Origin of the sequence: Marinobacter metalliresistant (assembly GCF_038098645.1) — a bacterium.
GTDB lineage: Bacteria > Pseudomonadota > Gammaproteobacteria > Pseudomonadales > Oleiphilaceae > Marinobacter > Marinobacter metalliresistant.
Genome location: NZ_CP101118.1, coordinates 747,349 through 805,019, shown reverse-complemented (window position 1 = coordinate 805,019; position 57,671 = coordinate 747,349). Strand labels below are relative to the sequence as shown.

The following is a 57,671-nucleotide window of genomic DNA, read 5'->3' as shown; positions in this document are numbered from 1 at the left end:
GTTGTTGGGCCTGGGCCTCGCCGGACTTGGCCTGTCACGCAGGAAAAAAGCAGCAAAGGCATAACGTCTGAGCAGTTTAGTGCTTAGATGAGAGTGCCGGTAGAATAAAGGCCCCCGCCAACAAGCGGGGGCCTTTTCAGTTCGAGCGTTTCCCTAAGCCGAAATCGCCAGGTTCAGTTCGGTTTTGCAGGCAGGTACCGTCCGGCGTCTGTAATCAGCGACCAGACATCCGGACGACGCCTCCTGATACCGTCAATCAGTGACGCTGCCTCGGTGAAGGCAGGGCGGCGGAGGCCGTGATACTCCAGCACCGGTCCCACATGATCAAACTCCACACCAAATCGCTTTAACAGGCGCAGCTGCGCCGGCTCCATGACTGCCATCCAGTGGGTTATGCCATGTCTGACCGACATCTGGAGAATCGCGGCGAAAAGCCCAAGACTGATATAGGGCATGGCGCGTTTACCATTTTCCGAATCGCTGTAGCAGACGAAATCGCTGGTGCCCGAGGCTGATTCGCCCTCATTGAGACGCCGCCGAAACTCCCGGCTGACCGCCATGCGGGAAATTTCTGCGATCCGCTCGCGGCGTGCGCCTGCAAATGCGTCCCGTGCCTGCTGACCCATCCGGTGGATACAGGGGGCTTCCATCGGAAAGTCAGCCTGTTCCGGGTTATCGCCCGTCATAACGAGACGAACGGTGGCAACGCTGTCTCCCGTCATTTGGTGTCGGATCAGGGCGTGCGCGGATCGCGGATCGTAGGCATCGTGCTCGCGTTTATCAGCGAAGCAATCGGGGTCCTCGAAAGGCCGGTCAATGCAATAAACCTTGTACCGAAGTTCGAAGACCTCGTTAATCACCTCTGGAGACGTCGCCAACTCGACATTGAATACCGAGTTGAAAATAGTACTGACGTCTTCCTGGGTCGGTTGGTTATTTGTGTATTCTGTTTCATGCCGAAGTGCAAACCCTGTGTTCATTTTCAGGTCCTCATGTTTTCCCGTTCAGGGAGCTGTTTTGACGATAGTCCATGGAGAAAAAGCGCCGTCTTAACTTCCACTGGCGGCGTACAACGGGTGTATCGAGGTTACAGCCCATCAGACCTCGGAACGCTTGATCCTGGGCACGTAACGTCCGGGCGCCAGGATGAAATTGGGGTCGACTGCAGCTTTCAGTTGACTGGCCAGCCTGGAGAAAGCAGAGTCACTGGTATTCAGGGTGCTCATCGCGTCGATGTTGAGGCGGTAGGGCAGGAAGCCTTCTTTCTGCCCCGCTTCATACAGGGCGCGATAGCAGTCGTTGGCCCGTGCTGTCGCATTCTCGTCCCTGCGATCAAAGAGCAGGGGAACGGTAGAGTCGAAGCAGCGATCGTTTACTGTCGTCAATGTAATTAACGGATTGACACCGTACTGCGGGCAAATTCGTTCAATCATATTGATGTAGCGGCGAACGTCTTTTCCCCGTATCGGAACCAGCGGCGCGAACCATATGAGCCCACAGCCATCCCGTGCGGGGTTTTTGGGCTGCCCAGTCTCGGGCAGGGTGCCTGAGCGCCAATAGGCCAGCGCCAGCGCGACATCGTTGGGGGTGCCATGCATGATTTCCAGCGCGCCGGAGAGGGTATCCGCCATGCCCTTAACCCGTGCAGCCAGCCTGCCGGGTAGCACGCGGGCAATAGTCCGCGCCAGGTCAACTTTTCGCTGGTTGATAAAAACGAGACGGTCGGTTACCGGGCCCAGAAGCCGCCGTAGCGTGCGTCGGGCCGCTCGGGCTACCTCCTTTGAGGCATAAATCGCACCAACCCCGCTCCAGGCAGGAACGCCATGACTGTTGGCGAGACGTTCAACTTCGTGAGCAGGCAGAACACCGTCAATGGCCCTGTCTTCAGGGAAGGGTGTCATCATCGAGAGCATGCGTTGGCTGTTGAGCAGGTTAATCGCCACAACCGAACCGCCGAGCGCTCGCAACACCGCCCTGACGGTGGGCACCAGCGCTTCCAGTTTGGCGTCGTCCTTCGTGGAAAAGAAAAACGCCGTCACGGTGTCGGGAGCCGGCGCAAGGGCGATGGTCATATTCACAACCACTCCGAAATTCCCCTGGCTGAAGAGCCCATCGAGATAAGGGCCGAGGCCCCATTTGAAAAGCCCGTCCACTTCCGCACCGCCAAGTTCGCTGAGCGGCGTCCGGTAAAGGGTGCCGTCGGGCAGGATCGCTTCTATCTTTGTCACCGCTGCAAAATGGTCAGTAATCGGCGTGATGCCGTAACCCCGCTCAAGCGCATTGCCAAGAATGCTGCAGGTGGGGCCCGCGCCGGTTACCGGAACGAGATAATTGCCATCATGGTGATCAAGGAAGTCCCTCAGGGCGCCCTGGGTTACGCCGGGCCCAACAGTGACAACGCCCATGTCGGGATCAAAATCGGAAATACGGTCAAGCCGGCTCAGATCAAGGATGACGCAGCCGTCTTCAACCGGATTGGCACTACCGTAGCCCCAGTTATTGCCCGTGCTTACGGGATAAACCGCAACTTGCCAGCGTTGCGCAACCTGAAGAACTGCTGCGACCTGCTCCTGGTTCTCAGGGCGGAGCACAGCCGGAATTGAGCGCTTCGCTCCTATTGTGGAGGCGCCAAACTCTGCTGCGTCAGCCGCAACGACTCCGGATTCACCCAGAATAGTGGCCCATTCGTCAATTGCAGATTCGGTAGCGGTGCGATTCACTGGCATTTCCACGGTTTATCGATGACTTCTATGAATGCTTCGTTAAAGTTTGCTAATGGGTTGTTCATTAATTGCGCAGAGATTATAGGCGAGATAAGGTCGGCAAAACCATGTTGTACCATTACCACTTTGAAAACGGTTTGCTTTAAAGAACTGAAGTGCAAACAAACAGTTGAAGTGAAACCCGAGAAATGCAGCGGGGACCTGTTTATTAAAACAATTTAACCATGGTTGGGTTTTATCCGGATGTTAAATTGTAACTAATTGAAATTTAAGGGAAGTGTTAGTTATTTGGCCCTACGGGTCTGGTTAACGTTAAGAGATATGTAAACATAACGTGTATATGAAAGGGGTTGTAAATAAAATGCTACAAATTTAAGCGCCCGGTTGTCAGTTTTATTTACGTGTTCGTGGAGAAGTGTAATGCAGGCTTTACAATATGCGCTTTTAAGTCTTTGTTAACAGGGGGTTCCCTGCTTTCGGTTTGCGCAGAAGAAAGAGTCAGGCCTGACTGGCAAGCCAGGTCCGGGTACTGGAAGTGAGAAGTGAGGAGTGAATGGTGCCCGGCACTTCCTTCCTTTTGCTGTCCTCTGGATCTTGGGCCTTGGTGCCGGGTGCGCTAGTCTGTACCTGGAAGACACAAAAATCGAAGGAGTCCCTGCCATGTCAGCAACATTCGATCTCAATGAACGCCCCGACTACGACCAGCTCATACAGACAATTACCGATTACACCCTCGGCTACCGGATTAAAAGCAAAGAAGCCTGGAACACCGCCCGCAACTGCCTGATGGATACTTTGGGCTGCGGCCTGCTGGCCCTTCGGTTTCCCGAATGCACAAAGCACCTGGGCCCGATTGTTGAAGGCACGGTAGTGCCCCATGGCGCGCGCGTTCCCGGAACCTCCTTCCGGCTGGATCCGGTAAAAGCGGCCTGGGATATTGGCTGCCTTATCCGCTGGCTGGACTACAACGACACCTGGCTTGCTGCCGAGTGGGGGCATCCGTCCGACAACCTGGGGGGTATTCTTGCGGTTGCTGATCATCTTTCCCAGAAAAGGGTGGCGGAAGGCAAAGAGCCGCTGACCATGAAGGACGTGCTGGGGGCCATGATCATGGCCCATGAAATCCAGGGTGTGCTGGCGCTCGAAAACTCCTTCAACCGGGTAGGACTGGACCACGTGGTGTTGGTTAAAGTGGCCTCCACGGCCGTCACCGCCAGACTGATGGGCGCTAACCGGGAGCAATTGCTGTCGGCACTTTCCCACGCCTGGGTAGACGGCCAGTCATTGCGAACCTACCGCCACGCGCCCAATGCAGGCTCCCGGAAGTCCTGGGCAGCAGGCGATGCCACATCTCGCGCGGTACGATTGGCCGATATCGCCATGCGAGGAGAAATGGGCATTCCGAGCGCACTGACAGCCCCCCAATGGGGCTTCTATGATGTGCTGTTCAGCAAGACCAACAAAGATCAGAAGTTAAAGCCCGAGGATAAGCGTCAGTTTTCTTTACCCCAGGAACTAGGCTCCTACGTGATGGAGAACATCCTGTTCAAGATCTCCTTCCCGGCGGAGTTCCACGCCCAGACAGCGGCGGAAGCGGCAGTAGCCCTGCACCCCCAGGTCAAAGACCGACTCGACGAGATCGACCGTATTGTCATCACCACCCACGAATCCGCCATCCGCATCATCTCCAAGCAGGGCAGGCTTGCGAACGCGGCCGACAGGGATCACTGCCTTCAGTACATGGTGGCTGTCCCGCTGATTTTTGGGAGTCTCACCGCGGAACACTACGAAGACAGCTTCCACGAAGCCAATCCGCTTATCGACCGGGTTCGGGAGAAAATGGAAGTGGTGGAAGATGAAAGGTATACCCGTGAGTACCTGGAAGAAGACAAACGCTCCATCGCCAACGCCATTCAGGTGTTCTTCAGGGATGGCAGTGCCACGGACAAGGTCGCGGTTGAATACCCCATCGGCCACCGTCGCCGCAGGAAGGAGGGGATTCCGCTCTTGGAAGACAAATTCAACAACAACCTTGCCACCCGGTTCCCTGGCCAGCGTTGCGACCGGATCTACCAGCTCTGCAAGGATCAGAAAGCGCTGGAAGGCACGCCAGTGCATGAGTTTGTCGGGCTTTTTGTGATCTGAATATGAAACAGTGGGTGTCGGTTTAATTTACAGTTTGTGGGTAAGGGCTTCATAACAAGCTGAAATTTAAACAGTTATCATTGTGGCGCGAAATGTGCCTTCAGTACTCCGGCGAAGGCGAATTAATCAGTGAAACGGAGTACTGATATGAACAAGGCAACAGCCATTATTGCGACCGGACTACTCTTTGGCGCATGCTCCTGGGTTTCCGCAGCACCCATTCTTTCCGTCAGCCCCCAGGGCGGAGCCGCCGCTGGCCAGGCCGAAAGTAACTTCCTGGCAACCCTGAGCGGCGGCTATCTCACCGAAACGTTCGACAACAATACCTTTTACAACCCTGGTGATCAGTCAGTTTCCATTAACTCCCAGGTGGGTGTCGGCAGTTTTACCAGCGCGGTGCCGGGTTCCGGCGGCCTTTGCGATAGTGGCGGTTACACCTGCACGAAAGGCCTTGCCGTTCTGGATGCAGGCACAACGCCTTTCAGCGGGCGCTACCCGGTATCCGGTGACAACTGGCTGGACAGCATGGACGCCAGGGAAATGAGCATCTCGCCGGCTGCGGGTTACAATGCCATGGGGTTCTACATGACAGATCCTAACGATGCGGGTGGCCGGTTCTCGATTGGCGGCGTGGGGTTCAGTTTCAACGACATCTTCGGAACAGCCCTGGGTAACGGCACGATTTTTTACATCTCGATTTTTGACTCGGCAGGCCTTGGCGGCGTGTCCATCTTTTCCAATAAACCGAATGACGGCTACGGCCTGGATAACGTAACCGTCGGTACCGTTGCGGTCCCGGAGCCCGGCACCCTGGCGCTGCTTGGGCTCGGTCTCCTGGGGCTTTTTCTGGCCCGCATGCGCAAGCGGTCGTAACGCCTGATACAGAGAAGAAACTGACAACCCGGGCGCCGTGTGTTGTCAGTTTTCTTTACATTCTGAACGCACCCTGAACGGCTGACACGCTCATTCTGTTTGCCGTTGGTTGCAGTTACAGGAATTTACAGTACACTGCTGTTCATATAACGCTGTATGTAAACGCACTGGATGCGTTGTTTCATTGTTGTGAGCAGCAAAAGGAGTTGGCGTGGCCCACGTCAGATTGTTCAGGCATTACATCCATCTTCCGTATGTCATCCTCGGCCTGATTGATTTTTTGCTGCTGGCGTTTGCCTTCGCCCTGACGGTATTTTTTCGCTACTTCGGCGACCTTTCCTTCTTCCTTGAAAACCTGCGATTTCTGTTGCCATCAGCGGTTGTCTTTTCGGCAATGAACCTTTTGGTGATGGTGGCGCTTGGTGTTCACCAGTCGCGCCTGGAGGAGGGCATGTCGGGCATGATGCTCCGCACCATCATGGCGCTGATTATCAGCATTCCTTTAAACGGTTTTGCCTACCTGCTGGCAGCAGACTGGTTGTGGTACCTCGGTGAAAGCGGTGTTTTGACAACAGGGTCTGTGTTCGGCTTTTTCCTGATCGGTATCGCGCGCTCAATCTTCTTCGACACGGTGGGCAAGGACGCCTTCAAACGAAAGGTGCTGGTACTGGGTGCTGGCTTTCGCGCCAGGCAGATTCACGAAGACCTTAAAGCACCATTGAACCGCAAGGGGTTCATCCTGATGGGGTTTGTCCCCCTGCCGGACGAGCCGGTTGAGATCCGCGACGACTACCTGCTGAACATTCCCACCACACTTCACCAATTCATCATCAAGAACCCGGTCAGTGAAATTGTGGTAGCCGTGGATGATCGCCGCAAGGGCCTGCCCATGGAAGACCTGCTGGAATGCAAGATGGAGGGCGTAAAAATTGTTGACGGTATGACTTTCTATGAGCGGGAGAGTCGTAAAGTTGCGCTGGAAATGGTCACCAGGGGCTGGCTGGTTTTTACCGATGGTTTTACCGTCTCGTCGGTCTTCGGATTTGGTAAACGATCACTGGATATCCTGGCAGCAACAACGCTCCTGCTTGTGAGTTTGCCGTTGATGATCCTTACCGTCATAGCCATAAAAGCAGAGGATGGCTTCAGGGCGCCGATGCTGTATAGCCAGGAACGGGTAGGGCTTAACGGCAGAGTCTTCAAAGTGTACAAATTCCGCTCCATGATTAACGATGCTGAGAAAAATGGAGCAGTCTGGGCCAGCAAAAACGACACCCGGGTAACCCGGGTGGGTGACGTTATCCGAAAATTACGGATCGACGAACTGCCGCAAATCTTTAACGTTCTCAATGGCACCATGGCCTTCGTGGGCCCGCGCCCCGAACGGCCGGTGTTCGTGGCGCAGCTGTCTGAAAAGATACCGTTTTACAGTGAGCGCCATCGCGTAAAGCCTGGCCTGACCGGCTGGGCCCAGCTATGCTTTGCGTACGCGGGCAACGAGGAAGACACGCGGGAAAAACTTTGTTACGACCTCTATTACATCAAGAATCAAAGCCTGTTGCTGGATTTATTGATTATAATTCAAACAGTAGAGGTGGTACTGTTCAAGAAAGGATCAAGGTAGTTTCGGGACCTGCCCTCCCCGGGACACGGAAACAGACACGGAATCAGAGAGGAATAACAATGTCATCGAAGTATTCACTGCGGGGACTGCTGATCTCCGTGACGGCGGTAGCGTTTGTAACGGGTTGTGCCGGGCCTCAGCCATCGTCTCAGGAAGACATCAACGAAGCTCTCAGCCTGCAGACATCAACGGGGGTCGAGGAGTATGTGCTCGGCCCAACGGATGAAATCCAGATCTCGGTCTGGCGTAATGCGGATCTCAGCATCGGCGTTCCCGTACGCCCGGACGGCAGGGTATCCATGCCCCTTATTGGCGATGTCCAGGCCACCGGTAAAACGCCGGAACAGCTCGCCAATGAAATCGAGGAAGGCCTTAAAAGCTACATCCGTGAACCCCAGGTAACCGTGGTGGTCAAGTCCATGGGCAGCCAGGAATTCAACAACCGGGTGCGGGTAACCGGCGCGGTCAGCCAGCCCATCTCCGTGCCCCACAGGTCCGGAATGACGGTCCTGGACATGGTGCTGAGCGCAGGCGGTGCAAACCCCTTTGCCAACCTCAACGACGCCATGTTGTACCGCTCACTGGGCAACAGGATGGTGGCCATTCCCGTTCGACTCAACGACATTCTCAGCAAGGGTGATGTATCCACCAATTACCGCCTGCGACCCGGGGATATCCTGACCGTGCCGGAACGGAATTTCTAGGATAGGCTGCAACCGCTGTTTGAAGCCGGCGCGGAACTGTTTATCAACAGGTAATTAGAGATGGCACTTCCATTAAACCAGATTCCTTCGGAAATAATCAGAGAGGTCCGCTCGCGTAAGTGGCTGGCCTTTTTCCTGTTCACAATTGTCAGTTTTGCCGTACTGGGGGCAGGGTTTGTCTGGCCTTACAAGTATGAGTCTCAGGTTGTGATATTTGTGGATGACCAGAATATTATTCGCCCGCTGATGGAAGGCAGTGCCGTAACCACCGAGATCAGCGAGCGCAGCTCCGTAGCCCGGGAAATGCTCTGGTCCCGGGATGTCATGTCAAAGGTTGCCAAAGACAAGGACATCTTCGGCCAGGATGCTGACCAGCTGACCGACGAGGAACTCGAGCGCAGAATCGGCATGCTTCGCACTAACATGAATGTGCGTCCCCGTGGTGACCGCTATTTCAGTATTGGTTATACCTCCGAGTCGCCCATGCAGGCCTTCCGCATTGCACAACGCCTGGGGCAACTGTTTATATCCGAAAATTCGGAAAGCAAACGCAAGGAAAGCCGTAACGCCTACAACTTCATCGACAAGCAGGTCAAGAATTACGAGTCCATACTTGCCGGGGTTGAACAAAAACTGAAGAAGTTCCTCTCCGAGAATGTTGACGGAACGGAAAGCGAAGCCAATGCCCGCATGGCGAACCTGCGCCGCGAACTGGAACTGGCCGAGCTGGAGCGCTCCGAACTGATGGCGCGGGCCGAATCCCTGGAGTCACAACTGGACGACGTGCAACCCATGCTCAGCCAGGCCAGAACGGCAGATTCCTACACCCGCAGAATTCGCGAGAAGGAAACCCAGCTTGACGAACTACGGCTGCAGTACCACGACACCTACCCGGATATTGTGGTACTGAAGGAACAGATTGCCGAGCTGAAAAAACAACGGGACAGGGCAGCCCTCAGTGGTGAGCTGGGCCTGGCTGCCAGTGAAGGCGATCAACTGGTCAATCCTCTGTACCAGGACATCAGCGCGGAAGTTGCCAAAACCCGCGCCAGTATCCGCACCCAGGAATCACGCATCAATTCGCTTGAGAATCTGATCGCGGAGCAGGAAGAGCGGATGGCGCGTATCCAGGAAAACAAGACACAGTATTCAGAGCTCACACGGGATATGGAGGTCAACGAACAGATCTACAACGACCTGCTCAGACGCCGCGAAAAAGCCCGGGTATCCATGTACCTGGACATCGAAGGCCAGGGCCTGAATTTCCGCATCAATGAAACCGCTCAATTCCCCCTGGACCCGGTTGGCCCGCAGTTCCAGCTGTTTGCTTCCGCTGGCCTGATTCTCGGAGCCCTGGCCCCGTTCGGCCTTGCGGCCGGCGCACTGCAGATAGACCCCCGTGTACGGGCCCGGAAACAGCTTGAAGACGGTATTGGCCTGCCCGTGCTGGCAGAGATGCCCCACGTACGAACACCCTACGAGAAACGCAGGGACCGATTTTTAACCGTTTCCGTCGCTGTATGCGCCGTGCTGGTTGTAGCTGCCTATGGCGGTGTTGCCGGTGCTGCTCTGATGGGGGTTATTTAATGACAGAGCAAAAACGGGACAGGGAAAGGGAAGAGATGAAAACCAGTACCCGGGCGCGTGATAACAACAGCGGTGGAGCGGATTTCAAGGCAAGGGAACGCACAGGCGATCTGAAGAAACAGGGTGCGGATTCCGATAGCGGGCACGGCAACGATTTCTCCCAGTGGGATGACTCCCGCATGCTGGTACCGAGTTCCCTGGAGTTGGGCCCCGGTGCTGTCGACAAGTACGTGATCAGCAAACAGATCGTCAAGATGCAGGAGCCCCGCCGGCTCACCCGCGACGACATGGACGAGCGGCGCATCATTTATCCGGAATCCCAAAACCGGGCCCTCGTCAACCGGTTTCGCCACCTGCGTACCAAACTGCTGGAACTGTCGGGTGGCAACAACTTCACCATGGTGGTCAGCGGCGCCTGTGAAGGTGCGGGAACCTCTTTCATGGCCCTCAACCTGGCAGCGGCATTTGCCTTTGACCAGTCCAAAACCGCGCTGATCATCGACTGCAACCTGCGCGCCCCCTCACTGCACGCCCAGTTGGACCTGGCCGCCGAAACCGGGCTGACGGACTTCCTGGAAGACCCGGACTACGACATCGGCCGGATTATCTATCCCACGGGCATTCCACGCCTGCGCCTGATACCGGCAGGCAGCAAACGCGAAACGCCAGCGGAGTTCTTTACCTCATTTCGCATGAAGCAGTTCCTGCAGGCCATCCGCCGCCGCTATCCAGATCGCTTCATTGTGCTGGATACGGCGCCCATTTCCGACTCTCCGGACGCACGGATTCTGACCGATCTTTGCGATTACGGCATGCTGGTGGTCCCCCACGGCAAGCTGACGCCAGGCAAGATTGAGAATGCGGCCCTGGCGTTCAATCCGGATAAATTTGTGGGTGCGGTGATCAATGGTTAAGGCAATGGCGTTCAGGTCTTTCGCCGCGAAGCTGCGGCCTTCGCTGGGGCTGGCCCTTCTGGCCAGCTCGCCGGTTACGATGGCTACACCTCCGGAGCTGTATGTGGGCTTTGGGCCCAGATACAGCGACAACATCGCCAGAAGGGCGGATCAACAGCAGAGCGATATTGAAAACCGGTTTACCTTACGGGGCAACTACCAGACCGATCCCGGAAAATGTATTGCCAGCGCGAACGGCGAATTATCCTATTCGGTGTACTCGCAGAATACCTACGAGCCGCAAACAGGAATTAATGCAGGCGTTACAGGCAGCTGTGAACTAGCACAGGGTCTTTCCTGGGAAGTCGACAACCAGACCCGGGAATATACCCGAACCCGTCGCCTGAGCAACACACCCGACAACCGGACCCGGAAAAATGTCTTCCGAACCGGGCCCAGCTATCTCTGGCAACTGTCACTGCTGGATTCGGTTCAGTTATCCTCAAGTTATGAGAACACAGAGTATAACGACCTCTCAGACCCGAACAGAAATAATAACAGTACTCTGTCCTATCCAGACAGTGACAGATTCATCGGCGCCATCGCCTGGAGCCACCTTTTTTCGCCGGATTTTTCCGCCGGTTTATCCGCTTCGGTGAGCGACGCGGAGCTTGACACCGGCGCGCAGATCCGAAGAAGCACACTCAGTGGCACCTACAGCAAGCGCTGGGCCACAACCGCATTGAGTGGGTCCCTGGGGGTCAGTGAAATAAATACCACACTTGGGAGTTTTGAGCAGAATTCAGGCGGGGTGGTGGGTGACCTGAACCTTACACGCTCACTGAACTCCGGAGGAACGCTCTATCTCAGGGCCTCCCGGGAGTTCACGGACCGGGCATCGAATTACGACATTCGCTTCAATGAATTCACTTTCGAGCTGGAAGAAAGTAACACGCTTGAAGCCACCAGTATTGAAACCGGCCTGGACAAAATATTCAGTAACGGTGATTCCTTGTCTGTCTCCGCCTTCGCCAACCGCTCCGACTACCTGGGAGCGAGATCCGTCGCCGGAGGCCGGCGGGACGGAACAGGGGTAAGGGCCGGTTATACCAGACGACTGACCCCAAAGCTGTCCGCGGTCGCCTCTGGCGAGTATGAGTTGCTGACCTACAAGGCAGACCGAGCCGATTATCAGACCACCGGCCTTGATCTGGGCCTGACCTACCGCTCCTCGCGCCGCCTTGAGTGGGCCGCAAGAGTGGGCCGGTATGAGCGCGACAGTGACATCGAAACACAGACCTATAATGAGAACTGGGTGCAGTTAAGTGTTGACTACAGGCTTCTGTAAACCGGCGCCGCAAGGATGTGATGACCATGAGCGCGATTGAAAACGCCCTGACCATTGATGTTGAAGACTACTTCCAGGTTGCCGCACTGGCCGAAGCCGTCCGCCGGGAAGACTGGCATTCCATGGAATACCGGGTAGAAGCCAACACCCAGCGCATTCTCAGCCTGCTGGACCGTCACAAGGCCAGGGCTACCTTCTTTACCCTGGGCTGGGTTGCAGAAAAGTCTCCCGAACTGGTTCGCCTGATCCGGAAAGAAGGCCACGAAATTGCCAGTCACGGCTACAGCCACCAGCTTATCTACAACCAGACCCCCGAGGTTTTCCGCGAAGAAACCCGGCGCTCCAAAGCCGTCCTGGAAAACATTACCGGTGAACCCATTACCGGCTACCGGGCCGCAAGCTATTCCATTACCAATGAAAGCCGCTGGGCACTGGATATTCTGGCCGAGGAAGGGTTCGCCTGGGATTCCTCAATATTCCCCGTTCATCACGACCGCTACGGCATGCCTGGCACCCCCCGCTGGCCTCACACACTCACTACGGACAAGGGTTATAAACTGGCCGAGTTTCCGCTCAGCACCCTGAAACTGCCCGGCTACACCCTGCCGATCGCCGGCGGTGGCTATTTCCGATTGTTTCCCTACTGGTTCAGCCGCTGGGGCCTGGGCAGCATCAACCGTCAGGGCCAGCCGTTCGTGTTCTACCTTCACCCGTGGGAAATTGACCCAGGCCAGCCGCGGCTGGACGTTAAATGGTTCTCCCGGTTCCGGCATTACAACAACCTGGATGTGTGCGAACACAGGCTGGACCAACTGCTGGGCCATTTCCCATTCACCACCGTGAGCAACGTACTTCGCGCCCAGGGCGTTCTGGGCGGTGAGCCCCGGGAGCCCAGCGGGCTGAAAGCCGCAGGCGGGATTGCATGATGCAGTTCGTGTTCTGGCTTTCGATAGTTTTGCTGTTTTACATCTACTTTGGCTATCCGCTGGCGGTGAAAGTTGTCGCTTCGGTCAGGCCGAAACCGGTGCAAAAATCAGACCGCGACCTGCCAAACGTCTCCATCCTCATCGCGGCCTACAATGAAGCCAAAGACATCGAAGACACCCTCAGAAACAAGCTGGAACTGGATTACCCCGGTAACCAGCTTGAAATTCTGGTAATTTCCGATGAGTCTGACGACGGCACAGACCAGATCGTAGAAAAAGTCGCAAAAGATGCCGCCTGTTCCGTTCGCCTGTTCCGGCAGGTACCCAGGCAGGGTAAAACATCCGGCCTGAATACCCTGAACCAGAACGCCACTGGCGAAATCCTGCTGTTTTCCGACGCAAACTCCCGGTGGGATACCCAGGCCCTGCGAATGCTGGTCCGCAACTTCAACGACCCGGACGTGGGTTACGTCACCGGCAAGATGGTTTACGTACACCAGGACGGCTCCCTGATTGGCGACGGCTGCAGCGCCTACATGAAATACGAAAACTGGCTGCGCCTTCAGGAAACAAAGGTTGGTTCCGTGGTGGGCGTGGATGGCGGAATCGACGCCATGCGAAAGCAACTCTACCACCCCCTGCGCGCAGACCAACTGCCCGATTTCGTGCAGCCATTAAAGGTAGTGGAGCAGGGCTACCGTGTGGTTTATGAGCCCGAGGCTCTATTGAAGGAAGAAGCGTTAACCGACGGCGGCAGTGAATTCAGCATGCGGGTGCGGGTAAGCCTACGGGCACTCTGGGCTTTGAAGGATATGAAACATTTAATGAACCCTGTGAATAATAGCCTTTTTGCCTGGCAGATGATTTCTCACAAGCTGCTGAGGTACGGCGCATTCGTGCCGATGGTCACACTTGCATTGGCAACGCTTTACCTGGCGCCAAAGGCCGGCATATACACCCTCTCAGCCCTGGGATATGTGGCGTTTGTACTTCTTGCCTGGCAGGGCCGCAAGAAAGAAGCCGGGGGACAAGCCCTCTCCCCGGTTTATTCCATACCTTACTATTTCATGCTTCTGAATCTTGCCTCCTACAAAGCGTGTGTTGCGTTTTTCAGGGGAGAGAAGAAGGTTATCTGGAATCCAAGGAAGGGGTAAATCATGATTAGTGAAAGAATTATAGAAGCGTTCAGTTTGCCGCCGGAGCGAGTTGGCAGGGAAATCCGGAGCGATACGCAAAAGGAATTGACAGGCAAGGAGCTGAATCTGTTGCGAAGTGAATTTCCCGGCTTCGAGAGTTGGATAAAAGAAAAGACAGTCGTCGATTTCGGTTGTGGTCTTGGTTTCCAGACAGCCGCTCTCGCAAATGCGGGTGCCAAACTGGTATTGGGGCTCGATGTGAACGAGGAATATATAGATTACGCTACCAAACATGCCCAAGAATGTGCAGGAAATAAGGAGAAAGTATTATTCTCAGCCAACTACAAAGGCGAAGTATGCAAATACGACGCGGTAATTTCACAAAATGCCATGGAGCACTACTCGGACCCGAGTGAAGTTTTGGAGAGAATGAAGGACCTTATTCATGAGGATGGCCAGTTGATGATTACGTTCGGGCCTCCTTGGTATGCTCCTTACGGAAGTCATATGCATTTTTTTGTAAGCTCCCGTGGGTAAACATACTCTTTCCTGAAAAGGCTGTGATGCAGGTCAGAAAAAAGTATCGCAACGATGGCGCAAGACGATACGAAGAAGTGGAGTCCGGGTTAAATAAAATGAGCCTGTCTAAATTTGAAAAACTCTGCAAAAACCATCGCCTGGAAGTTGTTTACCGAAACTTTAGGTGTATAAAAGGATTGGATTTTCTTTCTCATATACCAATATTGAGAGAGTTGTTTATTAATAGGGTTACGGTCATATTGAAAAAGTGCAGTCAAGGTTCGAGTTATTGAAAGCGTCCGCTGTTGGCGAGGAAAAGGTATCGAAATTGCTGTTCAGCATTGCCGATTGCATAGACCGAATTGTTAGTCTATATTCTTGCAGTTATCCGGAATCTAGAGATGCCAGAGCCTCTGAAATTGCCCACATCAAGGAGCACCTTTCATTTCGAAAGCTTTATAGGCCTTGGTGGTTTTTGGGTGGCTGCCAGTATGTCAGGGAAGGGGCCTTTCTCTGTATTTTACTCAATACCCTATTACTTCATGCTTCTGAATGTTGCCTCCTGAAAGGCGTATGTTGCTTTTCTGAAGGGTGAGAAGAAGGTTATCTGGAATCCAAGGAAGGGATAGGCCATCAATGGGAGTCAAGGTACTACACCTGATTGATAGCGGTGGCCTCTATGGCGCCGAGAAAATGCTTATGAGCCTGGTTCAGGAACAGGTAAAACAGGGCCTTGAACCGATGATACTCAGTGCTGGAGAGCGCGGCATAGACCAGAAGCCTATCGAGGCGGATGCAAGGAAAAAAGGACTCCCTGTCACGCCGTGGCGGATGAGGCCGGGCCTGAATCTCAATGAATCCTGGAAGATACTGAAATGGGCTCAGGGAAATGGATATGATCTTCTTCACTCACATGGATTCAAGTTCAATGTCCTTTTAGGCATGTATCCGGAAAAGTTCAGGCGCATTCCGATGATCGCCACTTTGCATGGATACGTTCATGCTCCACGTTTTTCAAAAATGTGGATATACGAATCCCTGGACCGGCTTGCCATCGGCCGTATGAAGGGTGCCGTTCTCGTGGGAGAGGCTATGAAAAGGGAGTTGCCGGAAAAGCTCTCAAGCGGGCACACCATTGTTATTCCAAATGGCCTGAATATTTCAGAACTTCAGCAAGCGTCCCTGGCTTCACTGGGTGAGCCTTTCAAATCATTTTATGACAACCATGAATTTGTGATTCTCGGCGTAGGCCGGCTCTCCAGAGAAAAAGGGTTCGACAGATTACTATCAGCTTTTTCTGAGCTCAGAAAAGCATCCCCCAAGTCAGGTCTGGTTATTGTTGGGGAGGGCGGGCTTCGTCAGCAATTAGAGGCATTGGTTGAAGAGCTGGGTGTCAAAGACGATGTGCTTATGCCTGGATACTGCAGCACCGTGCCTGCGCTGTTAAGACATTCAACGGCACTGGTTATGCCCTCCCTGACAGAAGGCCTGCCGATTACGCTTCTTGAGGCGATGTCGTTAAAAACGCCGGTGGTTGCCTCTGCTGTCGGCGAAATACCAAAAGTTCTGGACGATGGGGGGGGTGGTGAACTTCTGAGTGACGTTGAGCCAGCAACCATTTCCAGAGCTATTGAAAAGTCTCTGGCTGAAAAAGAACTTACCAGCCGGAAAGCGGAGCAAGCGTACGAGACGGTAAATGAAAACTACTCATCCGAGGCAATGGCCGCCCGTTACCTTGAGTTCTACAACACGGTTCTTGCGACACCATGATTGTCCGTTCGACAAGATATCTGCTTACACGGTTACTGTTTCTGGCAATGGGGCTCCGGGTTCACCATTTCCGGAAAGAGGTAGAGGGTCTTTGGAGCCTGAGTGAAGAAGCCAGATCCCGAAAGCTGAACCAGATACTGGCTCGAAACCGACCACTAAACTCCGCTGTTAAAGAGGTGACTGGACTGGAAGCCTTGAGGTCGTCCCCGTCATTGTCGAAGAAACAACTCCTCACCCACTGCAAGGATAAACAGGAAAGGAGCGACTTATTGCGATTTGGTCGCCATACAGCCGGTACAACGGGCGAGCCCACTCATGTCTCGCTTACCCGGGAAGAACTCGCCCGGATGCTGGGTGTTCGTGATTACTGTTTTCGACATTATGGTGTAAAGCTTGGTCAGCGAGAAGCCCGGTTATGGGGCAGGCCTAAAGACGGCATTAAATCCTGGCTCAAGAACTTTGGAATGAACAGGCGGGTTTTTCATCCGGTAGGCCCAGAAGCGAAGGAAGAGGTGACAGACCTCTTAAACTGGAAACCGGATTATCTTTACGGTTATGCGTCGCTGTTACTCGAAGCCGCGCAGATTCTCGCGAGTATGGATATTGAGTTTGATCCACCGAAATGTGTTGTGTGTACGGCGGAGTCGATTCTCCCGGCTCAAAAAGCATACATATCGCGGATGTTCAAAGCACCGGTAGCGGAAGAGTATGGTTCAACCGAGTTTGATGTAATTGCTTTCGAGTGCGCTGAAGGACATCGTCATCTCGTTAATCCCTGGGTGATTATTGAAAATTCTGGAGATAAAGGGTGTTTAGCGACAGATGTATCCAGAACATCGCAAAACCTGGTGCGTTACGAATTGGGCGACTATCTTACTTTGGAAGTCACAGGCTGCGGTCTGTTGGGCGCCAAAGAGGTGGTTTATCAATTGGAAGGTCGCTCTATAAATCGCTTTGCTTACTTGTCGAAGAATGAGAAGTTCCACGCACTGCAGTTCGCCCGAGCGGTGAACCGGTATCAATCAATTTCGGGAGAAGCTTTTGAATTTACCGTTTACCAACACCAGTATGGCCGTTTTATACTAGAGACCTCAATCAGCCCGAAAAAGGGTCGGCTGGACTTGTCAGCCTTTATTTCTGAATATCTGTACAGAGTGGTGGGCGTGCGCGTGAATATCACACCCACCAATGAAGGCATAAATAGAGAGCCTCATAAAAAGAAAGGTTACTTTGTACAATCAATGGATCTGGATCATGATGGCTGAACCGGTAAGCTAATTTAGTATTATTTTTTAGCTATTGATCAGGACATGCTATAGGCGATTAACTGGAAATCGATATTTTCAAATTTTGAGTTGCTCAATTATTAAGGGTAGTGCCCATAAAAGGTAAATTAATGAGCAAAAAATTTGATGTATTATGGACTGGGGGATGGGATTCAACCTTTAGGGTAATCCAGTTACTTTTACAAGGTGTTGATGTAAAGCCTCATTATATCTGCGATCCGGGTCGAGATTCCACGACTTTTGAGATATCAGCGATGCATCAAATCCGTAATCAGTTGAAAAACAACCCCAAGGTTAAGGGTAACCTGCTACCTGTAAATATTGTCAAATTTTCAGATTTTGAAAAATATAAAGACATTGAAGAAGCATATATAGATCTAATGAAGCAACACTATCTTGGGGAACAGTATAAATGGATTGCCGATTATTGCAGGCATAAAAATATAGAATCAATTGACCTGTCGATTGTATCCGTTAATAGCGATCATTTTTTTCAGCAAAATTACGCCAGGAAGGATTACCCTTTTTCTGTGATATTCAAAAATCTGAATTTCCCACTCATTAACATGTCAAAGAATGACATGAGGGAGTGGTGTGTTGATAATGGATTCCTTCCGGTCATAGAGAGTAGCTGGTTTTGCCACTCTCCCACACGGAGTGGTAAACCCTGTGGAACCTGTAGTCCGTGTATAGTGGCCATGGCGGAAGGTATGGGGTATCGCCTGCCGACTAAGGCAAAAGTGCGTTATCACTTTAGAATCCTGCCGAGGCTGAAAAATTTCCTAAAAAATCATCCAAGATTTTATGTATACTTATTTAAATTGAAATAATATAACAACTGCCTTGGCTTTGTTTTTTTGTAAATGGTTTCATTGTTGTATTTGCAATTTCTGAATTATTTTTTTAGATGAACTTTGCTTGATTTTATAAATTATGTTTTGTATGGATAACTTAAGGCATGGATATTTTTATATATGATTTAAAGTAATTTAAAATGTAACTGGATAATATGTTTATCGGAATTTATTGATTTAATTTTAGCTACAAAGCAGGAAGGCTATTTATTGAAAATCAATCTGTTGACTTTTTCGTTGCTAGTTGGGTTAATTAATTTATAAGCATCATGAGTGTATTACAATGAAAAAATCAGTTTGGATAACATGGGATGATCACCGAAGGTCGCGCGAACTGGCCGCCCACTGGGGGATGAGCTATAAGGTTTTTGAATATTCAGGCTCTATGTTCATTAGGTACATTAAGCTGTCGACAAAGACTTTGATGTATATGAGTAAAAATAGTCCGGATATTATTTTTTGTCAAAATCCTTCAGTCGTTTTATCGGCATTACTGACGTTTTTTTGTAATATTAAAAAAATCACTTTAGTTGTTGATCGTCATTCAAATTTTAAAATTGCATCGAGGAAAAGCCTTCTCCCGAAATGGATAATTTTTCATCTGGTGAGTGATTATAGCCTTCAAAATGCTGACCTCACGATTGTAACGAACAGTGAAGCGGCGAATTATGTTTCCTCTATTGGAGGAAAGCCTATTATTCTTCCTGACAAATTGCCGTCGGATTTGTCAGGAGTCAAAAGAAAATTGGAAGGAGATGTGAACTTTTTGTTTATATGCTCATTCAGCAGTGACGAGCCAGTGGATGCAGTTCTTGCTTGTTTCAAACGACTTGATAAAAACTACCACGTTTATGTTACGGGAAATTTCAAGAAGCATCGGGATTGGCAACAATACCGGGATGATGAGAATATTCACTTCCTTGGTTTTGTTAATGAAGATACTTATTTGAGCTATCTGAAATCCGTGGATGTAACAATTGTGTTGACGAATATGCCAATGACGCTGAATTGTGGTAGCTACGAATCGGTTAAAGCTGGCAAGCCCCAAGTAGTGGCCGATTCATTGGTTATTAAGGAATGGTTTCGAAGCGGTGCGGTGTACGTGGACCCAAAAGATGAGAACTCAATTTTTTATGGGATCAGGGAGACAATTGAGAGGCTTGATGACTTAAAAATTGCCCAAAGAAAATTTTCTGAGACGCTTGAGTCCGATTGGAGCGTGCTGGAGGAAAAATTTCGTCGGGCAGTTACTCAAAATTTGGGCCATAAATTTTAAGGATCAATCTGGGTGGTTTCTACTGTTCAGGTTGAGCTTCAATAATTTAAGCTACCCTAGTCGACCCTTAATTCAATTTCGCTGGGCGGTGCGCAATCAAAGCACAACGGATAGCCATCTGTGGGAAAGGAGCCTTCTGTATCAGATACAAAAAGATAGAGATCGTCTTTGAGGTCTAGCGCTCCCATTTGCAGTTTGAATTCCACCGTGTTGCTTTGCCATTTGACGGGTAACTGCAGTTCATACTGAGTCACGTCAGAAAGTTTCTTACTGTTGGCGAGAATGACCCTCTGAAAGCTGTTGTCAATGTAAATGTCATCGAACTCGTTAACCTGTAATTGACCGATTTTCCCGTTTAATCCGAGCAGAGCAACAGTAGGGCTCCATTTGCCTTGGGCATCCAGTGTTTGGCTAAAGTTAAAACGGGTCACCTGCTCACTGTTCACAAATATCTGTATCAGGCCAGCCTCGGTATCCATTAGCAGTTCCATATGGTTCCATTCGTCATCATTTAGCGTGCGGCTTTCCCAATTTACGACCTCTCCGATGGTTTGATGCATTTGTGTCCATGAAAACCGAATGCCTTCTTTGCCGTTAGGGTCTTCCCAGACTCGTATGTATTTTTGTGAGCCAGGAGTCAAATATCCGAAATCTCCGCCGCCTTTAAAGACTTCAGGGAAAACAGTGGTGGCATTGGATTGAAGGCCTTTTACCAACTGGCCTTTTAAATTGTTGGAGCTTACGTCCTCTTTGAACGCGAGGTTAATCATTCCTTGGTCATCAATGCCGATAAACTCAGCGGAAATTCCATTGATTGAAAGTTGCTCATCGGGAATAAAGTCACCTGTCTGGTTAAAAGGATCTATTCGCCAATATCGGCTGGGAGAGTACTTAGGTTTGTACCACCAGCTAACGTACAGTTGTGGTTCGTCGACAGGTGTGTCGAATCCCGATTTTCCGCCGTAAGCGACCGGCTTACCCACAAAGCCGTTAAAACCTTTGAAGTAGTAATGTTCAGAGGAATTGGCGTGTCGGGTAGGCCGATCAGAGGTAACTTGCACGCGGGAAGAGCCGAAAGCAGTATTTGATGGCCCTGCCCAGATAGAATCGGGGTTTTCATTGGTGCCCAGGATTAGGTCGCCATTGCTAAGCTGACTGTGCCTGGGATTGAGAACGCCATTTTCGTAGGCGGCGTCAACAGTGTCGTATAGGATTGGTGCAGCCTGCGGTTTTGAGCCAAATCCCGAGCCGGTAATCGTAATGGTTGAACCCTGGGTTAGTTCGGTGATGGCTGGGGATTGTATGCCCGTGATGGCGGGTGTGGCCCATACCAGCGAGCTGCCCACTGCAAAAGTCGCGGCGGCACAAAACGACAGGAGAGTGTTCTTTTCAGTCGGGGTCATCTTCAGTCTCACTGTATTGGCGATTTCGGAAAGTGTATGGTGCCTCAGCGTTGAGTTTTGAGACAAGCGGCATGGAATAACCTCGACACGACGAGACGTTACGCATTTAGATACTGTTTAACACAAATTTACGTAGGCCTGTAGCAAAACCACGGGCCTTGCGGCTTTGGCCCCCAGGTTCTTCCTAAATCATACTCCGAAAAACACGCAGCCCGTGACGCAGGAGTAAATAACTGTTCGCTGTGGGAGAAAAAAAGCGACGGTAGTTCCGCCGATTTTGCAGATAGTAGCTGTCTAACCGGGGTAGCTCGGCGGCTCTGAGCTTCCGCCCTAACGGCAGTAACGCCGTCGTCACACAGGTCTGGTATTTCGGGCCGACAATCCCGGCAACCCGTGCATCGTATAGTCCGTAGGGGTAGGCAAAATGCCTGGGCCGGCGGCCAAATTGCTTTTCGATACTCAGGTCGGCGGTTTCACACTCGTCTTCAATTTGCTGATGGTCAAGCTGGCATAAATTGGGATGCGATACGGTATGGTTTTCGATCTGCATGCCGGCCTCGACACAGGCTTCGATCTCTTCCCAGTTCATCATTTCAAAGGCTGGCGCGCCGGCGGGCTGAGTAGGCCAGTTATTCTTGCCACCAACATGGCCCGTTGTCAGGTAAAGATGCGATGGTATGTTCGTATCTTTTAATACGGGCAGGGCGTTGCTATAGACGGAACGCATGCCATCATCAAAGGTAATGGCAAGGGCGTTATCGATAGTCGGGCTGAGTAATTGATCCAGGGTACAGATCTTAACGTCACTATCCAGGATTTCCGTGATCATCCTGGCGAACCTGGCAGGGGGGAAGCTAAGTACTGAGCCCCGGTCATCAATGCTGTGAAAGGTAAGGATGGCTTTCATGCAAGTTTATTTCAGTATTCCCAGTTTGGTTCCGGTCAGTGCCCAAACAAATGCAGACGCACTATAGAGATAATAAACCTGGTGAAATAACAGGCCTTTCAGTGCAAACCAGAGCCCCTTGCGCTGATAGAATAATTGCAAGATATCCCAGTTGGCATAAACGACCACGGTCACAACCAATACAGGGTAGAGCCAGGATAGCAGGCCCCCAAGCGCAAAGAGGGTAGTCAGAACCAGAAAACCGGCCAAAACCGCTTTTATCCGCTCGTTAACACCTACATTTAAATCGTTATCCAGGCCGCCCCGGCTTAGCATTAATCTGGCCCACGGAATTGCCCGGCAGAACACTTCGGTATGAATAAGGTTGATGAGGCGCCATTCCTTAAGGTGCGTGCATTGAAGGTTGGTCAATAGCAGAAGCGTTCCTTCTGATTCGAGCAGCCGATACCCCAGCTCGATATCTTCAATCGAAGGTCTCTTGAACATTTCAACGTCAAAGCCCCCCTGTCTGAGAAAGGCCTCTTTTCGAATCGCGCCACACCCTGACCAGAACGTAGACGCTTCTTTTCTGGCGCGCTGGTGATAGTAGTGGTGAACCAGATTCTTGTACTGGGAAAGAAAATTCTGTGCCGGCGGCTTGTCGTCATAAGAGCCGAAGACACCCACCACACCAGGTTCGTCAAAACCCGCAAGCATCACCCTGGCGGCGTCGTCATGAACAACGACATCGGCGTCGATAAACCACAGGATATCACCTTTTGCCTCCCTGGCGGCCACATTGCGGGCAGCGCCCGGCCCAAGACGACCTCCGGAGGGCATTACCTGTGCCCCCAGGCTGCGGGCCACATGAGGTGTATCATCACTGGAGGTATCATCCACGACAATCACCTCAAGCACTTCGCCGCGTTCCTTCATTGCCACCAGCGGCGGCAAACTCTGCCGGATAAACCCGATACCATTATAGACCGGCATAATGACACTGATTGACAGCGGTTTTTTGTCTTCTGATGATTGTTTCTGACCATCCATGCTTCAGACTCCTATAATAAAAATTCCCATCCGTCCATTTTTATCTTTTGTAAGAAACCTAACGGAGACTGATCACGATTGACTCGCCTGTCTCTTAACGTAGCCGACGGTTTCACCCATTGACCAGGCCAGTACAAACACCAGCAGCCAGAACATGTCGCGATTCAAACCCAGGTTAAACTGTTTATCACGTCGAGCGGCGGCTATTATTTTCCGGGTAAACACCAGCGGAATTAAAGGAGACAGGGCAATCATTGTTAGCCGTTTTGGGGTACTCATGGTTTTCGCCCTCGCCATGCCAAACTCGACGCCGTGGCTATAACGCTGCTGTATAAACTGTTTCGCGCTGTAACAATTCCTGTGGACAACAACCAGGTTGTTATCAAATGCCATCGACTTGCCTTCGGCCAGAAATCGTTGATGAAACGATGGCTCCCAAAAACCGGCTTTCAACAAGTCTTCATGGGCCAGTATATCGGCTTTGCGGTAAAGTGCATTGTCGGCGGCCAGGTCGTCCGCACGGCCGCTTGGTCTCGATCTGGTGTAGCGTACATATCGTAACAGGTAAATCATCCGCCCGATCACGGTATCGTTTTCGATATTTTCAATTGCGCCACCAACGGCGACCTGACCCCCTTCCAGTGGGCAGGCTAGTAACTGTTTGATCCAGTCTTGCGAGGGGATGCAATGGGCGGTGGTCAGTGCGACCTTGTCTGCCCGGGCCGCACGAATGCCATCGCGCCATAGTAGTGGTATCCTGCTATCGGACTGGGCGTGAATAATGCGGACATTCTGGCTGTCCGGCACGGCGTCAAGCAAGGAGTCGTCACTGCCACTACAGATCAGAAATTCAACGCAGGCGTGTTTCTCTGGCTGTAAGTGCCTGAAAATCTCCCGAAGGTTGGCCAAGGCCATTTCTTCAGCGACGATGACCGTCAAATCGTATCTTCTTTTCGACAACTTACGGTCCGTATCCTCAACCACGCAGAGCCGCCCCTTCCAGGTGCCGCAAGGCGAGCTCCGCTGCCCGCTCCCAGGTGAATGTCCCGGCTCTTGAAACGGCAACGTTTGACAGTCTATGTCTCAGGTCGTGTTCAGTTGACATGTCCTTTATCGCCCGACTGATGGATGTGATGTCGTAGGGGTCAAAAAATAGCCCCGCATCACCGACCACTTCAGGCAGCGCGCCCTTGTTGCTGGACAGGATCGGTGTCCCGCAGGCCATCGCTTCGACGGCAGGCAAACCAAATCCTTCCGAAAAAGAGGGCATTGCCACGGCCATGGCATCGTTATATAAAATAACCAGGTCCTCGTCAGAGATAAAGCCGGTAAAATGAACCCGGCCTTTTAAGCGCCTGTCATTCGCCAGTTGTTGCAATTCGCCATAGTTGGAATGAAAACCGGCACCGTTGTAGTCACCCACCAGCACAACGTGCACATTCTCAAGTTGCTGGCTTTCTCTGGCCAACGCAAAGCCCTCCAGGAAGCCTTGCAAATTTTTATGTGGTGCCAGCCCGCCGACATACACAATCAACTCGCCGTTCAGGGGAAGGCCAATTCGGCGACGCAGGTCCTGGCACGCGGTCGGATTGTCTATTTGACGAAACAGTTTATTGGGCGCTTCGCTGATGACATCAATCGACTCACTTCTCACTCCCAGGTACTGTTCGATCTCGGCTTTTGCTGCATGGGAAACGGTCATCACCCGCTGGCATTGCCACAAGGCCAGCTTCACCTTTAGTGTCCAGAAAAGCCGGCCTTTCCAGTCAGGAAAAATCATTTCCGGGAAGTGCTCGGCAATGGCATCGTGCAGTGTCACCACCGTGGGTAGCTTCAGCGGGACAGGGAACCATGAGTAAACCGCCGGGAAAAACATCAAATCAAGCGGAGCATTCGATACCGCCTTATACAGCTGCACCATATCTCCAATCGAACGGCTGGAGTTGGCAACAGCGGCATCTGTCGCCGGTCTTTCGGGAAATACCTGCACGATTTCGATATTGGGTAAGTTCATTGATTCGGTCGGCGCCTGGTCAATAAAAAGATAGAATCTGTGCTCGGAATCAAGCGCAAACATAGCCGACAACAGTTCTCGCGCCATTCGCCCGAAGCCGCGTTGATTCCACCAGCAGGTTGCATCTATCCCGATTCGCATCAACGCCAATGCTCCATGTTTTTGGGTGCGCCAGACACCGAACCCACTGCTTCGCCAGCTGACCAGAAGGTTTCCAGCAGGCAGATCCACAGGCGGACTTTCAGTGGGTGCCTGATCCCATTCATTCCAGACATACAGCGAATTGCCCGGAAAGACAACACTGCGGGCAATAACAGTGACTTGAACAACTGCACTGCACACGCAAACAGGTTTTTCTGTTCTGCCTGCCCACCGGCATAGATCCAGCCATGATGGAAGCGGGTGGCAAGGCGCCCGCTCCACGGGTCTTCAGCATTATAGGTATTGGCCAGCATGGGCTCCATGACCAGTGAGCCGCCTTTTGACAACAGCCGTTGGTTTATCACCCCTTCGACCAGGCCCTCACTGTGTTCGTTCAATATCGAGGCCAGTGCCTCTCGACGATAACAGATGAAATTCCCTGGCAATCTTTCCACTTTCCTGGATTGCTGATGAGAGTGATTAAATAATACGCTTGGATGGTATCGTCCGTATTCTGTGCATGCCAGGGCTTGATAACGGCTTGGCAGATGGTTCCCAATCAACACCGGGCCGGATGCTGCGAGGGTGTTGTCATCCCCGAATGCGCTCACCAGGCCATTGAGCAAGTTGTCACCGGGAAGTGTCGTGTCTTCAATAAGGGCCACCACATCACCGCTGGCGAGAGCGACGCCGCTTTTTCGCCGCAGCGGCACGGGTTCGTTTTGTATTTCAAAGCGCACGTGATCAAACCGGGCTTGCAATTGAGGGCAGGCATCTTTCAATACGACGATGATTTCAACATCAAATTTCTGCAATGCCGAAAGACAGGTCGCCAACGCTTCGCCGCCCACAAGTTCAATAACGACGATAGAGAAACGTAAGTGAGTGGTCGTGAATGAGCTCATATTATTTGACGGCCAGCTTCAGATAATGATTTAAGGCGAGAGTTTGTGCTCGACCAACTCGGATATTGTAGCGACGGCAATACAATCATCGCGAGTGATCGGCCCGTGTGTTGACGTTTTTATCGATTGATAACACTGCGCGATGAGTGACCTCAAGCCAGGGTAGGCGGGTTCCCGGTTGAGAGAACGTCTTAACAGATTGCCGGTTGCCGCAAAAAGTGTCTTCAAGGAAAGGGAAAATGGCGAAATGATTTTACGGAACCGGGAAACGGCAGGCGATTCAAAAACCGCGAAACCATGAAACAGGTTGACATGCAGGGCTCCCTGCTCATGATAAACCGTCATTTTACACTGTGTGGGCCGGGCATTCAGACTTAGCTTGATTGATACGGGAAACCCCTGGTGGTGACAATACGCAAAGAGTTCCCCGGCCCTCGGGTTATCGACACACCAGGATTCCTTCTCCAGCGGAGCCTCAGGCCAGACCTCCGACAAAACAGACAAGGGATGAGGCAGAATCTCGATCAGTATCCGGTTCAATTCATGCGCCTGGCGTCCCACGCCTCCGGCTGAAGCAAAATCAAATGTCACCGCCAAAGGGCCACTGCTTCGGCGAGCCAGTTCATTTTTTACTGACACGATACCGTGCTGAAAAGCAAACTGATGAACCGGACATAACAAAAGGTTCTGGCCTGCTGCCAAATCCAGCAGCTCAGTAACTTCATTGCGTGTAGGCGCCACGGGCTTTTCCATGATCAGGTGTTTCCTGGCCGTCAGCGCTTGTTTTGCAAGTAACACATGGGTATTCAGTGGTGTGCAGAGATGCACTGTATCGAACCGGGAATGTTCAAGTGCTTGTTCAAAGTCAGCGAAGGCTCGGCCGCCATACCGGGCGGCAAGCACCTTCGCTGCATCCAGGTCAGGATCAACAATGGCCGTTATCGTTGCGCCGTTTTTTCTGGCCGCATGCGCATGCCAATTGCCCATGAGCCCAGCGCCCACAATCGCGACCGTCAGTTGCTCTCTTTCATGCATACTTAGTTGCTCACTATAGCGCCACCCAGCCTGATGCCAGCTCCTCACAGGGAAAACCCCAAACCCTTTCAATGTAGCGGCCAAAAAACATGTCGTACAGTTTTGTGGCAGACTGTGGTGGTTTAATGCCGTTAACTCTCATGAGTAGCAATCATGACTTCAAACCGAAAAAAAATCGCCCTGGTGGGGTTAGGGGCGGCTGCAAAAACTATTCACTTGCCCGCGTACAGCAAACTTGCCAACCTGGAGCTTGTTGGTGGCCATGATCCGGCAATAACGCCTGCGGCAGGCAAGGGTGCATTTCCGTTTCCGTTGTACGAAGATGTCAGCACCCTGCTGGAGCAAACAAAGCCGGATATCCTCGCCATTGCCAGCCCCACCCGGTTCCATTATGAGCTGGCAGGGCAGGGGCTGAAGTACGGCTGCCATATCTTTTGCGAAAAACCTTTTACCACGACATTGGATGAAGCGCATCAGTTGATCGCTCTGGCTGAAAAACAGCAACGCTGGATCGTAGTCAACAATGAGTTTCGTTTTATGAATATCTATGAGGCCGCGAAAGGAAAGATTGGCAGCCCCGATTTTGGCGACCTGCTCTTTGTAAACGCGCAACAAAGCTTCTACGTTAACGAGAAAACGGAGGCAGGCTGGCGCGGAAACGATCCCCAGCGCACCTGCAAGGAATTCGGCATCCATGTGCTGGATCTGTGCCGCTACTTTTTTGGCGAGGAGCCACTGCAAATCTGTGCCAGAATGCCAAAACCCTCTGACCCGAACGGGCCGGATTATCTGAACCTGATCCAACTCGACTTTTCCGGTGGCCGCAGTGCGCAGATCACACTGGACCGACTTACCCGGGGCAGGCACCGTTATCTTGACTTGAGACTTGACGGCAGCAAGGCCACCATCGAAACAGAGTTTGGCGGCAACGTGCAGTTTACCGCCGGCATTCGCGGCGGTGATCGCAAGCCCTACGTAGGTTTTGATATTTCCTTGGGCGGCAGAGCCCTTGAGTATCACGCCGAGAAAGCCACGAAGATTGCCAGTGACCCGCTCGATATTTTTGCCAATGCCACCAGCAAGCTCCTGAAAAACTTTATTGATGCGATAGACAATGGCAGGGTCCCCGCCTGTAGCGCACAGGACAACATCAAGACACTGGCACTGATGCTGGCGGCCTACACCTCCAACGATCAGGGCAAGCCTGTCCCGTTTGCCGAGCATTGGAGCTGAGCGTGCGCTTAAATACTGGAGGTGAAAATTTTTTTGTCTGCCCGCAATGCCGAACAAAGCTGTCAGCGCAAACGGATCACTATCAATGCTCACGCTGTAACAGGGAGTACCCGGTTATTTTCGGCATCGCGGATTTTCGCATCAGGTCTGATCCTTACCTCAGCCTGCAGCAGGAGCGGGCAAAAGCGAAACGCCTGGTGACGGAAGCTGAGCAGAATTTTTCTGCCATGCTGGATTATTACTATGAGATCACCGACGATGTTCCTCCAGCCCTGGCAACCCGCTATAAAGCCTATCACCTCAATGGCCCCAGGCAGGCGCAACAAAGTCTGGCTCGCTTGGGCGTGTCCTCTGGCGATGTTTTCCTGGATGCAGGGTGTGGTACCGGAGGCGCTCTTATTGCGGCTGCGGAGCATTGCTCCCACATCTACGGGGTGGATATCGCGTTACGCTGGCTTGTCATCTGCCAGCAGCGATTGAAGGAGCAGGGGATAACCGCGACTTTGGTGTGTGCGGACATTGAGGCGCCCCCGTTTCCCGACGGGTATTTTTCAAAAATCACCGCAACCGATCTGTTGGAAAATGTGTACTCGGTGGACAACACCCTGGTGGCACTGGGACGGCTTCTCAAGACAGGCGGCAAGTTATGGCTTGCCGGCAGCAATAAATTCTGCCTTGGCCCCCATCCGAGCACCAGGCTCTGGGCCGTCGGTTACTTTCCCGGAAAACTGCGTAGCCGACTGGTAAAGCGTCTGCGAGGCGTCGACTCACTGCGCTTTATCAATTTGATTTCACCAGGGCGCATCATCCGCTATGCTAGACAAAGTGGATTGCACGCCCAAATGCTATCTCCAAGGATGGTGGCTCTGGATGAGGAAGGGCATTATCCGGCAATCGACAGACTTCTGATTAAGACCTATATGTTAGTTGCACGCCTGCCCGTATTGCGCCAATTGCTGATCTGGGTCGGGCCAGCATTTGAGATGATACTGGGCAAGTCACCATATTCAATGGAATCAAAGGGAGTTGATCAGGCATGATGCGCTTTGGACTTATAGGGCTTGGCGGTATTGGCGAGGTGCGTAAACAGGCCCTTGAGGTGTCCACTGAATGTGAACTGACAGCCGCCTTCGACCTTGATTCAGCGGCCCTGGCCAAGCTGCCTGGTCATGTCAGTGTGTTCAAAGACGCAGAACAGCTCCTGAAGTCAGATGCTTGCGATGCGATCATCATTTCTACACCCACCCACTTTCACAAAGATCTTGCGCTGACCGCACTGGAAAACGGTAAACACGTAATCGTGGAAAAACCGATGGCCAGCTCGCTTGCGGACTGTGAGCAGATGGTTGAAACAGCCAAGCGCTGCGGAAAACTGTTGACTGTCGGTTTTAACCATCGCTATTTCGCGGCCATCAAGGAAGTGAAAGCTGCCATCCAGAGCGGGGCTTTGGGCACGTTACGTTATGTCAAAGGTTACGCCGGGCATACCGGCCTGTCCGAATTCAAATCGGAATGGATGTACGACAAGGATAAGATGGGTGGTGGCACGCTCATGGATAACGGCATCCATACCCTGGACCTGATCTGTTATCTGATGGACGACAGGGTAAGCGATGTCTCGGGCATGATCAGCACCAAAACCTGGCAACTTGACCGCACCGAGGACAATGCCTTTGTCCACCTTCGTACTCAGTCCGGCATCATGGGAAGTCTCCACAGTAGCTGGACCGAATGGAAAGGCTATCACTTCTGTGTTGAAGCCTACGGCGATCTCGGCATGGCTCGCGCTTATTACGCCCCGATGAGCTCGACCATCATTACGATGGACAAACCAGGGGGGCAGGCCCATAAGAAGAGAAACTTCTATATACCCGCCATTTTCCGGGAAAAATTCAAGGGCTGGCAATCGACCGTTGTGCAGACCTTTGTTGAGGAGTTTCACGATTTTGTCAGCCTGGCGAACGGTGGGCCGGCGGGTGCTATCGCGACAGCGCAAGACGGACTTCGCAGTATTGCAATACCAAATGCTGTCTATGAGAGCGACAGGGACCGTAGTGTTGTAACAGTGTTGTAACTCTGGACCGCCCGGGCTAAAAGCGGGCCAGGCCCGACACTGTAGCAATAAAGGTGCTAACGGGATTTAAACAAGTGGGCAGGTAACATGAAAAACAGGATCATAGTAACCGGTGGAGCAGGATTTCTCGGTAGTCATCTTTGTGAGCGCCTTCTGGCCGAAGGCAATGAGGTTTTGTGCGTTGATAACTTCTTCACCGGGCAAAAGCGCAATATTCTTCATTTGCTGGATAACCCCTATTTTGAGGTTATCCGTCATGACATCTGTTTTCCCCTCTACCTGGAGGCCGATCAAATCTATAACCTGGCCTGCCCCGCCAGTCCGGTTCATTACCAAAGGGACCCAACCCAGACCACCAAGGTTAATGTCAATGGCAGTACCAATATGCTTGGCCTGGCCAAACGCATTGGCGCCCGAATATTGCAAGCGTCCACAAGCGAAGTCTATGGCGACCCCACGGTTCATCCGCAAACGGAAGACTATTGGGGCAATGTTAACCCTATAGGTCCACGTTCATGCTATGACGAAGGCAAGCGCTGCGCTGAAACGCTATTCATGGATTACCGGAAAGAGCATCAGCTGAGCATTAAGATCGTTCGTATCTTCAATACTTACGGCCCCCGTATGCATCCTCACGACGGGCGCGTTGTTTCAAATTTTATTATGCAGGCTCTGAAGAATGAAGCTATCACCATCTACGGTGACGGCAGTCAGACGCGATCATTCTGTTACTGCGATGATTTGATTGATGGCTTTGTCAGGATGATGCGTACACCGGATGACATTATTGGCCCGACCAATCTGGGCAATCCGAATGAGTTTACGATCAAACAGTTGGCAGAACATGTCATTGATCTTACCGGCTCAAGATCACGCATCAACTATCTGCCGCTACCCCAGGACGACCCCAAGCAGCGCTGTCCGGATATAACGAAGGCCAGAACCGAACTGGATTGGCAACCAACGATTGAATTAAAAGAAGGGCTGACAAAAACAATAGTCTATTTCGAAGAGCTTTTGGCCGAGAACCCTGACCTCTAATGTGACGGGGAGGTATGCCCGCTAACCTTTTGGAATTATCACGTAAAGGGTATCTGGCGCGCCTGTGTGAACAGCCGCGGGACGGCGTCAATCCGAATCCGAAAAACAGTGTCCCGCGCCGCTATTCTATTTCCTGTAGTGCGTCCCGTGGCCCAAACAGGTAGCCCCAGGCTTCCCCAGCACCCCAGACAAGATAAAACAACATTAAATAAGGTGCGGCCTCAGCCAGGTGAGAGCGGACACTGACCTTATGGCGCGCGTTCTGGAAAAATCGGAGCGTTAACAGCGGCGGCAGGGCGACCGATGCCATTGCGTATATCAGACGCTTCGCTTTCTGCCCGGTGGCGAAGCGTATCCCCGCGTAGTATCTTGAATAGACAAACCGCTGCCTCAAGAACAGGCCAAGACTGAATTTCTTGCAGTGAAAAATACGCACGTTGTCGTCGGCGACAAGCACGTGCCCCTGCCTGTGCAACAAGGGGTGCAGGGTGGTTTCCCAGAATCCCGATGTCAGTATCTGCTCGTCCACCTCCTCGAAAATCTCGCGCCGGTAGGCGACATTCATGCCAGCAAGATTTGGGGTGGGGCCGCTCTCAATCGGGGGAGACATGGGCGCGTATTCGCACAGGAAGGTGGCCCAGTCGAGAGCTGTATCCGTTACGCCATTAACCACACTGCCGCCAATGGCGGAAGCCTCGGGGTGTTCGGCAAATGCCCGGGCAAACTGCTTTAGCCAGTCCCGGGGCGGCACGCAGTGATCTTCGGTCACCAGCACGAAATCTCCCGCTGCCTGCTTCGTTGCCAACGTGCGCATGGTGGGAAGGTCCGTTGTTGGTGGACATTCGATGATCTTGACGTCCGGATACTCGCTGCGAATCCGCTGTGAAACATGATCGCTGATTCGATCAGCAAGCAACACTTCCCGTGATGGATCTTCATCCTGATTGTCAAGAGACTCAAGAGTTTCCAGTATTCGTTCGTCATCTTCAGTGCTGACCCGACCGATGACGACGGAATAGGTAACGGCCCTGTCATTTTCGTTTTGCATATGCAATGTAAAATTCCTCCTTGTTAACTCTAATCGAGAAACACCCCATCGTCCGGGGCCCCAGCCATATAACCGGCACACTCTCCCACGGACCAGGCGCACTCGGAAACCAGAATGGGAACGGAAAAGCGCAGTACATTACCCGTCAGCACGGGCGCCCGCCTTGACGCTCGCAGTATACGACTATATCGAAGTAAGGGGAGTATGAGTATTCCAACCGCGTAGAGGAGGCGGCGATAACCCAGTATTTCGGCATGGCTTGCGCCATACAGGCGTCCATGGCAGTAGCGCCTGCGCAGGTAATAACCCCATGAAAACTGCTTTCGATAGGTTACGGACATGTCGTTGCATGCAAAGGGTGTGATGCCCAGTTTATCCCGCACCTGACGCACGAAAAAGGTTTTCTGGAAACCCGAGCCTACGAGGGGGACGTCTTGGAGCAACTTACGCTGAAACGCAATATTATTACCCGGATATTCCGGTAATGTTGGATCGAGGGGCTCCCGGAATTGGGCGTATTCTATCAGATAACCGATGTTGCGGAAATCCTTGCCAGGCCAGCCACTGTTGACCGGACCATAAAACACCGGTGTCTCGTCCCGCATCCTCTGACGCACTGCACGAAGCCACCCTTCCGTGGGAGGGCAGGAAGCGTCCAACAGAGCGATATAGCGGCTTCGGGTCTGCCGGATAATAGTCGCATACTGTTCAAAAAAAGGCGTGTGGCTGGAAAATCTGAATAGCGACAGATTGTCGTCCGGGCTATCCATAGCCGGCTCGTCCACCTGTGCAACACATACCCTGATATCGGGCTGATTCAGCAATCCGGCGCTCGCCAGGCTTTCACGAAGGCCGGCATGATCGCCCTGTGTACTGGCGGCGATGGCAATCATGAGCCGTGGTTCGGGTGCAGCGGGCTGGTCTCTCATCAGTTATGGCTCTGAAGTGTCCTGGAAGGTTGCTCGCCTGCTGTCGGGCGGCTTCTCCGCAGTTCGTCAATCACGGCCAGATAATCATCCAGATACCGCTGACGGGTGTAGAGTTTCCTGCTTGCGCTCTGTGCCAGCTCTGACAATTGCTGACGCAAACCGGGCTCGCGGACGATCCGGTGTAGCAAGGCAGGAAGCTCATTGTCCTGTCGATAAACAAACCCGGCTCCGGTTGTTTCGATGATTTCCGCGCAGCCACCGGCATCCCTGACAATTGCCGGAGTGCCACAGGCCATGGCCTCAACCGCCGTCAAGCCGAATGTCTCGGGCGCAAGCGATGGAAACAGCAGTGCCGTGGCATTGCTGTAAAGCTGGATCAGGGCCGTTTCATCAAGCCTGCCGGCAAAATGGATATTTGGGTACTGGGCGAAACGCTCCTTTAATCGCGACAGGGCATCACCTTCACCGGCCAGTATCAGCTGGTAATCCTCCAGTGCCGTGAATGTTTCAAGCAAGGATTCCACGCCCTTGGATGCGGTGATGCGACCGCTGTAGACAAAGCGGGGAGGTCCCTGATCACTCCATGTGCTAATTATTTCCTGTGATGGTTCCAGGCGTGAGTAAAGGGGGATAATGCGAATCGGAACGCCGGGATAGAGTTGCTGGTGCTGGTCTGCAGTGAATTGACTGGGCGCAATCAGACAATCAATTTTTTCGAGATGACGCTTGGTCAGGCCGGTGTATCGCCAGATCTGGGGCGGTATGCCAGAACGTAAACAACATTGCAGGCACTGACGGGAGTCACAGCGCCGGGCGCCGTTTTTCCAGAAGATATGGGTAGCGCACACCAGCCAGTGTTCATGCAGGGTGTAGAGCTTTACCAGGGCGTTACCCAGAGAGAGTATGGCAGGCCCGCCAATCAGCGAAATGTTGTGATAATTGATAACATCAAAATCGTCCTCGAGCAGCTCCGCAAGGGCGCGGGTTTTCAGGGCGGGGTGCCCGAGTTGCTGGGTCAGCAACGGAGATAGTGGGCCCATGGAGCTTTTCAGCCGGCATACGTCGACCCCCTGATCGTCGTATCGCTGGGGGAGCCCCGGATCGCCTGGGTTCGCACCGAGCCGGTAAGCGTCCTCGCAATGGATAACGCGGACGTAGTGCCCAAGCCTGGCCAGTGAGAGAGCCAGTTCCCGGACGAATATGCCGTCCCCGCCAAAGTTGTACGGCGGGTAGAAGGTGGTCACCATGCAGAGCCGCACAATTACCCCCGTATCTGGTGAACGTTGGATGGTTGGGGCCGGTTGATTCCGCTTCCCACCGGGCAGGTGTGCATTGCAAATGGATCAGTCACTCCAGCTCCGGGCAGAATCGTTTACCGTAACGGTAAACAACGAAGTAGTCGTTTTTGAAAACCGATCTGAAACAGTTGCTTGGGCGCTCCGAATCGGTAAGTGGGAGCATCCACGCAGCGAGGTTCATATCAACGTAGTAATCGGCTCTCACCGCGTCGAAGAAGTGGTTCATGAGCTCGGGAGTGCTGTACCTCCTCGATGGCCAGGTTGCGCTGTTGCGGCCAGTCATCAATGCCATAATCCTGGGTTTGATAAAGACGATGGTATCTTCCGGCGCGGTTTCTTCCCTGATAAACCGGAACATGGCTTGTGCATCGGAATGAGTAACGCCGCGTTCCAGCTGCGGATATTCCATGGTGGTCATGACCGGTACACTGATAATCGCCAGAAGCAGCGCATACCCGCCAGCCAGGAGGTATTTCAGCCTCGGCAGGAGAGGAAAAATCATCTCCTGGCAAAAGAGAAATCCGTAATACAGGAAAAAAGGGAATATGGGGATCAGGTAACGCATGGTCGGAGGCGCGCCGAAAAGCAGCAGCACCGCGATATACCCGGCAAGGAAGATTTCCACGACGGTTATCCTGCGGAGCAGCGCCAGAATATAGCCACCCATAGCGAGCAGGCTGAACAGATTGAACAGCAGCCCATTCAATGTGTTGATGAAGGCGCTGGAGGAGGGGGGCCAGAACCCCTGTAAGGCCCACCGATAACCGATAATCCGGTCCAGGATATTTCGTGGATCAAGATCCACAAAGCTCAGGTGATTCAGTTTGGCGGGTGAGGATTGCTGGTCTGTCAGGTGTTTCAGGTTCTCCTCGAAATACTCTGGGATAAACGAGGCTGAAAACCAGAGGCTCTGCAACCAGGCAAACAGAGCGAAAATCCCCAGGGCGACGATGCTCAGCAACGAGATCCGTCGCCGGCATACAATATCGTAGGTCAGCAGTGTCAGTGGCAGGACAATGCCGATCTCACGGGCGCCGTAGGCCAGGTACATGGAGAGACCAATCAGGAGGCCTGCTGTTATTTGTCTGCCGGGAGTCTGAAGCTTGCCCTGGTCGCCGGCGAGGAAAAGCAGCATCAGGAACAGCGAGAGATAACAGAACACCATGAAGGTGAAATCAGCGCGGATAAGGTTGGTGAAATCCCATATGTAGGGATTGAGGCCGACAACAAGCACAAGGAAAAAAACAAAGCGTCGCCCAAGGCGGATCTCAAATATCTTGGCCGCCAGCCATAACGACAAGCCGAAGGAGAGAATGCCAACCCATTTCAGCGCCTCCAGATCGAGACCGAAAAAGGCATATACCGGAGCAAGTAGAAATGGGAAAACAGGGGGGTAACCATAGGGTCCGACGAATTTTGAAACCGGATTCAACAGGTAACCGGTATCAAGATAATGCCTGCCCTCCACCAGGTTTTGGGCGTGAAGAATATAGAGGCTGAAATCGCCGCTCCAGTTCTGCCCTTTCACCAACGTGACAAGGTAAAAAACCGCAAGGGCCAGAATGGCCAGCGGAACAGCTGCGGGATGGTCTATCCATTGCGCGATGGCAGGCTGCCATGGGCGATTCGCGAGAAATGGATTTGAGTAATGCCGTCGCAGTCGTGGTGTCATTCTGGTGTCGTCCTTGATTGACTGGCAGTCAGGGTGTCTTTCAATTTTTGATGTTGCCCCATACACGGTAATAGGCACCGAAAAACGGCAGGAACAGTTTCGTCAGTGGTATCCCAACCAACCAATTGTAGATAAGCGCCAGTCTTTTCCTGGAGCTGGTGAAGCCCGAAAGCTCATGCTCCGGAATAGCCGGAAACACGACTCTGGCGTCGAAACCCCTTGCCCCGGAAAACAGCCTTTTCGTTTCCCAGACACTCAGCAGACGGGTAAATGTATAGGGCTGGTTCCTGACAAGTTTCACGTAACGGGCCTGTAGCGGCCGGGGCAAATAGCCAACCCCCCAGACATTCACATGCGGCTCAGGTGAGAGACTGAAACGATTCGGGGTCGACAGCGCGAAAAATCCGCCCGGCTTCAGCACGCGCCTGAGATCGCTCACATACGCATCCTGATCACCAACATGTTCGATGACATCCAGCGAAACAATGGCAGCGACCGAATTGTCGGCCAGCGGCAATCGTTCTGCAAAACCGGCGGCCAGTTTGGGGCTGCCGCCGTAGTGCTCAGCCAGATGCCGGGCGATCACCAGCCATTCCATGGAAACATCAATCCCTGTTATCTCATGCCCCAGGCTGGCTGCCGCGGCCATCATTTGACCGGGGCCACATCCGATTTCCAGGATAACGCCATCGGCTTCAAGGGCGGGCCGTAACCAGTCCGAGCATTGGGATTGACATTTTCCAACACCGGCGAGTACCTGGCGAGTACGGTAACCGGCTTTTCGTTCATCCATGCCGCGGCTGGAGCGAAAAATATGGTGGATGGTGGCCTCGAGCCCGTCACGTTCGACCCGGTCAGCCGCCTCCCGGGCTCTCTTGCGGTCCTCGTCCAGATCAATCCAGCAATCCAGCGCCACGCGCAGATCGGGAATGCCGTCAATGACAGGGTAGTGCGCCTGGCAGGACTCGCAACGCAGATTCGTGTCAATTACGCCCAGCGAGCCGTGGCAAGTGGGGCAACGCCAGATCATCGTGGCTGTATCAGACATGCCGGATATTCCCTATCTCGTCGAATCGTGGTTAAAGAAGTATAGTCGAAAACGACAGGTCCATAAATCGCTACAGGAACCCTCGCCCGGAAAAGGAACAGCAATCCTCATGCCCTGAACCGGCCGATCATGTCGGCAATCATCCGCTTTTGTTCATCCGGCAGCAATTTCCATAGCAGGGGAGTCAGTAACGCGATATAGAGCACTCTTGCCAGAAACCCCGTAACCGAGAACTCTTCAAGTTGCGAGAATATCTGGCCTGTTATAACGATACCGCCAAGGCAGATGATTGTCCTGATCCACAGGCCTGAGGGAATGCTTGTCCGGAATTTGGCGGCCAGTCTGAACGGGATGACCAAACCGTTTAAAAACACGCTTAAGGACAACGCGAAGGCGGCTCCGGGAAGCCCGAATAGTTCAACCAGGTAAGGTGCAAGCACAATGGCGACAATATAGGAAATCAATGAGCTGACAGAGATGAACCTTACGTCATCGAGTCCAATCAGAAGCTGTGTGTAGACGTTGACAATTAAATACAGGCTCTGCCAGAAAACATACAGGTAGAGATGGGCGGATGCCGGCCTGAACTCGGATGAATAGAGTAAGGTCAGGGCCAGATTGGGGAATAGCAAAAAGGGAATGGAAAGCGTGAAAACGATGATGATCATCAGGCTCTGGAATTCGTGAGCTTTCTCGAATTTATCTTCGTTCGGAATGTTCCGGTTCAGAATGGGGGTCAGGTAGAGGTAGTTCAGCGGGCCCGATATCGCGCCCAGGGCAAGTGCAATGGCGAACAGGGCCTGCAGCAATCCGGCCTGTGCCTCGCCCATGGTCGAAAAAACCTCATAACGTGCTATCAGCATCGTGATCGAGTAGGCCGACAGAGCCATATGGCCGTACAGGGAAAAGGAAATGATTTCAGGACTTCGTCGCAACTCCTTGAGGATGCCCGCGGAAGCATCAGTCACACGTAACGACAGCTTCTTCCTGATATAGAAAATAGATCCGATTGTGGTCAGAACGCCGGTAATGGCCACAGTTATATAAATGCCATCCATACCGAAAAGCCAGGCGGCACTGCTCGCGGCAAATGCTAGACAGAACGTGACCACAAGATTCAGGGTTGCACTTGCCGATGTCATCTGGGCCGCGGCCAGTGTATGAACGAAAAAGATTCCCAGCATCATCGCAGGAACATTCAGCAGTGCGAGAAGAATGAACAGCTTGTAGGGGACAAGCTCAACACCAAGAAGGGCCGGGTGCCACCAGGTGATACCGATAACCAGAATGGTGACCATTATGGAGAGCAGGAATAGCCCCCGAAGAAAACTGGAAAACACAGTCTGGAAACGCCGGTTTCCCTCGCTATGCGCCCTTGACATGAATTTCAGTGAGAACAGTGGAATGCCGAAACCGCCCACCTGGATCACGGTCAGCACGACCTGGTCGATTGTCGCAATAATCCCGAAACCTGCCGGGCCGAGGACGATGGACAGGATCTTGGCCCGTATCATTCCGGTCAGAATAATAAAAACCTGGATGACGCCTACGGAGAAGAGAACCCTGGACATTCGGACCTGGCCTGTATCAAGGATTAATGTATGGACGGACGCCGAAGCTGCCAGCCATCAGTGAGTATTGCAACCTTCTTGTAGCTCCGCGCAACATCCATCGGTATGATCACAGGCGAGGCGGAAACATGTCGCCAGCATCAACATTGCGTGCAGATGGTAGGATAGACTCGCATGAACTACAACTGATATGCGGGAGGCGATCTCCGGAGCGGTGTTTATCCTGATAATAATAAAGAAATGATCAGTTAAACGTTGGAAACAGAGAAGCTATTTAATCCGGGAAGATAAAATAATGGACTCAACAGAGAGCAAAGTTCGCTGTGCAATCATCGGCGGCGGTCCGGCTGGGTTGACAGCCGCTTTGGAATTGTCACGGGCCGGGGTCGAGCCGATTGTTTTCGAAATGGACCAGCAGGTCGGCGGGATATCACGCACGGTGGATTACAAGGGCTATCGCTTCGACATTGGTGGTCACCGGTTTTTCACCAAGGTGGAGAGGGTTCATAACTGGTGGATGGATATTCTTTCGGACGAATTCCTGGTACGGCCGCGCCTGTCGCGTATTTATTACCAAGGCAAGTTCTTCGATTATCCGCTGAAGCCCAAAAACGCGTTGCTCAATGTCGGACTAACGGAGTCCGTTCTGGTCGGGCTCAGTTACCTTAAAGCGCAGGCATTTCCCTCCCGGGAAGAAAAAAACCTCGAGCAGTGGGTGACCAACCGCTTCGGTAAGCGGCTGTTTACAATGTTCTTCAAGACTTACACTGAAAAAGTGTGGGGTATGAAGTGTACTGAAATAGGGGCGGACTGGGCGGCCCAGCGCATCAAGAATCTGGACCTGGGCAAAGCTGCGCTTTCGATGCTCGCTCCGAAACTTCTGACCGGCAAAAATCAGATTACGACCCTGATCGAGGAGTTCTACTATCCCAGGCTCGGTCCTGGCCAGATGTGGGAGCGTGTGACCGAAATTCTGGACGAAAGGGGGCATCCCGTCCGCCTGGAGCACCAGGTGAAAAAAATACACCGCGATGGCGAGAAGGTTATTGGCGTTACGGTGGCCGATGGCAATGGCCATGAGGAACGCTTCGATGCCGAGCATGTTATCTCAACCATGCCTATCAGGGACCTGCTCAACGTTATGGATCCGCCTCCACCGGATGAGGCGCTGGAAGCAGCCAACCGGCTCAGGTATCGCGATTTCTTGACGGTGGGATTGATAGTCGATTCTCCGGAACTCTTCCCGGATAACTGGATTTACATCCACTCGCCGGACGTGCAGGTCGGTCGGATCCAGAATTTCGGCAACTGGAGCCCGCACATGATTCCGGACAAGTCAACCAGTTGTATTGGCCTGGAGTACTTCGTCCAGGAAGGCGATGAGTTATGGACCGCTGATGACGACGCGCTCATCGAGCTGGGCAAGAAGGAAACCGCTCAGTTGGGTCTGATTGATGCTGACAAGGTCATAGATGGTGTTGTAATACGAATGCCCAAGGCCTATCCGGTTTATGACCACGGTTACAAGGAAAACATCGATAGCATTCGTGAGTACATTGACAAGATACCAAACCTGCACCTGATTGGCCGCAACGGCCAGCATCGCTACAACAATCAGGATCACTCAATGGTCACCGCCATGTATGCGGCGGAAAACATCCTCGGCGCGCATCACGATGTGTGGGACGTCAATGTGGAAGAGGAGTATCACGAGGAAGCCCATGTTGAGAAAGGGCAGGGTGCGAGTGGCGAGCGCCTTGTACCGCAACGGGTGCGGGAAGCGTCTCCGATAGAAATTCTCAACGACGCCTTCGCAAAATACGACCCGGTCGCTCTGGGCGGAGCGCTTGGTACGATGCTCGGCTTCGTGGTGTTTTTGGCGACTGCAGGCCTGCTTTTGAAAGGGGGCGAAGATGTCGGGGTGACCCTGGCATTGCTGGGCAATTATTTTCCCGGCTATGACGTCACCTGGGCCGGTTCGTTAATGGGCGCTCTTTGGGGCGCGATATTCGGCTATCTTATCGGGTTCATCATTGCTGTGGCCATCAATGTCACAGTATCGATACACCTTGGCAAACTGCTCCGGCGCCTGGGTGTGCTGGATGGATCAATCGGCTAATGTTCAGACAGGGATAGAGGGTACCGTTTCATGAATAAAGAGCATTTTTCAGAGGATGAGTGGAAAGTCATTGGTCAGGCTGTCGCCCGTCTGCGGGCGTCGGTGATGGCAGTGACCTTCGGAATCGTCGGTGGCCTGATGTTGTTTGTGGCAACCGTCTGGCTAATCATCCTGGGACCGACAGGAGGGTCGGAGCATGTTGGGCCGACACTGGGCCTGCTGGCAAACTTCTTCCCGGGTTATAGCGTTACCTGGTCCGGTGCGGTCGTGGGGGCCTTCTACGGTGCGTTGAGCGGAGCCATCGCCGGCTTTGTGCTGGCGGTCATCTACAACCGTATCGTCATCTATCGGCGGCGCTGAGAACCTGCAGCGCCGATCACTCCGGCTCACTGGCGCGAGGTCTTCAGTTTCCGGTGCTGAATAAAGCCTGACGTTTGCATGGCAATGACGACCAGCGTGGTTGCCAGCAACAGCACGGTATATATCCCGATGCGTTTTTCAAGCAACTGATAGACCAGACCGTGAATTGGTATGGCCAACACCAGAAAATACGTCAACCGCTGCCATTTTTTCCATGAAGACGCACCCATGATGCGGATGGAGCGGTTATTGGACAGGCAAAGAAGTGCGATCATTATCAGCGCACTGATCAACCCGATATAATTGGTCAGCCCGAACGGATCGGTTCTGAAGGGAAGGACGTGCGATTCATCCGGCGGGTAGATAAAATACTGGATAAGCCTGCCCTTGAAATGGACCTGCAATCCGGTGATGGTGTGTGCAAGGGCCAGTATACCGGACCAGATACCCAGATCCCGCCTCAGAAGGCTTGACAGCGGATTGCGCCTGGAGCGTATCAGGTTCACCGGCCCGATAGACAGGGTAACAGCGAAGTAGAGAAGGCTTGTGTAAGCGGTGCCAATCGAGAGCGCCTGCATAAGTGGTTTGTCGGATAGGAGCCGGCAAAAGGCATAAACCAGAGTGAATGCCACTGTGAATAGCAACAAATGCCTTGCCCATCTCCTGAAATTCATTAACCCGCCTGTTATCAATATCAAAGTTTCCTGAGTGGAACCCAGGTCATCACTTCACCCGGCGGATCCGGGTTTTTGGATCCCAGGTTATTTTTTGAAGGCGAGATTCCAAACCCCTTCAAAACGCTTTCTCAGCATGGGTTCCGGGACGTGAGGTGCAAAAGGCGCGTACTTTTTCACAGATTCGTAAATCTGCTCTTTCTCTTTACCCTTGATCTCTTTTAGCAGGCGTACCGCATCCTGGATGTCCTTGTCATGGCGCGAGGCGTGAACTTTGTGGGCCAATAGTTCTTCCCAGCTTGCTGCTTTTAAGATCAAGTAGGGGTGCTGGAAAATAATGACATTGGATGTAGTTTCCAGGCCGAAAAAGCTCACGCTGTCATTGAACCACAGCGATTTTTCATCAGCAGCCAAACCCATTTCTTCACCGACCTGCTTGATGAGTTTGATCAGTAACTGTTTGTTGGCTGGGTTCGCGGGAAAGATGGCATCAACGTCCTGAGTCATGGCGCGAGAATGGAAATACATCAAGCTGATAATACCCCCGCAACAGGTCAATTCCAGCCTCTTATTTTCCTTCTGGAGCAAATCCCCCAAGCGCTTTAGCGCTTGGGTCAAGGCCTGGATACTGATTTGTTTGCCGGTGTTGGAATACTGATACATGAAACGTTCTTATACAAAAAACATGAAGTCGCGCGGCGCGAAAATATTGCGCTTGCAGAAAATGGGCGACACCAGGTCTCCCTCGTAAAATTCCCGATATTCTTCCGGGATGACAGAAAACTCTTTTTGTACCGCCGGTACCCGTTGACACCAGTCAGGCGCTACCGCAGGGTGAGACTTTGGCGGTTCAGACCAGACTTCGGCCATACGCTCAAGGAAGCAGGCCTTCAGGGCATATTTCAGCGCATCTTTTTCGTGGGGATCCGGCACTTGAGCCAAATCCCACTCCTTACGCCAGAAGAGCTGCACATCATCCATAAATGCCACGGTATCTCTCTGTATGACTGATTCACACATGCGATCCAGAACCCCTTCGGGTGTCATGACGTCCGGTTTCGGGAGGGAATCGACCTCTAGGGAAACATTCAATCCCAACTTGAGCGCCATGTTGACCAGGGCATCCACCCGGAACTCTCTGGCCTTGCCGTTGAGCAAAGCACTGATTCGAGGCTGGGAAATGCCAAGGCGCTCAGCGGCTTCGGTCTGAGTCAAATGATTTTGAACCAGGGTGTCGCGCACAGCGCGAGCCAAGGTTGCCCGAATTTTCAGGTTCTCCACTTGAATGGCTTCATCGTTTACGGCTTGCATCGCGCCACCTCCTGCAAGTGCTCAATGCCAACGCAAAGGATAATACCACAAGAAATATAAAATATATATTTACTTTAATAGTTGAAGGGCAAAGAAAACCCTCCTTTTATTAACTCATCCGCACAGTTCTCTAAAGACAGCAGGTTTGCAGAAAAATTGAAGTAAATATACTCGGTTAACGTTTCAATGTTAATGTACGCTTCTGATCAGTGGGTATATTTACCTTTCGAGTGATGACCGGGTTGCCGCGATATTCCCGAGTGCATTTTTGAGGGGATGATCCAGAGATAGAGCGACCAAATACCCCTGCCAGGCCTGGTTGATAAAGCTCACAAGGCGGAAAAGTGAAAATGACAGTCATGTCTGCCCCGCGAAAATCGACTTGGATAGGATTTTCAGGATTCCTTCGACTGGTAACAATCGCATCCGTCCTGATTTCCGGTGCCTGCTTCGCCGCTTCTTTGGAAACCGGCTCCGGGAAAATGGATGTGCCTGTCACCGTGCGAATAGACAACGCCATCGAATACCAGGAAATAGCCGGATTTGGCGCGACAACCCTCGCCGGGATCATGCTGACGGAAAACGGGCTGCGCGACATGCTGGGCGCAACGTTAAGGCACCAAGCCATCAAGGCGGTCTACCACGACGTGGGGCTAACGCTTGGCAGCCTGGAGTTGTGGCTGGAGCCGGCCAACGACAACAACGACCCCATGCTGATCAACAAGGATGGCTTTCAGTGGGGAACATCGAACGCGATGCACGATCTGCTTGTACGTCCTGCAAGAGCCTATGGCTTCAGTAATTATTCGCTTGGCCTCAAGATAGACATGCGGAGGGAATTGCGCTGGATGGAGGAACTGCGCGAAAGGGATTACAGCCGCTATCTTCAGGAAGTCGCGGAATATGTGGCGGCCGGTGTTTCGCACTGGCAGGAAATAACCGGGGCCGCCCCCCGGCTGATTACCCTGTTTAATGAACCTCTGAGCGGTAACCGGGAACTGCGTGGTGGCTCTAAGCAGGAAGTAGTCGATATTATCAAGTCCGCTGGTGAGCGGTTGCGCGCAGAGGGGTTTGCGCGCACGAGATTCATTGTTCCCGCTGAAGAGACCGTTGCCAAATCCATCGATACAATCGAGTCCATCCTTGCCGATGAGGACGCGCGCTCCTATATCGGTGCGTTGGCCTATCACGCTTATCCCTATGATTCTGCTTACTCCAGTGTCCGGCGTATTTTGCAGACATCAGGGAGGGGACTGCCGGATCACGATGAGATACGGATTCGCCAGCGGCTTTATGAACTTGCCGCCGGTTATGACATCCCGGTGTGGATGACAGAGACCTCCGAGGGGCCGGGCCGGGCCGATTATCTTTTTGGATCAGCGGAAAACCTGCGGGCACGCGCCAACCATATTCATGATGAACTGGTTTATGCCAATGCATCTGCTTATTTTGCGATGTATGACATGTGGGACAGGCAAAGCCACGATGCGCATTTCAAAGACAGAGGCATCGATTTTTTCAGTGAATCCAGTCATATCGTACTCATCGACCAGAAAACATCTGAAATCCATATAAGTGGAATCGGGTTTGCCATTGGCCACTTTGCCCGCTGGATTACCCCGGGTTCATTGCGTATTGATGCCGTATCAGACAATAAGCTTGTCAAAGTGGTCGCATTTCGCAGCAACAGGAACAACGAGCTGGTTCTTGTCATCATCAATAATGGAGATTTCGAGGCCGACATCGATGTTTCCCTGGAAAATATGGGTTTGCGGGGGGCGGTAAACGGGGAGTATTCAGACACGTCAAACCGCTGGAAAAAACTTGCCCCCCTGACACCTTTAAATAACACCCGTTTCAGATTAACCGTCAGCCCGGTGAGCGTGACCTCCTTGTCCACCGGAATAATTGAATTGAATGATTTACCCAGTTTGCCAGGCGTATCGCCGGCACGTTTTTAAACTGTTTCGTGTTGTTCGTAACAACCGCCAACCCCTGGATAACAATACCCACTTGTTTCACGGTGTCCGGGTAGGCTACGGGGTTTGGGAGCCGCAATGCCTGACTCTTGTTGCTTTTAAAGATGCTTGCTCGTTCCACGATTTGCGCCTCTCGGTGTAGGTACGTGTGGTATATCCCTGCTTGGCACTTGGCACTGCATTTCATGATGAAGAGGACCTTTTTTATTTGTGGGGTGCGGCCTATAATTAACACATGCATACAGTGTATGAGGTTAATACCATGACCGCCGAGCCAGATACCACTATCAACGTCAACTCGCAGGACCTGCAGGCTCTGGGGAATGCGGGCATCAATAAGGCGGACATTGAGAAGATGCTCCATGCGCTGGCGACCGATCTCCGGTCCGGGAACGAAGCAGCGGTTCACGATCAGGCCAATGGCCTCACGGCCGCTGAGATTGAGATTCTCCGGGAGGGCGGCGCCTACGGCCTTGATGACACATTCCCCGGCGCCTTGGCGAGGTCCCGGCGCCTCGCGGTCATGCGGCTCCAACTGGAATTCAAGCAGTTGCAGCGTGACTCGCTGTACGCCTCAGCTGTGGCCGAGCTGCTAGGTATCTCAGCTGCCAGGGTGCGGCAACTCACCAACCCGGGCAACCCGGGGCTGTACAGTTTCAAAGGGGCCCGGAGCAAAGCGTGGTTTCCGCGCTGGCAGTTTGTCGAGAGCTCCGTAATCCCCCATCTGCGGCTGGTACTCCAGACCCTCAGCCCCCAGGCACACCCGGTCACAGTTCAGCAGTTCATGACGCAGGTGAACAACGACCTATGGAGCTCCGAACTGGAAGAAAACCTGTCTCCCCGTGACTGGCTGATCGCCGGGTACCCGGCTGAGCCTGTCCTGAGCCTGATCAGGGATATCTGATGGCAAAGTTTCCAGAGCCGCCAGATGTCGACGCACTGAAAAGCATCCCGCCTCAAACCGTCAATCTGGAGGCCGGGGAGAGGATCTTTCGGGTATTTCGCACCGAAGGGCCGTATCCGGTGTCATGGAATACCTTCCGGTATTTCGGTCCCACGTCGTCCCGTTTCGACCACCATTTGCGAAACAAAGTTGGCCAGCCGGGTAATGGTGAGCGAGGAGTCCTCTACGGCGCCATCGGCCCCCGGGCCATCCCTACTTGCCTGGCTGAGTTCTTCCAGGGAACCCGGAAGATCAATCGAAAGGACGGGGTACCTGTTCTGAGTGCTTTTGCTCTCACCGCGCCACTGACCTTGCTGGATTTACGCGGTTCCTTCGCAACCCAGATCGGCGCCAGCATGGCGATCAACACCGGGCCACGACCCCGGGCCCAGCGTTGGGCTCAGCGGCTATATGAGGCGTACCCCCGGGCGCATGGGATCATCTATCCCTCGTCCATGCATGCCAATGAGCCTGCAATTACCTTGTGGGAGCGTAGCACGGCCTTCATGCCCCGCCATCCACTGGTCCATCGTCTGCTGTCTGACCCGGCCCTGAAACGCGTGATTCTCGAAACCGCTGACGCTATAGGCTACCCGGTGGTCGACCCCTGACCCGAACACTGCTTGCAGGGGCTCAGAAGATTAGCGGATTGCCCAGACGGGGCACTGATTGTTTTGGTTTGATTTTGGCCGTCTCAGATATCCAGACTCATAAGAGTGGCATTCGTTAAGTTACGGATCATTCCGGGCGCCAATATAGGCTGTGATGGCGATCATGGCGAGAATTGTTTACCTTGTGTCCAAGCTTTGGCCGGATAATGGTTGGCGGGTGCGTATCTGTGGGCCTGGAGTGCTGGTCTCTGGCGTGTTTCCTGGGAGGAGTTTCGGGCTTGGGCTGTCAGCCAGTTGAATCGGCTTACCCAGTTTATGCTTTTCCGAATCAAACAGGTGGTGGTATGCAACCCTTGGTGACAGTTATCACGCCCGCCTATAACCGGGCCGGGTTTATTGGCGAAGCCGTTGAATCAGTGCTCAACCAGTCCTATGGGAATATTGAGTACATCGTTGTGGATGATGGCTCCTCCGATGGCACTTTCGAGATCCTGCAGGAATATGAGGCTGCCGGTAAACTGACGTTGTTAACCCATGAAAATCACAGTAACCGTGGGCAGTCCGCGGCACTGAATGTTGGTTTGCGGGCGGCTAACGGTAGCTATATTGCGATACTTGATAGCGACGACCTGCTCCATCCGGAAAAAGTGAGCAGGCAGGTTGAGTTTTTGGAAAATAACACTGAAGTCGGCATGGTTTACGGGCAAGCCATGGCAATTTCAGAAGATGGTCGGGAGTTATTCCCCATCCCAGGCGACGAGCATTTGGAGCCCGGAGATCCGAACCGCTTGCTTCTGGATTGCTACATGGCCTTGCCGGGCGGCGCTATGGTGCGTAAATCGGTTTACGATCAGGTTGGATTTTTTGAAGAAGGTTTCCGTGCCAGCCAGGATCATGACATGGTGGTTCGAATTGCAGAAGCTGCGCCGTTTGCCTTTATGAAAGGGACGGTTTTCTATTATAGAAAACATGGCGCATCTATCAGTAACCTGGGCCTGGAAAGGCGCTGGCAAACCGGGTTTGAAATTCTCCGTCGTGCGGCCGCCCGATACCCTTATCGGCGGTCTACCATCCGGAAACGGCGTGCGCTGTTGCATTTCAGGATTGGGCAGGTCTATTGGCAACAAAAGCGTTATTCGACCGCGATTGTCCATTTGCTCAAAGCCGGCCTTGGTGACCCCGTGCGCTCCATGAGCGTTGTATTTGGTGCAGAAAAAGCACATTGAGCGGTTGGGTCATGTACTATGGAAAAGGCAGGTGCTATGGAAAAGGCGGGTACTATGGAAAAGGAAGGTCCAGTTCGTATTCTGTTTGTGATTGACCAGTTTACCAGCTCCCATGCCGGGACAGAGGGGCAGCTATTGCAACTGCTCTCAAACCTGCCTGCCGGTCAGTTCCAGCCTGAGCTTCTGGTGCTTCGGCCCTCCAGTTATGTTGAGGCAGGGAAGATGCCCTGCAAGACAGAGGTGTTGGGGACCTCCAGGTTATTCAGTCTAAAGACGTGGCTGGCCATGTTTAAATTTGCGCAGAGAAAAAAGCAAGAGGGCATCGCCCTGTGTCACGTGTTTTTCAACGATTCGTCGATTATCTGCCCGCCGGTGTTTTCACTTGTGGGCATACCTACGTTAATCTCCCGCAGGGATATGGGGTATTGGTACACGCCAAAGTACCTCTGGGTGTTAAGGCGGACTGCCCGTTTTGTCAGTGGCGTTGTTGCCAACAGTGCGGCAGTTAAACAGGTTACAGCGGAAAAGGAGGGGGTTCCGGCTGCCAGAATTTCGGTCATCTATAACGGCTATTCTGCGTCAACTGACGAGTTATCGCCCCTGACGCCTGAAGAACGATCCTCGATCCTCAGCGGTCTTGGGTTGCCTGTGGATGGTCGATTTGTCGTGCTGGTGGCCAATCTGCGGGAGATAAAGCGCATTGGCGATGCCATCAACGCTATCGGCACGGTTCGCAATTCAGTGCCGGATAGCCATTTGGTCCTGATTGGTGGGGGAAACCAGGAACCATACCGCGAGTTAGCTGTTTCTCTTGGCGTCGCGGACTATGTGCACTTTCTGGGAGAGCGTTCTGACGTCAGGAATATCCTCCGCGCAATGGACGCCGGTTTGCTTTGCTCCGAATCGGAGGGTTACTCCAATGCAATCGTTGAATACATGCAGGCCCGGTTGCCCGTGGTCGCTTCGAATGTCGGGGGCAATAGTGAAGCGGTAGAGCACGGCGTTTCCGGATACTTGTTCCCCCGGGGGGACATCAAGCAACTTGCTGCTTACCTGGTATGTATACTGCGCAATGAAGATGGTTCCGCACAACAAATGGGCGAGTGCGGCCACCGGAAAGCCCACCGCAGGCATGGCCTGCAAACGATGATTGACTCCCATGCAGCCCTGTATTCCAGAGTCTTGTCGAGCCGGTTGGGCGCGCCTGATGTGGAGGTTCGGTGAATATTTCGGGATTGATTAAACTGGCCGGTGAATTTGGTGGCTATGCCGTGGCACGCACTATCACTGCGAGTCGCCCCCGTATTCTGATGTATCATCGCTTCTCTCAGGTACCGCATCCCGGACATGTTGGTGCCGATGAGTTTGAACAGCAGGTGCGTTACATCTCCAAACACTTTAATCCGGTAACCGTGTCACGCATTGCGTTGGCGCTGCACGAGGGTAAGACGCTGCCCCAAAACAGCATTGCGATAACCGTTGATGACGGCTACGAAGATTTCTATTCAGTGGCCTGGCCAATACTGAAAAAGTACAAAGCCCCGGCGACCTTTTACGTAACCACCGATTTTGTGAATGGCGACCTGTGGCTGTGGCCGGATCAACTGCGATACCTGCTGGAACGGTCTCCCGAATCCGAAAACTGTTTCGATTTCGGTTTGGTTAGTGTTAAGACCCCGTTAAAGGCAATCGCGTTTGAGCAGTCTTTCTGGCACATTAACCAGGTTTTGCTCGAGGTTGATAATGCGGAAAAATCAGAATGCCTTGCCGCGATGGCCAGGGCCTGGAACGTCGATTTGCCAGTGTCCGCTCCGGAGGGATACCGGGCGGTGACCTGGGAGCAGCTAAAAGAAATGCAGGCCGAAGGGCTTGAAATCGGAGGGCATACGGTCACTCATCCATCACTGGCAAGGGTAACCATGGCGCAGGCCCGTCACGAAATTTTGGGGTGCAGCCAGGCGCTGGAGCAGCACCTGGGTAAGTCAGTTCGTTCATTTTGCTACCCGAATGGCACTCCGGATGACTTTGTTGCGGAGCAGGTTGAATTGATTCGTGAAGCTGGCTTTTCATGTGCCGCGGTGGCCTTTGCTGATAGCAAGGAGCACCAGCAGAGATACGCTATGCGACGTCACGCCAGCTCATCCGATCAATTTCAGTTCCTGAAGGCAGTGTCAGGTGTTGAATTGTTAGGGATGAAATTGCGCAAGGCCCAGAGAGAAACGCGTTATGAGTAGCGGGGCATTAAGACTGGGGTCGGCGAATCAGCATAACGGGCACGGAGTGTCGGCACGGGTTCAGGCCAGTTCGTTTACCTTTGGCCTGTTTATTTATTATCTCATCGATTTTTTTCTGCATCTCTCGCAGCGTATTCCTGGTTACGGGTTACTGAGGCCAACCCTGTTATTGGCGCTGATAATTGCTGTCAGCCTCTTTATGCAGCGGGAAAAATTCAAAGGCTGGTCAAAAGATCCGATTGTTTCTTCGTTGCTGGCGTTGTTGATCTACCTTGCCGTTTCATTGCCGCTGGTAGAGTGGCCGGGGAGTGTGGTTAAGAATAATCTCAGTGACTTTATAAAAGCGATCACGTTCTTTTTCTTTACCGTCCTGTTAGTGGATTCAAACCATCGCCTGAAGATCTTTCTGCTGGTTTTTATCGGTTGCCAGTTAATCCGGGTGTTTGAACCCTTATTTTTGAATCTAACCGAAGGATACTGGGGCAGCGGGACCTACCTTGGCAGTGGGGAGTTCTCCCAAAGGCTGGCAGGTGCGCCATCGGATGTGATTAATCCGAATGAGTTGGGCTTTGTGATTGTTACCGCAATACCCTTTCTTCATTATCTTCTCTGGACATCCGGATTTAAGGCCAGGCTTCTTTATTTGCTGTTGATGCCGCCACTGCTTTATGCGCTGATTCTCACCCAATCGCGGGGCGCCTTCCTTGCCCTGTTGGTGGTCGCTTTTTTTGTGTTCAAGGAGTCGAGCCACAAGTTCAGCCTGATTGTTGTTGCAATTCTGGTGGCCATGGCGGGGTGGCAGGTAATGACAGATCAGCAAAAGGATCGCTATCTGTCATTAGTGGGGGAGTCGGAGACATCCAACGCGGTATCAGCGGATGGACGCATCCAGGGGATGTTGACGGAGTTCAAGCTGGGATTCCAGCGGCCGCTTGTGGGGCATGGGCTGGGCACTACACCGGAGGCAAAAACACATATATTGGGCAAGCGCCAGGCTTCCCACAATCTGTATGCCGAGCTGCTGATCGAGCTCGGGCTTATTGGCGCATTCCTCTTTCTTCGGTTTCTGTTCAAGGTATACAAAGGGTTGTCAGAGAATAATAAACTTACCATTGAGCATGAATTTGATCCTTTTTATGTGAATCTGAACAAAGCGATGACCGCGGTGTTCTGGATGTACGTGGTATACAGTTCAAATTATTGGGGCCTGTCTCAGTATTATTGGTACCTGTTTGCCGGCGCGGTGGTTGTTTTTCATCGGTTAACCCAACTGAGCCTAGTTGTTCCGGGCGGTGCCGAAGCCCCGGCAATGCCAGGGTCCACCAAAAACCGTTTCAGTAATCTGGTCGATCTGCCTGGAAGGCGCTGATGGTGCCTCCAGAAAAGGAATTTTGATGCAAGTCGTTGTATTTGCCCGGCATCCTGGTGGGGGAATCAGAACCTACTTCTATTATGTCTATGGTGATGAGGCGTTAAAGAACCATTCTTTCAGGCTGGTGTCGCCCGGGTCTGACGCGCTGCAATCTCTGGTAGCGCCCCTGGAAAATGTCAGTGTCAGTTCCCAGACTTCCGAGCGCCTGATCGCCTTGCTGGTGGCTCTTATCCGGGAGGTTGTCACGAAACGGCCGGATCTGGTTCACTCCCATGGATTTACCGCGGGGCTGATAGCAGCATTGCCCTTGTGGCTTTTACGCATTCCTCACGTGATTACCACCCACGATGTCTTCATGCCCGCTCAGTTCAGGGGCCGGCTTGGCAAGCTAAAGAAATTTGTCATGGGCCGGTTGTTCGCCATGGCAAATCTGGTAAACCCGGTTGGTGAGGACGCGGCGGAGAATTTCCGTGCGACTTTCCCTGCTCTTTCCGCAAAGGGAAAGGTTGTCGCGGTTATGAATGGTATAAGAACATTTGCATTCCTAGGGGATGACTCAAGGGATCTGCGAGCCGAGGCTTCGATTCCCGAAAATGCCCTGGTTGTGGGATTCTTTGGCCGTTTCATGGCCCAGAAAGGGTTTGGCCTTTTGGTCAGTGCGCTTGAGCGCTGGAATGAGTCTCGTCCCGACCGGCCTTTACACGTTTGTTGTTTTGGTTGGGGCGGATTCATCCGGGAAGAGCAGGCCGATATTGAACGCCGGGGCCTGGGCGGCTTTTTCCATTTCTTCCCGGCAACCGATTCCATGGCAGCGGCGATTCGGGGTGTGGATGCCGTGGTTATGCCCTCAAAGTGGGAGGCGTGCCCGCTTTTGCCCATGGAGGTGATGGTGTCCGGGCGTCCGCTGATTGCCTCGAACTGCATTGGCATGAATGAGGTTGTGGCGGATTCTCCAGCGCTGGTTTTCGATGTTGGCTCTGTACAGGGTTTGCTGGAGCAGCTGGCGAAATTTGAATCCGGGCAATTGGAGATCCAGGCGGCATCCGATGAATATCGGAACCGGGCGGCCGAGCGGTTTGATGTCAGTATTACATCTTCCAAACTGGGGCAGGTATTCGAGCGTGTGCTTGCCAATCAGGGAGATATACGGTGATCCGTACCCTCCTCGTTAATACAGGCTCTAACGTTCTTGTCATGTTCGTCAAACTGGCGATCACATTCGTGATGACCCCCATCTTTGTATATAACCTGGGCAAGTATGATTACGGGCTTTGGGAAATGGTAGGTGCCGTTATCGGGTATATGGGGATTCTCGATCTGGGGCTGCGTCCTGCGATAAGTCGCTTCGCTTCCCGCCACCTGGCGGAGAAGGATGAGATCGCTTTGCAGTCGGTTTACATGTCCGCCATTGCGTTCATGGCGGTGGTCGGGGTGCTGCTATTTCTCTTTTTCTTCTTCTGGGGGATCTGGTTTTCGGGGTCTTTGGCGCCACAGGGTGAACCTCATCAGAAGTACACCCTGTTTCTTATTCTGATTGGTGCATACTTGCTTATTTCATTTCCGGGGTATGTGGCGGAGAGCTATCTTGAAGGGTTTCAGAAGTATTATCTTAAAAACAACATTACTATTTTCAATTCAATTGTCGGTTCAACACTTTTATACCTCTATATATCGCCGGAAAACGGGCTTGTGTTACTGGCCGGCATTAACGCCCTTGGTCTGTCTGTCAAATACCTGTTATTCATGTGGATTCTTTCCAGGCCGGCTTATGGCGCCATTCGTGCCCGGCCCGCCAATTTTTCAGGGGCCAGGCTTCGGGAGTTGATTGTTTTTGGCTTCAAGTCGTTCATCCAGGGTATTGCGACACGTGTGGAGAACGCCACGGATGTACTCGTGATTGGGCTGATTATGGGTCCGGCGGTGGTGCCTTTTTACAGTATTCCCGCCAACCTGACCCAGCACATACGGGGTCTCGGGTGGACACTCACCCATGCCTTCATGCCCCTGTTCAGTGGATTGAGTGTCACAGAGGAGAACGAAACCATCCGCCGGGTGTTTCTCATGTCGTCACGCTACGTGGTGAGCATCCTTTTGGCCATGAGCACTGGTGTGCTTATTCTGGGGGTGCCATTCATTTCCATCTGGCTCGATCCGGAGTTTGGTGAAAAAGCGGAACTGATTATTGTCTTTCTGGTGTTCTTCACCGTTTTCCCGTTCATCAATCCGTTTGCCAGCCGTTATCTCACCGCAATTGACAGGCACGGTATATTCGCGAAGCTTACGCCCTTGGCTGCGCTGTTGAATATCACCCTTAGCCTGATTTTGGTGCATCCTTTTGGCCTTGAGGGGGTCGCCTTTGCGTCGGTGGTGCCAGGGCTTATTTTTGTGCCGATGTATCTGCGGTACACCTGTAAGCATCTCGATCTGCCAGTACGCCAGTATTTGTTATCGGCCGTTCTGCCTGGGGTGGCTCCTGCCGCAATCATGGCGGTGATCCTGCTCAGCATTGGTCATGTGTGGGTATACGATTCTTACTTTGAGATTTTGAATGGTGTGGTTTTTAGCAGTTTTGGCTGGCTTGCCGGGTTCTGGTTTCTGGTGTTGAACAGGGAAGAACGGGATTACATTGGTGAGTATCTGTCTCGCAGGCTGGGAAGGAATTAAAGAATGTGCGGTTTTGCAGGTTTTGCTGGGACTGGCCGTAACATCAACAGGGATACCTGCGAGACAACGCTCAGGAAAATGGGCGACGCTATTGTCCATCGTGGCCCTGATGCCGGTGGAGTCTGGCTGAACGATGCCTTGTCCGTTGGCCTGTCCCACCGTCGTTTATCCATTCTGGATTTGTCACCCCTTGGTGCTCAACCCATGGTATCGGCTTCGGGCCGGTTTGTGATCGCTTTCAATGGTGAAATCTATAATTTTCAGGCGTTGAGCGAGGAGCTGCTGGCTGATGGGGCACATTTCCGTGGCCATTCGGATACTGAGGTAATGCTTGCGGCCTTCGAGGCCTGGGCCGTGGAGGCTGCGCTCGGGCGATTCGCCGGCATGTTCGCCTTTGCATTGTTTGACCGGCAGGAACAGCGGCTGTACCTGGCCCGGGATCGTATGGGGGAAAAACCCCTGTACTACGGGTGGCAGGGCAGTAGCCTGGTCTTTGGCTCGGAGCTCAAGGCGCTGCAACAACACCCTCAATGGCAGGGCGAAATTAATCGGGGCGCCTTGCCTTTGCTGGTCCGTCATAACCTGATTCCTGCGCCCCACACCATTTACTCCGGTATTTTCAAGCTTCTGCCTGCTTCGTTTGTTGCCATTGACCTTGCGCGCCTTGAGCCGGGGCAGCTGCCGGAACCCTCTCGTTATTGGCGTCTTGAGGATCAGTTTGTTGAGTCTCACGATTGGACAGGAGAGACGGCTTCAGATCATCTGGAAGCACTGCTCGCCAAAGTGATCGGTGAGCAGATGGTGTCTGATGTGCCGCTAGGGGCTTTTCTTTCGGGCGGGGTGGATTCCTCAACAGTCGTGGCCCTGATGCAGAAGCAGGCCTCGACCCCGGTCAAGACGTTCAGTATCGGTTTCCGCGAGGACGGGTTTAACGAGGCCGTGCATGCGGCTGCAGTGGCAGGGCACCTGGGTACGGACCATACTGAGCTGTATGTGACAGAGCAGGACGCAAGAGAACTGGTGCCGCGTTTGCCGCAGGTTTACGATGAGCCGTTTGCGGATTCGTCCCAGTTGCCCACGTATCTGGTCAGCGAGATGACTCGCAGGCATGTTACCGTGGCACTTTCCGGAGATGGTGGTGACGAGCTGTTCTGCGGGTACACCCGCTATCCGGGCATATTGCGTGGGTGGCAGCGTCGCCGCTCGTTTGGCTCCCGCCTGAAAGCACTCTCCGGCCGGCTGCCGCCTGAATTGACTGCCCGGGCCATTCGTAACCTGGTGCCTTCCCAGAGGGGGCGCAGTGTGGAAGCAATCCGGTTACGCCTGGCGCGAGCCAAGGCTGTTGCCTCTTCACAAAGCCTGTCAGATTTCTATCGCCAGTCTGTTTCTATCTGGCCAGACCCGGCCATAGCGTTGGTGGAACCGGGCGAGGGCAGTTATGGGTTAACCGGCCCGCTTCCGGACCGGGTGCCGGACAATGACCTAAAAACGCTGATGTGGCGGGACCTGAACTGGTATCTGCCAGACGATATCCTGACCAAGGTGGACCGTGCCGCCATGGCCTGCAGCCTGGAAACCCGCATTCCCATGCTGGATCACCGGGTAGTGTCGTTTGCCATGGGGTTGCCCGCGTCTCTTAACATGCAGGGCAATGTCGGCAAGCAGGTACTTCGGTCGGTCCTTTACCGCCATGTGCCGAGGGAATTGATTGACCGGCCGAAACAGGGCTTTGCGGTTCCTGTCTCGGCCTGGCTGAGAGGGTCTTTGCGGGAATGGGCGGAAGAGATACTGGAACCGAACCGACTGCGTGAGCAGGGTTACTTCAAGCCTGACATGGTCCGGCAGGTTTGGAATGAACACCTTTCCGGCAGGGAAGACTATAGTTCTGAGTTGTGGGGCATTTTGATGTTTCAGGCCTGGCTGAAAGAACAGGGACTCCAAATTGGTTCCGGAGTGAAAAAATGAGCACGCTTACCAATCCTCTCGTGAGCATTATCACCCCAACCTATAACCGGGCTGATTTTATAGAGCAGGCCGTTAATAGTGTTCTGGCCCAGACCTACGCGAGTTTCGAGTTGCTGATCGTGGACGACGGTTCAACAGACAACACCCGGGATCTGCTGAAGCCCGCGCTGGCGGATTCCCGGGTCCGCTATTTCCGCCAGCAGAATCAGGGGCAGAGCGTTGCCCGTAATCTTGCCCTCTCCGAGGCAAAGGGCGACTTGGTGTGCTTCCTGGATTCTGATAATTACTGGCCCGCTGAGAAGCTGGAGCATCAGGTTAGCCTTTTCAGGCAGCATCCGGATTACGATGTGATCTATGGGGATATCATCGTTATTGATGAGAAGGGTCAGGAAGTTTCCCGAAAGAATATGAGGCGATATTCGGGCCATATAGCCAGGTATATGATTTGTGATAACTGCGTGAGCATGAATACGGCAATGGCCCGGCGCCGGTGTTTTGACGAACTCGGTGCAATGAGCGGTAAACGTCGGGTTGCCGATGATTATGATTTGTGGCTTCGGTTTTCAGCCAGGTTCCGGTTTCTTTATGTTCCCGAGTTCCTTGCCTACTATCGGGTAATGGACGATCAGATTTCTTCGGACAAGACCCGGCGTTTTGATTCCAACTGGCAGATCATTACCGATTTCAGGCAGGAATTTCCGGATGCCATGTCGAAGCAGGAGTTCGATTCGGGGTTTGCTGCTTTTCACAGCAGGAAGGCTCGCTACCTGGCAAGTCATGGCTCCAGGAGCCAGGCACTGGCAGAGATGGTGAAGGCACTTCGGCTGCGCCCACTGCGTCGTGCTTCCTGGCGCAGCCTTGCCGCTGTTCTGCTGAAGTAGACGGTGTCGGGAATGGCATCGGGGGGTTGCAATGGCGACCGTTAGCGTGGTGACGCCCACCTACAACAGGGCCCGGTTCCTGCCGGACGCAGTGACAAGTGTTCTGTCTCAGACCTTCGGGGACTTTGAGCTGATCATTGTGGATGATGGCTCCGACGACAATACCCGTGATGTCCTGGCGCCCTTTCTGGCTGACCGGCGAGTTCGTTATTTCCACCAGGAAAACCAGGGCCAGAGCCATGCCCGTAATCTCGCCCTTAAGCAGGCGACGGGGGATTGTATCGCGTTTCTTGATTCTGACGATGTCTGGGCGCCAGACA

51 protein-coding genes (2 of these 51 only partly in view) are annotated in these 57,671 nt (G+C 52.8%); 33 read left to right on the top strand and 18 right to left on the bottom strand.

The features are described 5' to 3' along the window. Positions 1–64: the 3' portion of a THxN family PEP-CTERM protein gene (locus NLK58_RS03745; protein ID WP_341582095.1), read on the top strand. The gene continues 791 nt to the left of window position 1, outside the view; 64 of the gene's 855 nt are visible here — the last part of the coding sequence; its start codon lies off the left edge, out of view; its stop codon occupies positions 62–64. Between the two features lie 109 nt (positions 65–173). On the opposite strand, the gene NLK58_RS03740 is transcribed toward NLK58_RS03745, so the two are convergent. Together NLK58_RS03740 and NLK58_RS03735 are read right to left on the bottom strand one after the other, a co-directional pair. Further along, a complete protein-coding gene (locus tag NLK58_RS03740; RefSeq protein ID WP_341582094.1) occupies positions 174–980 on the bottom strand; it encodes a PEP-CTERM/exosortase system-associated acyltransferase in 807 nt (268 codons plus the stop codon). Positions 981–1,097: 117 nt separating this feature from the next. Beyond that, positions 1,098–2,726: an FAD-binding oxidoreductase gene (locus NLK58_RS03735; protein ID WP_341582093.1), complete on the bottom strand. Its 1,629-nt coding sequence runs from the start codon at positions 2,724–2,726 to the stop codon at positions 1,098–1,100. Between the two features lie 657 nt (positions 2,727–3,383). Here NLK58_RS03735 and prpD point away from each other — a divergent pair. The 14 genes from prpD to NLK58_RS03665 all read left to right on the top strand — a co-directional run bounded on the left by prpD (position 3,384) and on the right by NLK58_RS03665 (position 19,664). Then, positions 3,384–4,868, top strand: a complete 1,485-nt coding sequence (prpD, locus tag NLK58_RS03730) for a 2-methylcitrate dehydratase (RefSeq protein WP_341582092.1) — start codon at positions 3,384–3,386, stop codon at positions 4,866–4,868. 147 nt (positions 4,869–5,015) lie between these two features. After that, on the top strand, positions 5,016–5,741 hold the full coding sequence (locus tag NLK58_RS03725) for a PEP-CTERM sorting domain-containing protein (RefSeq protein WP_286803865.1): 726 nt from the start codon (positions 5,016–5,018) through the stop codon (positions 5,739–5,741). A 211-nt stretch (positions 5,742–5,952) separates the two neighbouring features. Continuing rightward, positions 5,953–7,365 carry a TIGR03013 family XrtA/PEP-CTERM system glycosyltransferase gene (locus NLK58_RS03720; RefSeq protein ID WP_339621292.1) on the top strand — a complete coding sequence of 471 codons (1,413 nt, stop codon included), beginning with the start codon at positions 5,953–5,955 and terminating at the stop codon, positions 7,363–7,365. Positions 7,366–7,424: 59 nt separating this feature from the next. After that, the gene (locus NLK58_RS03715) at positions 7,425–8,069 is read left to right on the top strand and encodes an XrtA/PEP-CTERM system exopolysaccharide export protein (protein ID WP_303286405.1); all 645 of its coding nucleotides are present in this window, start codon (positions 7,425–7,427) and stop codon (positions 8,067–8,069) included. Positions 8,070–8,129: 60 nt separating this feature from the next. Next, positions 8,130–9,656: an XrtA system polysaccharide chain length determinant gene (locus NLK58_RS03710; protein ID WP_341582091.1), complete on the top strand. Its 1,527-nt coding sequence runs from the start codon at positions 8,130–8,132 to the stop codon at positions 9,654–9,656. Beyond that, complete coding sequence (locus tag NLK58_RS03705; protein ID WP_341582090.1) at positions 9,656–10,570, top strand: polysaccharide biosynthesis protein; 915 nt, start codon at positions 9,656–9,658, stop codon at positions 10,568–10,570. The genes NLK58_RS03710 and NLK58_RS03705 overlap by 1 nt, the downstream gene beginning before the upstream one ends. A gap of 4 nt (positions 10,571–10,574) precedes the next feature. Next, on the top strand, positions 10,575–11,897 hold the full coding sequence (locus NLK58_RS03700) for an outer membrane beta-barrel protein (protein WP_341582089.1): 1,323 nt from the start codon (positions 10,575–10,577) through the stop codon (positions 11,895–11,897). A gap of 26 nt (positions 11,898–11,923) precedes the next feature. Continuing rightward, positions 11,924–12,823 carry an XrtA system polysaccharide deacetylase gene (locus NLK58_RS03695; protein WP_303286399.1) on the top strand — a complete coding sequence of 300 codons (900 nt, stop codon included), beginning with the start codon at positions 11,924–11,926 and terminating at the stop codon, positions 12,821–12,823. After that, positions 12,820–13,977 (top strand): glycosyltransferase family 2 protein, encoded by a 1,158-nt coding sequence (locus NLK58_RS03690; protein WP_341582088.1) that lies wholly within the window; start codon positions 12,820–12,822, stop codon positions 13,975–13,977. The genes NLK58_RS03695 and NLK58_RS03690 overlap by 4 nt, the downstream gene beginning before the upstream one ends. A gap of 3 nt (positions 13,978–13,980) precedes the next feature. Then, the gene (locus tag NLK58_RS03685; RefSeq protein WP_341582087.1) at positions 13,981–14,496 is read left to right on the top strand and encodes a methyltransferase; all 516 of its coding nucleotides are present in this window, start codon (positions 13,981–13,983) and stop codon (positions 14,494–14,496) included. Between the two features lie 618 nt (positions 14,497–15,114). After that, positions 15,115–16,248, top strand: a complete 1,134-nt coding sequence (locus NLK58_RS03680; protein ID WP_341582086.1) for a glycosyltransferase — start codon at positions 15,115–15,117, stop codon at positions 16,246–16,248. Between the two features lie 212 nt (positions 16,249–16,460). Then, positions 16,461–17,513 (top strand): CoF synthetase, encoded by a 1,053-nt coding sequence (locus tag NLK58_RS03675; protein WP_341582085.1) that lies wholly within the window; start codon positions 16,461–16,463, stop codon positions 17,511–17,513. 131 nt (positions 17,514–17,644) lie between these two features. After that, positions 17,645–18,364 carry a 7-cyano-7-deazaguanine synthase gene (locus tag NLK58_RS03670; protein ID WP_341582084.1) on the top strand — a complete coding sequence of 240 codons (720 nt, stop codon included), beginning with the start codon at positions 17,645–17,647 and terminating at the stop codon, positions 18,362–18,364. A gap of 307 nt (positions 18,365–18,671) precedes the next feature. Next, positions 18,672–19,664, top strand: a complete 993-nt coding sequence (locus tag NLK58_RS03665; protein ID WP_341582083.1) for a glycosyltransferase — start codon at positions 18,672–18,674, stop codon at positions 19,662–19,664. Positions 19,665–19,720: 56 nt separating this feature from the next. Here NLK58_RS03665 and NLK58_RS03660 read toward each other — a convergent pair whose 3' ends face one another. The 7 genes from NLK58_RS03660 to NLK58_RS03630 all read right to left on the bottom strand — a co-directional run bounded on the left by NLK58_RS03660 (position 19,721) and on the right by NLK58_RS03630 (position 27,098). After that, the gene (locus NLK58_RS03660) at positions 19,721–21,067 is read right to left on the bottom strand and encodes a hypothetical protein (protein WP_341582082.1); all 1,347 of its coding nucleotides are present in this window, start codon (positions 21,065–21,067) and stop codon (positions 19,721–19,723) included. A gap of 184 nt (positions 21,068–21,251) precedes the next feature. Continuing rightward, entirely contained in the window at positions 21,252–21,896 is a 645-nt protein-coding gene (locus NLK58_RS03655; protein ID WP_341582081.1) for a polysaccharide deacetylase family protein, read from the bottom strand. Between the two features lie 84 nt (positions 21,897–21,980). Then, entirely contained in the window at positions 21,981–23,003 is a 1,023-nt protein-coding gene (locus tag NLK58_RS03650) for a glycosyltransferase family 2 protein (RefSeq protein WP_341582080.1), read from the bottom strand. A gap of 72 nt (positions 23,004–23,075) precedes the next feature. After that, complete coding sequence (locus NLK58_RS03645; protein WP_341582079.1) at positions 23,076–23,987, bottom strand: hypothetical protein; 912 nt, start codon at positions 23,985–23,987, stop codon at positions 23,076–23,078. Further along, positions 23,980–25,104 carry a glycosyltransferase family 1 protein gene (locus NLK58_RS03640; protein ID WP_341582078.1) on the bottom strand — a complete coding sequence of 375 codons (1,125 nt, stop codon included), beginning with the start codon at positions 25,102–25,104 and terminating at the stop codon, positions 23,980–23,982. Before NLK58_RS03640 ends, NLK58_RS03645 begins: the two co-directional genes overlap by 8 nt. 53 nt (positions 25,105–25,157) lie before the next feature. Further along, positions 25,158–26,063, bottom strand: a complete 906-nt coding sequence (locus NLK58_RS03635) for a hypothetical protein (RefSeq protein ID WP_341582077.1) — start codon at positions 26,061–26,063, stop codon at positions 25,158–25,160. A 30-nt stretch (positions 26,064–26,093) separates the two neighbouring features. After that, the gene (locus NLK58_RS03630; RefSeq protein ID WP_341582076.1) at positions 26,094–27,098 is read right to left on the bottom strand and encodes a Gfo/Idh/MocA family oxidoreductase; all 1,005 of its coding nucleotides are present in this window, start codon (positions 27,096–27,098) and stop codon (positions 26,094–26,096) included. Positions 27,099–27,251: 153 nt separating this feature from the next. Between NLK58_RS03630 and NLK58_RS03625 the strand changes: the two genes are divergently transcribed. The 4 genes from NLK58_RS03625 to NLK58_RS03610 all read left to right on the top strand — a co-directional run bounded on the left by NLK58_RS03625 (position 27,252) and on the right by NLK58_RS03610 (position 31,446). Further along, the gene (locus tag NLK58_RS03625; RefSeq protein WP_341582075.1) at positions 27,252–28,331 is read left to right on the top strand and encodes a Gfo/Idh/MocA family oxidoreductase; all 1,080 of its coding nucleotides are present in this window, start codon (positions 27,252–27,254) and stop codon (positions 28,329–28,331) included. A 2-nt stretch (positions 28,332–28,333) separates the two neighbouring features. Then, positions 28,334–29,371: a methyltransferase domain-containing protein gene (locus NLK58_RS03620; protein WP_162893675.1), complete on the top strand. Its 1,038-nt coding sequence runs from the start codon at positions 28,334–28,336 to the stop codon at positions 29,369–29,371. 38 nt (positions 29,372–29,409) lie between these two features. After that, a complete protein-coding gene (locus tag NLK58_RS03615) occupies positions 29,410–30,405 on the top strand; it encodes a Gfo/Idh/MocA family oxidoreductase (RefSeq protein WP_341582074.1) in 996 nt (331 codons plus the stop codon). A gap of 87 nt (positions 30,406–30,492) precedes the next feature. Beyond that, a complete protein-coding gene (locus NLK58_RS03610) occupies positions 30,493–31,446 on the top strand; it encodes a UDP-glucuronic acid decarboxylase family protein (RefSeq protein WP_341582073.1) in 954 nt (317 codons plus the stop codon). A 121-nt stretch (positions 31,447–31,567) separates the two neighbouring features. On the opposite strand, the gene NLK58_RS03605 is transcribed toward NLK58_RS03610, so the two are convergent. From NLK58_RS03605 to NLK58_RS03580, 6 genes are all read right to left on the bottom strand, one after another. After that, positions 31,568–32,494 (bottom strand): glycosyltransferase, encoded by a 927-nt coding sequence (locus NLK58_RS03605; RefSeq protein WP_341582072.1) that lies wholly within the window; start codon positions 32,492–32,494, stop codon positions 31,568–31,570. Positions 32,495–32,523: 29 nt separating this feature from the next. Then, entirely contained in the window at positions 32,524–33,423 is a 900-nt protein-coding gene (locus NLK58_RS03600; protein ID WP_303286369.1) for a hypothetical protein, read from the bottom strand. Continuing rightward, on the bottom strand, positions 33,423–34,682 hold the full coding sequence (locus NLK58_RS03595) for a glycosyltransferase family 4 protein (RefSeq protein WP_341582071.1): 1,260 nt from the start codon (positions 34,680–34,682) through the stop codon (positions 33,423–33,425). Before NLK58_RS03595 ends, NLK58_RS03600 begins: the two co-directional genes overlap by 1 nt. A gap of 88 nt (positions 34,683–34,770) precedes the next feature. Next, positions 34,771–36,393 carry a hypothetical protein gene (locus NLK58_RS03590; RefSeq protein ID WP_341582070.1) on the bottom strand — a complete coding sequence of 541 codons (1,623 nt, stop codon included), beginning with the start codon at positions 36,391–36,393 and terminating at the stop codon, positions 34,771–34,773. A 40-nt stretch (positions 36,394–36,433) separates the two neighbouring features. Further along, positions 36,434–37,441, bottom strand: coding sequence for a methyltransferase domain-containing protein (locus NLK58_RS03585; protein ID WP_341582069.1), 1,008 nt, complete (start codon positions 37,439–37,441; stop codon positions 36,434–36,436). Positions 37,442–37,548: 107 nt separating this feature from the next. Further along, a complete protein-coding gene (locus NLK58_RS03580; protein WP_341582068.1) occupies positions 37,549–39,012 on the bottom strand; it encodes an oligosaccharide flippase family protein in 1,464 nt (487 codons plus the stop codon). Positions 39,013–39,307: 295 nt separating this feature from the next. Here NLK58_RS03580 and NLK58_RS03575 point away from each other — a divergent pair, with 295 nt between their 5' ends. Further along, the gene (locus NLK58_RS03575) at positions 39,308–41,131 is read left to right on the top strand and encodes an NAD(P)/FAD-dependent oxidoreductase (RefSeq protein ID WP_341582067.1); all 1,824 of its coding nucleotides are present in this window, start codon (positions 39,308–39,310) and stop codon (positions 41,129–41,131) included. Positions 41,132–41,161: 30 nt separating this feature from the next. Beyond that, positions 41,162–41,491 (top strand): hypothetical protein, encoded by a 330-nt coding sequence (locus tag NLK58_RS03570; protein WP_117617300.1) that lies wholly within the window; start codon positions 41,162–41,164, stop codon positions 41,489–41,491. Between the two features lie 26 nt (positions 41,492–41,517). On the opposite strand, the gene NLK58_RS03565 is transcribed toward NLK58_RS03570, so the two are convergent. From NLK58_RS03565 to NLK58_RS03555, 3 genes are all read right to left on the bottom strand, one after another. Beyond that, the gene (locus NLK58_RS03565) at positions 41,518–42,165 is read right to left on the bottom strand and encodes a hypothetical protein (RefSeq protein ID WP_341582066.1); all 648 of its coding nucleotides are present in this window, start codon (positions 42,163–42,165) and stop codon (positions 41,518–41,520) included. 87 nt (positions 42,166–42,252) lie between these two features. Next, on the bottom strand, positions 42,253–42,828 hold the full coding sequence (locus tag NLK58_RS03560) for a hypothetical protein (protein ID WP_339750394.1): 576 nt from the start codon (positions 42,826–42,828) through the stop codon (positions 42,253–42,255). A 9-nt stretch (positions 42,829–42,837) separates the two neighbouring features. Then, complete coding sequence (locus tag NLK58_RS03555) at positions 42,838–43,476, bottom strand: helix-turn-helix transcriptional regulator (protein ID WP_341582065.1); 639 nt, start codon at positions 43,474–43,476, stop codon at positions 42,838–42,840. Positions 43,477–43,826: 350 nt separating this feature from the next. Between NLK58_RS03555 and NLK58_RS03550 the strand changes: the two genes are divergently transcribed. The 12 genes from NLK58_RS03550 to NLK58_RS03495 form a co-directional block, all read left to right on the top strand. Then, entirely contained in the window at positions 43,827–45,437 is a 1,611-nt protein-coding gene (locus NLK58_RS03550) for a glycoside hydrolase family 30 beta sandwich domain-containing protein (RefSeq protein WP_341582064.1), read from the top strand. Positions 45,438–45,717: 280 nt separating this feature from the next. Continuing rightward, positions 45,718–46,359, top strand: a complete 642-nt coding sequence (locus NLK58_RS03545) for a hypothetical protein (protein ID WP_341582063.1) — start codon at positions 45,718–45,720, stop codon at positions 46,357–46,359. Beyond that, positions 46,359–47,009 (top strand): RES family NAD+ phosphorylase, encoded by a 651-nt coding sequence (locus NLK58_RS03540; protein ID WP_341582062.1) that lies wholly within the window; start codon positions 46,359–46,361, stop codon positions 47,007–47,009. The genes NLK58_RS03545 and NLK58_RS03540 overlap by 1 nt, the downstream gene beginning before the upstream one ends. Before the next feature lie 344 nt (positions 47,010–47,353). Beyond that, positions 47,354–48,235 carry a glycosyltransferase gene (locus NLK58_RS03535; protein WP_341582061.1) on the top strand — a complete coding sequence of 294 codons (882 nt, stop codon included), beginning with the start codon at positions 47,354–47,356 and terminating at the stop codon, positions 48,233–48,235. 54 nt (positions 48,236–48,289) lie between these two features. Next, positions 48,290–49,459: a glycosyltransferase gene (locus NLK58_RS03530; protein WP_341582060.1), complete on the top strand. Its 1,170-nt coding sequence runs from the start codon at positions 48,290–48,292 to the stop codon at positions 49,457–49,459. Beyond that, positions 49,456–50,469 carry a polysaccharide deacetylase family protein gene (locus tag NLK58_RS03525; protein WP_341582059.1) on the top strand — a complete coding sequence of 338 codons (1,014 nt, stop codon included), beginning with the start codon at positions 49,456–49,458 and terminating at the stop codon, positions 50,467–50,469. Before NLK58_RS03530 ends, NLK58_RS03525 begins: the two co-directional genes overlap by 4 nt. A 46-nt stretch (positions 50,470–50,515) precedes the next feature. Next, complete coding sequence (locus NLK58_RS03520; RefSeq protein ID WP_341582058.1) at positions 50,516–51,838, top strand: O-antigen ligase family protein; 1,323 nt, start codon at positions 50,516–50,518, stop codon at positions 51,836–51,838. A 25-nt stretch (positions 51,839–51,863) separates the two neighbouring features. Next, positions 51,864–52,994: a glycosyltransferase family 4 protein gene (locus NLK58_RS03515; RefSeq protein ID WP_341582057.1), complete on the top strand. Its 1,131-nt coding sequence runs from the start codon at positions 51,864–51,866 to the stop codon at positions 52,992–52,994. A 41-nt stretch (positions 52,995–53,035) separates the two neighbouring features. After that, positions 53,036–54,505 carry an oligosaccharide flippase family protein gene (locus tag NLK58_RS03510; RefSeq protein ID WP_341582056.1) on the top strand — a complete coding sequence of 490 codons (1,470 nt, stop codon included), beginning with the start codon at positions 53,036–53,038 and terminating at the stop codon, positions 54,503–54,505. Between the two features lie 3 nt (positions 54,506–54,508). After that, positions 54,509–56,470 carry an asparagine synthase (glutamine-hydrolyzing) gene (asnB, locus tag NLK58_RS03505; protein WP_341582055.1) on the top strand — a complete coding sequence of 654 codons (1,962 nt, stop codon included), beginning with the start codon at positions 54,509–54,511 and terminating at the stop codon, positions 56,468–56,470. Beyond that, a complete protein-coding gene (locus NLK58_RS03500; protein WP_341582054.1) occupies positions 56,467–57,351 on the top strand; it encodes a glycosyltransferase in 885 nt (294 codons plus the stop codon). The genes asnB and NLK58_RS03500 overlap by 4 nt, the downstream gene beginning before the upstream one ends. A gap of 31 nt (positions 57,352–57,382) precedes the next feature. Next, positions 57,383–57,671: the beginning of a glycosyltransferase gene (locus NLK58_RS03495; RefSeq protein WP_341582053.1), read on the top strand. Its footprint extends 587 nt past the window's final position; only the first 289 of its 876 coding nucleotides appear in the window; it begins with the start codon at positions 57,383–57,385; its stop codon lies beyond the right edge, outside the window.

Excerpts from the sequence above, each read along its gene's own strand:
- NLK58_RS03555 (WP_341582065.1), bottom strand. The coding sequence starts at position 43,476 with ATGCAAGCCGTAAACGATGAAGCCATTCAAGTGGAGAACCTGAAAATT.
- NLK58_RS03695 (WP_303286399.1), top strand. The coding sequence starts at position 11,924 with ATGAGCGCGATTGAAAACGCCCTGACCATTGATGTTGAAGACTACTTC.
- NLK58_RS03510 (WP_341582056.1), top strand. The coding sequence starts at position 53,036 with ATGTTCGTCAAACTGGCGATCACATTCGTGATGACCCCCATCTTTGTA.
- NLK58_RS03705 (WP_341582090.1), top strand. The coding sequence starts at position 9,656 with ATGACAGAGCAAAAACGGGACAGGGAAAGGGAAGAGATGAAAACCAGT.
- NLK58_RS03690 (WP_341582088.1), top strand. The coding sequence starts at position 12,820 with ATGATGCAGTTCGTGTTCTGGCTTTCGATAGTTTTGCTGTTTTACATC.
- NLK58_RS03575 (WP_341582067.1), top strand. The coding sequence starts at position 39,308 with ATGGACTCAACAGAGAGCAAAGTTCGCTGTGCAATCATCGGCGGCGGT.
- NLK58_RS03740 (WP_341582094.1), bottom strand. The coding sequence starts at position 980 with ATGAACACAGGGTTTGCACTTCGGCATGAAACAGAATACACAAATAAC.
- NLK58_RS03715 (WP_303286405.1), top strand. The coding sequence starts at position 7,425 with ATGTCATCGAAGTATTCACTGCGGGGACTGCTGATCTCCGTGACGGCG.
- NLK58_RS03540 (WP_341582062.1), top strand. The coding sequence starts at position 46,359 with ATGGCAAAGTTTCCAGAGCCGCCAGATGTCGACGCACTGAAAAGCATC.
- NLK58_RS03515 (WP_341582057.1), top strand. The coding sequence starts at position 51,864 with ATGCAAGTCGTTGTATTTGCCCGGCATCCTGGTGGGGGAATCAGAACC.
- NLK58_RS03685 (WP_341582087.1), top strand. The coding sequence starts at position 13,981 with ATGATTAGTGAAAGAATTATAGAAGCGTTCAGTTTGCCGCCGGAGCGA.
- NLK58_RS03640 (WP_341582078.1), bottom strand. The coding sequence starts at position 25,104 with ATGGCGCGAGAACTGTTGTCGGCTATGTTTGCGCTTGATTCCGAGCAC.
- NLK58_RS03710 (WP_341582091.1), top strand. The coding sequence starts at position 8,130 with ATGGCACTTCCATTAAACCAGATTCCTTCGGAAATAATCAGAGAGGTC.
- NLK58_RS03570 (WP_117617300.1), top strand. The coding sequence starts at position 41,162 with ATGAATAAAGAGCATTTTTCAGAGGATGAGTGGAAAGTCATTGGTCAG.
- NLK58_RS03565 (WP_341582066.1), bottom strand. The coding sequence starts at position 42,165 with ATGAATTTCAGGAGATGGGCAAGGCATTTGTTGCTATTCACAGTGGCA.
- NLK58_RS03600 (WP_303286369.1), bottom strand. The coding sequence starts at position 33,423 with ATGAGAGACCAGCCCGCTGCACCCGAACCACGGCTCATGATTGCCATC.
- NLK58_RS03560 (WP_339750394.1), bottom strand. The coding sequence starts at position 42,828 with ATGTATCAGTATTCCAACACCGGCAAACAAATCAGTATCCAGGCCTTG.
- NLK58_RS03590 (WP_341582070.1), bottom strand. The coding sequence starts at position 36,393 with ATGACACCACGACTGCGACGGCATTACTCAAATCCATTTCTCGCGAAT.
- NLK58_RS03735 (WP_341582093.1), bottom strand. The coding sequence starts at position 2,726 with ATGCCAGTGAATCGCACCGCTACCGAATCTGCAATTGACGAATGGGCC.
- prpD (WP_341582092.1), top strand. The coding sequence starts at position 3,384 with ATGTCAGCAACATTCGATCTCAATGAACGCCCCGACTACGACCAGCTC.
- NLK58_RS03650 (WP_341582080.1), bottom strand. The coding sequence starts at position 23,003 with ATGGATGGTCAGAAACAATCATCAGAAGACAAAAAACCGCTGTCAATC.
- NLK58_RS03605 (WP_341582072.1), bottom strand. The coding sequence starts at position 32,494 with ATGCAAAACGAAAATGACAGGGCCGTTACCTATTCCGTCGTCATCGGT.
- NLK58_RS03680 (WP_341582086.1), top strand. The coding sequence starts at position 15,115 with ATGGGAGTCAAGGTACTACACCTGATTGATAGCGGTGGCCTCTATGGC.
- NLK58_RS03660 (WP_341582082.1), bottom strand. The coding sequence starts at position 21,067 with ATGACCCCGACTGAAAAGAACACTCTCCTGTCGTTTTGTGCCGCCGCG.
- NLK58_RS03635 (WP_341582077.1), bottom strand. The coding sequence starts at position 26,063 with ATGAGCTCATTCACGACCACTCACTTACGTTTCTCTATCGTCGTTATT.
- NLK58_RS03665 (WP_341582083.1), top strand. The coding sequence starts at position 18,672 with ATGAAAAAATCAGTTTGGATAACATGGGATGATCACCGAAGGTCGCGC.
- NLK58_RS03500 (WP_341582054.1), top strand. The coding sequence starts at position 56,467 with ATGAGCACGCTTACCAATCCTCTCGTGAGCATTATCACCCCAACCTAT.
- NLK58_RS03530 (WP_341582060.1), top strand. The coding sequence starts at position 48,290 with ATGGAAAAGGAAGGTCCAGTTCGTATTCTGTTTGTGATTGACCAGTTT.
- NLK58_RS03580 (WP_341582068.1), bottom strand. The coding sequence starts at position 39,012 with ATGTCCAGGGTTCTCTTCTCCGTAGGCGTCATCCAGGTTTTTATTATT.
- NLK58_RS03630 (WP_341582076.1), bottom strand. The coding sequence starts at position 27,098 with ATGCATGAAAGAGAGCAACTGACGGTCGCGATTGTGGGCGCTGGGCTC.
- NLK58_RS03670 (WP_341582084.1), top strand. The coding sequence starts at position 17,645 with ATGAGCAAAAAATTTGATGTATTATGGACTGGGGGATGGGATTCAACC.
- NLK58_RS03655 (WP_341582081.1), bottom strand. The coding sequence starts at position 21,896 with ATGATCACGGAAATCCTGGATAGTGACGTTAAGATCTGTACCCTGGAT.
- NLK58_RS03700 (WP_341582089.1), top strand. The coding sequence starts at position 10,575 with ATGGCGTTCAGGTCTTTCGCCGCGAAGCTGCGGCCTTCGCTGGGGCTG.
- NLK58_RS03545 (WP_341582063.1), top strand. The coding sequence starts at position 45,718 with ATGACCGCCGAGCCAGATACCACTATCAACGTCAACTCGCAGGACCTG.
- NLK58_RS03585 (WP_341582069.1), bottom strand. The coding sequence starts at position 37,441 with ATGTCTGATACAGCCACGATGATCTGGCGTTGCCCCACTTGCCACGGC.
- NLK58_RS03535 (WP_341582061.1), top strand. The coding sequence starts at position 47,354 with ATGCAACCCTTGGTGACAGTTATCACGCCCGCCTATAACCGGGCCGGG.
- NLK58_RS03550 (WP_341582064.1), top strand. The coding sequence starts at position 43,827 with ATGACAGTCATGTCTGCCCCGCGAAAATCGACTTGGATAGGATTTTCA.
- NLK58_RS03725 (WP_286803865.1), top strand. The coding sequence starts at position 5,016 with ATGAACAAGGCAACAGCCATTATTGCGACCGGACTACTCTTTGGCGCA.
- NLK58_RS03625 (WP_341582075.1), top strand. The coding sequence starts at position 27,252 with ATGACTTCAAACCGAAAAAAAATCGCCCTGGTGGGGTTAGGGGCGGCT.
- asnB (WP_341582055.1), top strand. The coding sequence starts at position 54,509 with ATGTGCGGTTTTGCAGGTTTTGCTGGGACTGGCCGTAACATCAACAGG.
- NLK58_RS03610 (WP_341582073.1), top strand. The coding sequence starts at position 30,493 with ATGAAAAACAGGATCATAGTAACCGGTGGAGCAGGATTTCTCGGTAGT.